Below are 56901 nucleotides of genomic sequence, written 5' to 3'. Positions count from 1 at the left end.
ACATCACCTCGATCCAGCGGTTGGCCAGTGCCTGGGCGACGCGGCCCGACAACCCCGCGGCGATGCCGAGCAACACCGCCAGGACCGATGCGAGTGCGACTGCGCCGAGCCCGATGATCAGCGATTGCCGGGTGCCGGCGATGACGCGACTCAGCAGGTCTCGTCCCGACAGATCGGTGCCGAACGGGTGTGCCCAACTGGGCGGTTGCAGGGTGGCGTCCAGGTCGACGGCGAGCGGGTCGTAGGGAGCGAGCAGGTTGGGCGCCACCGCGGCCACGAGCAACAGGGCCAGCACCACGAGCGCGACGATCACCGCCGCGGGTGGCCATGAACGACGTGGCAGGTCGTCCTGACCGCGAGGCGTACCGGTCGTGGACCTGCGAACCGCGGAGAGCGCGTTCGTCAGCGCGGGCCGGACCGGATTGGTGAGGGTCATGGGACCTCGATCCTGGGGTCGATGACGGTGTAGAGGAAGTCCACGACGAGGTTGGCGATCGTGTAGACGAGCGCGACGAAGAGGACGATGCCGCTGACGAGCGGGACGTCACGCGAACTGGCCGCCGCGACCAGCGTCTGACCGATACCCGCTCGCGCGAACACGGTTTCGGCGATGACCGCACCGGACAGCAGCGCGCCCATGGCCCAGCCCGAGACCGTCACCGCGGGAAGGACGGAGTGTCGCAACACATGTCGATACCGGACCGACAGATCGCCGAGGCCGCGACTGCGGGCGGTGAGCACGAACGGCTGGTCCAGTGCACGCGCGAACTCGTCCCGGGCGATCTGGCCGAGGAAGCCCGACAGCGGGATCGCCAGGGTGAGTACGGGCAGGACGAGTCCCCACAGGCCGGTTCCGCTCTCGACGGGAAACCAACCGAGGTTGATCGCGAACACCACCAGGAGGATCGATCCCACCCAGTACTGGGGCAGCCCGGCGCTGACGGTCTCGATCAGGGACCCGGCCGCGCCCCAGGGCCCGCGGCGGCCTGCCGTGAGGGTGGTGAGGACGAGGACGAAGAGCCACGCGACGACCAGGGCGGTGAGGGTGAGGACGAGCGTGGGTCCGATCTGGTCGGCGATGATCTCGGTGACCGGCTGCTGCAGCTGGAACGAGATGCCGAGATCGCCGTGCAGCAGACCGCCGAGATAGTCCAGATACTGCGACCACACCGAATCGTCGAAGCCATACTCGGCGTTGACCGGAGCGAGTTCGTCCGGTGTGCGTTCCCGGCTCTCGCCGGACGAGAGGTTGAGGAGCAGCGTCGCGCGGTCGCCGGGAGCGAGCACCTGGAGCAGGAAGGTGATGGAGGCGGCGGCCCACAGCACGAAGACGGCCGAACCGATCTTGCCCGCCCACCGGGTCAGGCCCTGCGGTGGGACCACCTGGCGTCGGGCCGCGGTCAAGGCCGGGTCGTCGACAAGGGTCATCGCACGAACCTCGCATCCGCGAACACCGGTTCGCCTTGTGATTTCTCGACCCACACCCCGTGCAGGCGCGGTGACACCGCCAACGACGTTGTCTGCGTGTACAACCCGATCGAGAGCGCGTTGTCACCGATGAGGCGCTGGGCGTCGCGGTAGAACCCCCGGGCCTGTTCCGGATCCGGAGAGGCGTTGCCCTGCTCGATGAGGGTCTGCAGACGCGGGTCGTTGTAGTACGCGGTGTTGTGCGGGTTCGGACTGTCCGGGAGTCGCTGACGCCAGTTGATGTACAGCAGGCCCGGGGTCGGGCTCGTCCAGTAGCCGACGTATGCGTCGTAGGTGGGTGCCTTGGCGTACTGCCCGCCGAAATACGCGCTCTGGGTGGCGGGGACGAGCTGGATGTCGAAGCCCACGTCACGCGCCTGTCGAGCCACCGCCTGCAGGATCGCGGCACCCTCGGGTCCGACGATCGCGTCGGCGGCGTACACGACGCGCGCGGTCAGGCGTCGTCCGTCCTTCGTGCGGATGCCGTCGTCGTCGCGACCGGTCCAACCCGCGTCGTCCAACAGGGCAGCGGCCGCCTCCGGGTCGTGCGGGTAGTTCCCGGCCTCCGGGTCGTAGTCCGGGGTGCTCTGACTGAGCGCGCCGTTGGCGTTGTAGGGGACCACGCCGAGAAACGCCGTCTCGACGGCTTTGCGACGGTCGGCCGAGTAGGCGAACGCCTGCCGTACCCGGACGTCGTCGAACGGCGCGTGGTCGACGTTGAGGGTGATGGCATTCGGGCGCCCCGGCGTCACGTAGCGGCTCACCTGATACCGGCTGGTCGCGTCCGCCCAGTTGATGGCCGGCACGTTGTAGATGACATCGGAGGAGTCGCTGCGCAGCGATCCGTAGCGGAGGACCGGGTCCTTGAGGAACTTCCAGATCAGCTTGTCCACGTACGCCGGACCCTGGTTCTCCGCGTTCGCCGGGGGAGAGTTGTACTTCGGGTTGCGCACGAAGGTGATGCTGCGATTGCGGTCCCAGCGTTCGATGATGAACGGGCCGGACCCGACCGGGCTGGTGCAGTTCGCCTTCGGACCACGCGCCAGCGCGGTAGGCGACTGGATTCCGAAGTAGCCCTGCGTCAGCACGGTGAGGAGCGGGGTGTACGCCGACGTGAGGTTCATCCGGTAGGTCAGCGGCCCGACGACCTCGTCGGACTCGAAGTACTTGCCGATGTAGGACACCACCGTGCCGTTGGGCTTGTCCGGGTTCAGATACGACGCGAAGGTGGCACGGACGGCCTCGGCGTCGAGCGGTGTGCCGTCGCTGAATTCGACACCGGGCTTCAGATGGAAGGTGTACGAGCGCCCGTCGGCGGAGATGTCCCAGCGGGTGGCCAGCCACGGCACCACTCGTCCCGAGTCGTCCAGCGACACCAGGTTGTCGAGGTATTGCCGTGCCAGATAGGCGTTTTGAACCCACCCACCGTGCACGCAGGGTGGTTCCTGCTCGTGGCCGTAGGAGATGGTCCCGCCCGAGACGTACTGGCCCGGCGCGGCGGGGACCCCCGTCGACTCGCCGTCACCGGTGCGCGGCTGGGCACATCCCGCCAGTAACGCCACGCAGGTCAGGGCGACCCCGGCCGCGGGCAGCAGGCGGGATCGCCGCGATCGTCGCGGCACAGGACTTCGTCGCAGCACAGAACTTCTCCTCGGGCAGCACAGATGGCGGCGGACGCGGCTCGAGGTCGTGGGACACGACAGCGGGAGCCCGGCGTCGGGACGGGAATCACCACAACCTAGGGGCTCCGGACGGTGTCGGGCACCCCTTGGGGCCACCGTGATCCGAAGTCGCCGGACGCGCGGCGTCGTCCGTAACGTCGCGCTGAGTCCGACGCCTCGTGATCAGGAGCAGCCATGTCCGCGCCCCCCTTGAACTTCGCCGCCTTCGTCATGAACACGACATCGCACATCCTGCACGGAGCGTGGCGGGCGCCGGAGGCGCAGCAACACCGCTTCAACGATCTCGACCACTGGATCGCTCTGGCAAAACTGTTGGAGGAGGCCCGGTTCGACTTCATCTTCTTCGCCGACGTGGTCGGACTGTACGACGACTATCAGGGGGACTGGAAGAAGTTCGTCGACTCCGGCCTGCAGATCCCGAGCAACGACCCGCTCGTGCTGGCCTCCGCGATCGCCTCGCACACAGAGCATCTCGGCATCGCGATCACGAGTTCGATCCTGCAGGAGCACCCGTTCGACTTCGCCCGCAAGATCTCCACCCTCGATCACCTGAGCAAGGGCCGGATCGCGTGGAACATCGTCACGAGTCTGTCCGACAACGCCTGGCGCAACTTCGGATACGACGGGATCACCAAACACGACGACCGCTACGCATGGGCCGACGAGTACGTCGACGTCGCGTACAAGTTGTGGGAGGGTTCCTGGGACGAGGGCGCGCTGATCCAGGACAAGACGGGCGGTCTCCACGGAGACTATGACCGCGTCCACAAGATCAACCATGTCGGTGAGCACTACCGGGTCGAGGGACCTCATCTCGTGTCGCCGTCCCCGCAGCGGACCCCGGTGCTGTTCCAGGCCGGTTCCTCGCCGGCCGGACGACGTTTCGCGGCCCGCAACGCCGAGGCGCAGTTCATCCTCTCGCCGTCTCCCGACGCCGCGCGCACGCTGATCGCCGACACCCGGCGCCTCGCGGCCGAGGCCGGCCGGCAACCGACGGATCTCCAGTTCTTCCAGGGACTCTCGTTCGTGATCGGGAGTACCGAGGAGGAAGCGACGCGCAAGTCCCGCGAACTCGACGAGCTCATCGACCCGAGCACGATCATCGCCCACTCGGCGGGCGGCATCGGCGTGGATCTCGGACATTACGACCTCGACACCCCGATCGGGCAGATCCACACGGAGGGTTCCCAGAGCTTCCTGCTGTGGCTTCGCGAGGCCGTGCCCGACCGCGAACCGACCGTGCGCGATCTCGCCCAGTTGCGCAGCCGGACAGGCCGGGTCGTCGGGACACCGGACCAGATCGCCGACCGCCTCGAGCAGTGGCGTGACGCCGGGGTGGGTGGCGTCAACGTCATCAACGCGACCATCCCCGGCAGCTACGTCGACTTCGCCGACCACGTCCTACCCGTTCTCCGCGAGCGCGGTCTGGCGAAGCGGGAGTATGCCGAGGGAACCTCACGTGCCAAACTCAGCGGCCACGACCGGCTTCCGGAGTCGCACCCCGCCGCACGCCATCGCGGCGCGTTCGCGAAGGTGCCGGCATGACCGCACCCGCGCGGGTCGTGACCGACCGGAACGAGATCCTCGCCGAGATCGCGGCCGGGTCGGCCGAGCGCGAGCGCCAGGGCCGGGACCCCCGCGAAGCCGTGGCGCTCCTCCGACGGTCGAGGTTGACCGCGCTGTCACTCGACACACAGTCCGGAGGTGCCGGGGCCGGAAGTGTCGAACTCTTCGAGTTCATCATCGACCTCGCCCGCGCCGACCCGATCGCCGCGCACATCCTGCGCGCTCACTACTGGTTCGTCGAGCAGATCGAACGCCTCCCCGTCGGACCGGTGCGGAGCCGGTGGAGCGAGCGGATCGCCGCGGGCGCCATCGTCGGCAACGCGTCCAGTGAACGCGGTGTCGCCGCCGGGTCGCGCCAGTACGCGACTCAACTCGTCTCCGACGGTGACGGCTGGCGGCTGCGTGGCGAGAAGTTCTACAGCACCGGAACGGCTTTCGCGGACTACGTCACGGTCCTCGCCATCGTCCCGGACGCCCTGCGCGCGCGGCTGGTGAAAGTGGTCGTCCCGGTCGACCGCGACGGGGTGAGCGTCGTCGACGACTGGGACGGGATCGGGCAGCATCGGACGGGCACCGGTTCGACGTTGTTCGACGATGTCCGCGTCACCTCGGACGACGTCCTGGAGTTCGTCGAACTCGATGATTCCACTCCGCCCGCCGCCAACGACGGCCCGTTCCTGCAGCTGTTCCTACAGGCACTTATCGCCGGCATCCTCCTGGCCGCCTCGGATGATGCGGTCGCACTGCTGAACTCACGCGCACGGACCTTCGAGCACGCGCCGTCGCCCGAGCCACGGCAGGATCCGATCCTGCTGGAGCGGATCGGTGAGATCGACGCCGCCGCACATGTGGCACGGGACGCGGTCCTGAGTGCGGCGCGGCAGGTCGAGACCGCGAACGCATTGGCGCGACGCGGCGTCATCGACGTCGAGCAGTTCGCGCAGGCGTCCCTCGCCGCCGCGCGCGTCAAGGTGCACGTCGATCGCATCGCCCTCCCGGCGGCGGCGGCCGTCTTCGACGTGGGTGGTGCCTCGTCGGCGAGCCGTAGCCGCAACCTCGACCGGCACTGGCGCAACATCCGGACCATCACCCTGCACAACCCGACGTCGTACAAGGCCGTCGCCATCGGGGATCTCCGCGTGAACGACACCCCGTTGCCGGGCAACGGGTACTTCTGATCGCGAGACCCGCCGGCAGCTCACCGAGGGCGCCCGGAGCTCGCACTTCCGGGGCGGAGGGTTGATTCCCTGCTCGTCGGCCGGCGTCAGGCGACGAACAGGATCCAGCCGTAGACGATCAGCCCGAACACGAAGACCCCCAGGTAGGCCCAGCCGACCCAGATCGCGGCGGTGGCGAAGGGCAGACCGATCTCGCGACGCTGCCGGATCTGCGTGCGCGCCCGGTAACCCAGGACGAGTCCCACGATGAAGGTGATCCCGAGGATCGACAATGCCAAGGCCCACAACGCCATCCGATTGACACGCGGACCGGCACCGGACTGGGGAGCCACGCTGTCCTCCGAACTACTGGTGGGATGTGCTGCTGCTGAATAGGCCTGGGTTTCCGGGCGGTCGGCGACCGGAGGCGTGCTCACCGCGCCGGGACTGTCGACGACGCGGGTGTCCGACGCCGGATCCTCGGACTGATCGACGAATCCGCCAGCTGCTCCCACCACCTGCGTGGTGCGGTTGTCCCGGGAGACATCCGGGCCGGGGGAGTCGGGGCGCTCGCCTGGCGCAGCACCTGGACGGGTGCCGGCAAACGGCGGACGTGATCCGTCGAGGGACCGATTGCCCTGTGGCGGAACGCCTTTGGCGAGTGGTGGCGCTCCGGGAATCGGGCGCCGGCCCGGCGGGGGTCGATGCCCGGGTGGCCCGGCCGGCATCGGCGGGCGTTGGCCCGGACCGGCGGGGCTGCCACCCGGCCTCGGTCCCGCGGGGTTGGCTCCCGCACCGGGCGCGTTGGGTGTCGGCCCGGGACCGGTCGGCCCCGGTCGTTGCGGTCCCGGCGCGGGTGGGCGCGGTCCGGCGGGACCTGCCGTCGGCCCCGGGGTGTCGCCGCGCGGCGGTGCCGGTCGTTGGCCCGGAGGTGGGCCGGGGCGGGTTTGCGGGCGACCGCCCGGAGGCGGGGTGAATCCGCCGCCCGGCGCCGGACGGCCGGCGCCGGGAGTGTCCGTCCCGTGCGGGGGCGCGCTGACGGGCCGTGCCGGAGCCCGTTCCCACGGCGCGGGATTGCTCGTCGGCGCGGAGCTCTCGGGCGTCGACCACGACTCGCGGGTCCGGTCGTCAGCGCCGCCGGACCCCGGCGGCGGGTTCGGGGAGCGCTCGTCGTCTGAGGTCACGAGTCCAAATTACCCGTGCATGACATGCGGCCGGTGCCGAGGCGGCCGCGGCGGGTCACGACGCCTGCGTCTCGGTGCTCTCGGCGAGCGCCTCGCGCACCTCCTCGATCCGCGGGACGGTCGGGGACACCGGGGCCACCACGCGTCGTGCGCGACGCAGCGAGCCGACGGCGACGACGGCGGTGACGGATGCGACGACCACACCCAGCGCGGCGAAGAGGTAGTTCTTGGACATGGGCTCAAGACTGCCAGCCGGTGCCCACAGCTGCCACCCCGGCCCGGCGCATTTGCGCACCTCGCGGCCGTCTCCCGACCATCGGACCGGGTGTAAGTGGTTGGATGGAGGTGTGACTACACAGAAAACCTCCGCAGTCATCCACACCAATCGCGGCGACATCAAGGTCGACCTGTTCCCGAACCACGCGCCGAAGACCGTCGAGAACTTCGTCGGCCTGGCCGACGGCAGCAAGGAATACAGCAAGCCCAACGCGTCCGGCGGCAACTCCGGCCCGTTCTTCGACGGCTCTGTGTTCCACCGCGTCATCTCCGGGTTCATGATCCAGGGCGGCGACCCGACCGGAACCGGCATGGGTGGCCCCGGCTACCAGTTCGGTGACGAGTTCCACCCGGAACTGCAGTTCGACCGTCCGTACCTGCTCGCGATGGCCAACGCCGGGCCGGGCACCAACGGTTCGCAGTTCTTCATCACCGTCGGCCCGACCCCGCACCTCAACCGTCGCCACACCATCTTCGGTGAGATCACCGATCCGGCGTCGCAGCAGGTCGTCGACGCGATCGCCACCACCTCGACCGACCGCAGCGACCGGCCGCTCGACGAGGTCGTCATCGAGAAGATCGAGGTCAACTGACCTCTCCGGAGCACGCCGCCCCGCAGCGGGCGGTGTGCTACCGGCATCCCGACCGTCCCACCGGCTTGTCATGCAGCCGGTGCGGGCGTCCGGCATGTCCCGAGTGTCTGCGCCCGGCGGCGGTCGGCCAGCACTGTCTGGACTGTCTCCGCAACGACGGAGTGCAGCGGTCGCCGTCACTCGGCGGCCCCAGGGGTGGCGTCCGCAGGATGGCGCCGACGCGCACCGCGCCCACGCAGCCCTACGCGACCTATGCGCTCATCGCGGTGAACCTGCTGATCTTCGCGCTGTGCGTTCTCCAGGCCGGGGTCGGTGACCCGGGCGGTGCGTCGATCTTCAGTGCCGGCGACCTCCTCAAGAGCGACGTCGCGGCCGGTGAGTACTGGCGTCTGCTGACCGCGGGCTTTCTGCACTTCAGCGTCATGCACGTGGCCGTCAACATGCTCTCGCTCTACATCCTGGGCCGCGACCTCGAACTCGCGCTCGGGATCGGCCGCTACCTGGCCGTGTACGTGATCGCCCTGCTCGGCGGCAGCGCCGCGGTCATGCTCTTCGAGAACGACCGCGCCCTGACCGCCGGTGCGTCCGGGGCCATCTACGGCCTCATGGGCGCGATGCTCGTGATCATCCTCAAAGCCCGTGTGTCCCCGGTCCCGGTGCTGCTCATCATCGGGTTCAACGTTGTGCTGTCGTTCTCGCTCCCCGGGATCTCGGTTCTGGGGCATCTCGGCGGGCTCGTCTTCGGCGCGGCCGCCACCGCGGCCATCGTCTATCTACCCGACGCGGTGCTCCCCGCGGGTCGTCGAGATCCGCAGACCACGAGCCGGGTGGGCTGGATCGCGCTCGCCGCCCTGTTCGTGCTCGCTCTCGGCCTCGGCATCGGCGCAGGTGTCGCCTACGACGGGCTGATCTACATCCGCTGAGCCGGCCTGAAAACCGCCCCTCACCGGCCCTTCGCTGGCGCATTACTTGCAGCCGCCTTCCCGAGGGTGGGTTTCAGAGCGTCTGCCCACACGGTGACCCGACCCTGGGTCCTGGGACCTCTACCCCTCGTCGACGACGAATCCCGCCTCACGCAGCGCGTCGACCACGGTCGGCAGGTCGGTGCCGAGGTCCCAGCGGCTGAGCACGACCAGGCGGGTGTCGTCGCGCGGACCCAAGCCGTCACGGTGCGACGGCGATGCGGCTGCCTCGTCGTCGAGCACGTCGATCTCGAGTTGTCCGACGCGGCGTCCGACCCGGCGGATGGACAGCACGCGAATCCGCTCGACGCGTTCGCGGGGATACGCCCGCGGCCCGCGCAGCGTTCGGATGATCAGGACGGGCGACGGGCCGGACGAGACGGCCAGCCGGGGACGCACCAGCAGCGTGTAGGCACCGAGTGCGAGAAGAAGGATCCCGGCGACGCCCATCAGGACCGACCCGGCGGGATCCCCGGCGACGACCACGGCCGCCCCGACCAGCACGACACCGCCGAGGCACCCGGCGAGGCCGGCGCCGACGGGGGTCGCCCAGGCATGTGTGTAGGAGTTGTCAGAGTTATCCACAGGAGTTACTCACAGTGGGGATGACTTACACACATGTGATTTCCACAGTGTGGATAACTTACACGCGTGTGTTTCGGCAGCTCAGCGGCTTCGACACGCGAACGATCGACGACGCCTACCGCCAACGCATCGTCATCAACAGGCCCGCCACCATCAGCGAGAAGCCGATCAGGAAGTTCCACGAGTTGAGCTCGGCCATCCAGTGCAGGACCTGGCCCTCGCCGCCGTACGCGGTGGGGGTTGCGGCCAGGTAGTAGACGACGAGCCAGGCGAGACCCAGCACCATCAGGCCGAGCATGACGCTTACGTAGATGGTGCTCGAAGGGCCGGCCTTGACCTTGACCGGCGTCCGGCTGGCCGGGTTGATCGTGTAATCGGTCTTCTTCCGGACTTTTGACTTCGGCATGACTTCCTCTGTTGTGCGGCACCGCCGGAGCGGTCGTACGCGAGCGGGGCGACAACACACGTCCCCGCCATTGGCAAACACTCGAGATCTACGGTATCTCACCAGGTCGCCGACGCCGAGCACCCGCTTCGGCGGTAGCCTTTCTCGCGTGAGTCGCATTCTGGTGGTCGACAACTACGACAGCTTCGTCTACAACCTGGTCCAGTACCTCGGCCAGCTCGGCGTCGAGGCCGTCGTGTGGCGCAATGACGACCCGCAACTCTCCCCGGCCGACCCCAACCGTCTGCGCGAGGCGGTCGCCGGATTCGACGGCGTGCTCCTGAGCCCCGGCCCCGGTACCCCGCAGCGCGCCGGCGCGACGATGCCGATGGTCCGCGTCGCCGCCGAGGAAGAACTGCCGCTGCTGGGAGTGTGCCTGGGCCACCAGGCGATCGGGGCGGCGTTCGGCGGCACCGTCGACCGCGCACCCGAACTCCTGCACGGCAAGACCTCACTCGTCTTCCACGACGATGCGGGCGTTCTCGAAGGGCTTCCGGATCCGTTCACCGCCACCCGCTACCACTCGCTGACGGTGCTGCCCGAGACGATCCCCGACGAACTCGTCGTCACCGGCCGCACCGAGTCGGGCATCGTGATGGCGATGGCGCACCGCGAACTGCCCATCCACGGCGTCCAGTTCCACCCGGAGAGCGTCCTGACCCAGGGCGGTCACCGGATGCTCGCCAACTGGCTCAAGACGTGTGGGATCGAGATCGACGAGACCCGGGTGTCCGCCCTCGAAGCGGAGATGGCGACCGCGATCGGCTGACCCGGGCAGTGGGGTCGACGAGGTGGTTTCGACTCGGCTCCTCGCTACGCTCGGTGCCGGCTCAACCAGCAGAACATTCGGCTCCTCGACCTCGACGCGCTCCTTCGTCGCTAGCTCGGCCCGGCGGCTGTGCTCGGTGCCGGCTCAACCAGCAGAGAATGCGGCTCCTCAGTTGGGGAGCAGACTCGCCTGGCCGACGATGATCGTGATCGAACCGCTCTTGCGGGTCTGCGACCCGGGATTGGGTTCCTGTCCGACGACGCGACCGTCGTCGGGACTGCCGAGCGGGACGTTGCGGGTCTGGCGCGTCAGGGTGGACCGCTCCCACCCGGCCCGCTCGAGCTCGGTCTGTGCCTCGGCGGGCGTCTTGCCACGCAGGTTCGGGACGGTGAAGAGATTCCCGCGCGACACGCTGATCTGCACGGTGCTGCCCTGTTCGGCGGTCGAGCCCGGACCCGGTGACGTGGAGATGACCTCTCCGGCCGGACGGTCGGAGTCGGCGGCTACGACCACGACCATCATGCCGAGCTCTTCCAGCACCGACCGTGCCCGATCCTCGGACATTCCGACCACGTCGCGAACGGTGACCTCGCGCGGTCCGTTGCCCACGTTGACGACGACCGCGCCGTTGACCGGCACCTCGGTGCCGACTGCCGGGGCGGTCGAGACGACCTTGTCCTTCATCTCGGCCGACGAGTCCACCCGGTCGGTGCGCACATTGGTGAACCCCAGGACCTTGAGCGAGTCTAGGGCCTCCGTGGGTGTCTTACCGACCAGATCCGACGGCAACCGCACGCGCTGGGGACCCGTCGAGATGTAGAGCGCGATCTCGGAGCCCTCGGCCGTCATCACGCCCTCGCCCGGGGTCGTCCGGGTGGCGAGACCCGCGCCGACGTCGAGGCTGGGTTCTTCGAGAACGCGGACCTCGAAGCCGGCTCGTTCGAGCGAGGCCTGCGCGTCGTCGGAACTGAGGCCCGAGACCGCCGGGACCGATTCCTGCGGTGCCGACCCCGAACTCCACGGCGACCACAGGAACAGGGTGCCGACGAGCAGGGCCACGACGGCCAGGGCGCCGGCCATGAGCAGCCGAGACCGGCGTCGAGGTGTCTTCCCGTCCTCGTCCTCGTCGTCGCGGCGGTGAGTACCGCCGTTGCCGTTCGCGGTGCGGGCGGGGATCGCGCGGCGCGGACCTGTCGTCTCCGCGCGGGTCGGGCGCCGCGGCCCGGTGTCGATGAACTCGGTGCGCTCCTCGTCTGACAGCAGCATCGGCGCCGATGGCTTGCCGCCGGCGAGAACCCGGATCAGGTCGGCGCGCAGGTCGGCGGCCGACTGATAGCGGTTGTCCTTGTTCTTGCTCATCGCCTTGAGGACGACGGAGTCGAGTTCGCGCGGGATCTCGGGGCGGACGTGCGACGGCCACGGCGGATCCTCGTGCACGTGCTGATGTGCGACGGCCACCGGCGAATCACCCGTGAACGGCGGCTCACCGGTGAGGAGCTCGAAGAGCACGCACCCCATCGAGTAGATGTCGCTGCGCGGGTCGACCTTGATGCCGCGGGCCTGCTCCGGAGACAGGTACTGCGCTGTTCCCATCACCGCAGACGTCTGGGTCATCGTCGACGTCGCGTCGCTCATCGCCCGAGCGATGCCGAAGTCCATGACCTTCACGGCTCCGGACTTGTCGATCATCACGTTCGCCGGCTTCATGTCGCGGTGGACGATGCCGTTCCGGTGCGAGAAGTCCATGGCGGCCGCGACGTCGGCCATCCAGGTCATCGCCTGTCGCGGAGAGATCGGACCGTTGGCGCGCAACACATCTCGCAGGGTGTCGCCGTCGACGTACTCCATCACGATGAACGGCAGCGGACCGTCGTCGGTCTCGGCCTCGCCTGTGTCGAAGACCTGCACGATCGTGGGGTGGTTCAGCTTCGCCGCGTTCTGCGCCTCGCGACGGAAGCGGAGATAGAACGACGGATCACGGGCGAGGTCGGCACGCAGCACCTTGACCGCGACGTCGCGATGCAGCAACAGGTCGCGCGCGTAGTGCACCTCGGACATGCCACCGAAACCCAGCGTTTCGCCGAGTTCGTAGCGGTCGGAGAGGTGGTGTGGTGTCGACATCGGCCTCGGTGGTTCGCCCCTCAGGATCTCAGATCAGAACATATCGGTCGGAAACTTCTCGGTCGGAGACATTCGGCACACAGGCACTGCGGGTGCCCCGGCACGGTTGTCTCCAGTACAGCTGTCCATCAGCACAACGGTGAGAACGGCACGCCGGGGAAGCACGGGGTTCCGGTGGCGGCACCGGGATCCGGCGGCGAGTCGGGGGGTCCCGACGGCGCGAGTGTGGTCGTCTCCTCGCTCGTCTCGCTGGTGGTCGTGGTCTCTTCGCTCGTCGTCGTGCGAGTCGTGCGCCGGGTGGTGGTCGGCTCGTCGGTCTCTTCGGTCGGTGCATCGGTCGTCGTGGTCTCGGTGACCGTCGGCGACGACGGGGGTGGCGTCGCCGCCCCACCGTTTCCACTGTTCACCAGATAGAACCCGATGAGTCCGATGGCGCCGACCAGCAGGGCGGCCGCGATGCCGGCGAGGACCTTCTGCCCGGTCGTCCAGCTGTTGTCCGGCGGTGGTGGCGCGACCGCGGTGCGGGACGTCGGCCGGGGTGTCATCGGTCGCGACGCGGCCCCGGTCGGTGGCGTGGCGCCACGTGCGACCGCGGCACCGAGCGCCGCGGCACCCGCTGCTCCCGCAGCGGCACCGGCGATCGCCCCCGGACGAGGCGGACGGCGCCCGGCGCGTACGGCGGCCACCGCGTCGGCGAACTCGCCGCCGTTGGCGTAACGCTGCCGCGGATCCTTGGCCATCGTGATCTCGATGAGTTCGCGGACACCCGACGGCAGGTTCGACGGCAGTGGGGGCGGCGACTCCCGGATGTGTTTCATCGCGACGGTGATCGCGCCGTCGCCGAGGAACGGCCGCCGGCCGGTGAGCGCCTCGTAACCGACGACTCCGAGCGAGTAGACATCCGACGCCGCGGTCGCCTCGTCACCGGTGGCCTGCTCCGGGGAGATGTACTGCGCCGTCCCCATGACCATCCCGGTCTTGGTGACCGGGGCGGAGTCGACGGCCTTGGCGATACCGAAGTCGGTGATCTTCACCTGGCCGACCGGCGTGATCAGGATGTTGCCGGGTTTGACGTCGCGGTGCACGAGACCCTGGTTGTGCGCGGCCTGCAGGGCGCGACCGGTCTGCTCGAGCATGTCGAGCGTGTTGGTCAGCGACAGCCGGCCCAGCCGGGAGATCACCGAGTTCAGCGGTTCGCCGTCGACGAGTTCCATCACCAGGTACGCCAACGGATCGCCGCCGTTGTAGTCCGGGGTCTCGCCGTAGTCGAAGACGTTCGCGATCCCCGGGTTGTTCAGCTTGGCGGTGGTCTGTGCCTCCGCGCGGAATCGGGCGATGAACTCCGGGTCGCTGGTGTACTCGGCCTTGAGGACTTTCACCGCGACACGTCGATTGAGACGCGTGTCGAGCGCCTCCCACACCTGTCCCATACCGCCCGTGGCGATCAGGCGGATGAGCCGATACCGATCGCCGATGGTGGTGCCGTTCTGCAGGGTCATCGACTGCCACCTCCCACCAGTGAGTTGATCACTTCTCGTCCGATCGGCGCCGCGACGGTTCCGCCGACCGAGTCCGCACCGAATTGTCCATTCTCCACGACGACGGCGACCGCGATCTGCGCGTTCGACGACGGCCCGAAGGCGATGTACCAGGAGAACGGGGTGTCCGTACTCGACCCGCTTTCCGCCGTACCGGTCTTCGACGCGATCGACACCGGACCGCCCGCGCCGGCCGTCGACCGTTCCGACTCGATCATCATCGACGTCAGCTCGGCGGCCTGCTCGGGCGTGATCGGCTTGTTGGCCGTGGTCGGCGGGGTGGTCTGCAGCGTCCGCAGATCCGCGGCCTGCAATTTGTCCACCAGGTACGGCTGCATGCGCACACCTCCGTTCGCCACGGTCGCGGCGATCATCGCGTTCTGGAGCGGGGTGAGCCGGACGTCACGCTGCCCGATCGAGGCCTGCGCGAGGACGTCGAGGGACGGGATCTGTCCGACAGTCGAGTCGGCGACGGGCATCGGGATGTCGGGGCCCGGCTGATCGAGGCCGAAGAGGCTCGCGGTCTCGGTGAACTTCGGGATCGCGTCGGACATCTTCTCGGTCACCAGTTCGGCGAAGGCGGTGTTGCACGAGTACTTGAACGCCGTCTCCAGTGACACGGTTCCGCCCGACGACCCGGGACAGGTCTCGCCGCCGTAGTTCGGCAGCGAGACATCGGTGCCGGGCAGCGGGAAGGTCGGCGCGGCGGTGAGACGGATGCCGGGAGTGATGTTGTCGCGCAGGGCGGCGGCCGACGTCACGACCTTGAAGGTCGATCCCGGTGGGTACAGCTGGCTGATCGCGCGGTTCAGCATCGGCTGCGCGGTGTCACCGGGGCGGTTCCACGCCTCCCAGCTGCCCTCGCGAACCTCCTGGTCGTGGCTGGCGAGCTTGTTGGGGTCGTAGCTCGGGGTCGAGACCATCGCGAGGATCTTCCCGGTGTTCGGCTGCAGGGCCACGACGGCGCCCCGGCACGGTCCGTCGCACGGGCCGTTGAGCATCGCCTGGTAGGCGGCCTGCTGGACCTTCGGGTTGATGGTCGTGACGACGTTGCCGCCGCGTGGGTCGCGGCCGGAGAACATGTCCATGAACCGCTGGCCGAACAACCGGTCGTCGGATCCGTTCAGGATGCTGTTCTCGTAGTGCTCGATCTGACTGGCGAGGTACTGGAACGAGTAGTAACCGGTGACCGGGGCGAAGGCCTCGGCGCCCTCCCGCGGGTACTGACGGAGGAACTTCAGGCGGCTGTCGATCGGCACCGACAGCGCGATGACCGTGCCGTCGGCGGTGGTGATCAGACCGCGCTGGCGGGAGTACTCGTCGAGCAGCACGCGGTTGTTGCGGGTGTCGGTCTTCAGCGCGTCGGCCTTGAAGACCTGCACATAGGTGGCGTTCGCGAGGAGCGCGATGATCATCACGATCACCGCCATCGACACATTGCGGATCGGCTTGTTCACCGGCGCTTCACCACCTGCGTGGGCAGTGCCTCGACGGGCTTGGCCGCGGGCCGCTTCTTGCCGGGATCGGGTTCGCGCGCGGCGTTCGAGATCCGGATGAGCAGCGCGACCAGGATGTAGTTGGCCAGCAGCGACGACCCGCCGTAGGACAGGAAGGGGGTCGTGAGACCGGTCAGCGGGATCAGCTTGGTGACGCCGCCGACGACGACGAAGATCTGCATCGCGATGGTGAACGCGAGTCCGGTCGCCAGGAGTTTGCCGAAGCTGTCGCGGACGGCGATGCCGGTCCGCAGTCCGCGGTGGATGAAGATCATGTAAAGCAGCAGGATCGCGGTGAGGCCGGCCAGGCCGAGCTCCTCACCGATGGTCGAGATGATGAAGTCGGTGTTGGCGAACGGCACGATGTTGGGCCGCCCCGAACCGAGGCCGGTGCCGAACAGTCCGCCCGTGGCCAGGCCGAACAGGCTCTGCCCGATCTGGTAGCCCGAGCCGTCGAAGTCCGCGAAGGGATCCAGCCACACCGAGACACGCGTCTGCAGGTGCGAGAAGATCGACCACGCGAACACCGCGCCGATCGCGAACAACCCGATGCCCAGCACCAGCCATTCGACACGTGAGGTGGCCACGTAGAGCATCGTCAGGATCGTCGCGAAGATCAGCAGCGACGTACCCAGGTCTTTCTGGACCACCATCACGGCGATGGCGATCGCCCAGGCGGCCAGGAGCGGACCCAGGTCGCGGGCGCGCGGCAGGTCGACGCCGAGCACGTGCGGACCGGCCGTGATGAACAGGTCGCGCTTCGACACCAGCACCGCCGCGGCGAAGATGATGATCAGGATCTTGGAGAACTCGCTGGGCTGGATCGAGAAGAACGGTGTGATGATCCAGTTCTTCGAACCGTTGATCTCCGAGAACGCACTGGGCAGGATCGCCGGGATGATCAGGAAGACCAGTCCGCCGAGGCCGAGCGTGTAGGCATAGCGCGATAGCGTGCGGTGATCGCGGATCAGGATGAGGACCGCGGAGAACGCCACGATGCCGAGCACCGCCCACAGCAACTGCTGGTCGGCGTTGCGGGTCGCCTCGGTGGCGTTCACCGACTCCCCGGTGTTGCCCGTACCGAGGTCGAGCCGGTGGATCAGCACCAGCCCCAGGCCGTTCAGGACGGCGACGACGGGCAGCATGATCGGATCGGCGTGGGGTGCATAGCGTCGGACCACGAGGTGGGCGACACCGAACAGCCCGGTGTAGGCGGCCACGTACTTGAGGATGTCCCAGGTGAGGTTCTGACCCTGGGCGGCCTGGACGATGAGCAACGCCACCGTCACCAGACCGATGGCGAACACCAGGAGCAGCAGTTCGGCGTTGCGACCGGTGCTCGTGGCGGGTTGGCGTGGCGGGGCGTGCGGTGCGGGCGCGGCTTGAGTCATCTCACCTGCTGCCGGCAACTCGTGCCGGCGTCCTGATCAGGTGCGGGCGTGGCGGAAGGTCCGGCGTTGCCGGTGGGCGGAGCCACCGACTCGGTTGCACCCTGCTGCGGGATTCCCGGTGCGGGCGCCGCGGTGGCGCGTGGTGCGGGCGCGGACGGGTCGGTGCTCGGTGTGGACTCCGACGGTGCCGGTGGCGGGGGAGTCGGTGCGGGCGTTGCCGACGAGGGCGCGTTGTCGCAGCGGAAGGTCAGCTCGTCGGTGACGACGCCCTGGATCTGCTGCTCGCTCTTGTTCCGGATCATCACGTTCTTGACCGACTGCGCCGGCCCCGACACCAGGTCGTCGACGTTGAGGGGGAACTCGCAGGTGCCGTCGTCGTAGGAGATGAACGTGTACGTCGGTTCGGTCTGATCGAGGTCCTCGACGCAGACGCGCTGCACCGGGTTGCTCATCGAGAGGAAGAACACCTTTTCCGGTGATCCCTGGTAGACGAGCACGTCGCCGCTGTCGTCGGCGGCCACGTAGTAGTTGCTGCGTACGACGGACCGGACGACGAAGACGCCGACGACCAGCGCCGCCACCACGGTCAGCACGACACCGGCGACGATCCAGCGTCGGTACTTGCTCTTGTGCTTGGCGGCGGGCTCGTCCTCGGTCAGCACCGTCGGGCGCTGCGGTTCGGCGGGGGGCGGGCGAAGTGCTGCCGCCCGTCCCGCGGCGGTCGCCGGGTCGGGCGTGTAGATCTCCTCGTTGCCGCCGGCAGCGCCACCGACGATCGGGCGCGAGTCGCCGTACTCGGTGTCGACGACGTCGGCGAGGACGACGGTGACGTTGTCCGGGCCGCCGCCGCGCAGCGCGAGTTCGATGAGACGGTCGGCGCACTCCTTGGGGTCGGCGATGGACCCCAGGGTCTCGGCGAGGGTCTCCTCGGTCACGACGTCGGACAGGCCGTCGCTGCACAGCATGTACCGATCGCCGGCGCGGGCCTCGCGCATCGTCAGGGTCGGCTCGACCTCGGTGCCGGTGAGCGCGCGCATGATCAGTGAGCGTTGCGGATGGGTGTGTGCCTGTTCGGCGGTGATGCGACCTTCGTCGACGAGGGTCTGGACGAAGGTGTCGTCGCGGGTGATCTGGGTCAGCGCACCATCGCGGAACATGTATCCGCGCGAGTCGCCGATGTGACACAGGCCGATTCGGCTGCCGGCGAAGAGGATCGCGGTGAGCGTGGTGCCCATGCCGTCGAGTTCGGGTGATTCGTGCACCTGTGCCGCGATCGCCTCGTTGCCGGCACGGGTGGCGCCGTCGAGCTGGGTGAGGAGGTCGCCGCCGGGCTCGTCGTCGTCGAGGGTGCTGAGCGCGCGGATCACCAGTTGGCTGGCTACTTCGCCGGCCGCGTGGCCGCCCATTCCGTCGGCGAGGGCCAGCAGGCGAGGACCCGCGTAGAACGAGTCCTCGTTGTTGGACCGCACGAGACCACGGTCGCTGCGCGCGATGTAGCGCAACACAAGTGTCACGGGCGCAACTCGATCACGGTCTTGCCGATGCGGATCGGCGTGTTCAGCGGGACCTTGACCGCGGTCGTCACCTTGGAACGATCGAGGTACGTGCCGTTGGTGGAGCCGAGGTCTTCGACATACCAGTCGTCGCCGCGTCTGGAGAGCCGCGCATGTCGCTCGGAGGCGTAGTCGTCGGTCAGCACCAGGGTCGAGTCGTCGGCGCGTCCGAGCAGGACCGGCTGCTGACCGAGGCTGATCCGGGTGTTCGCCAGCGCGCCGTGGGTGACGACGAGATAGCGGGCCGCGCCGCGGACGCCGCCGCTGCGACGTCGCTTCTCCGAGCCGCCGGAGTACCGGGGGATGCGGAGTCCGCCGGCCGACGCGATGTCGGCGCGCAGCGTGCGGATCACGGCGAAGACGAACAACCAGAGCAACAACAGAAAACCGATGCGGGTCAGTTGCAGCACCAAGCCCTGCATGTCGTGTTCACCTCCAGCGCGTTCCGTCTCGGTCGGGTCGTACCCACGGCAGCGATCATGGGACCGCCGAGCGAAACGAGCGGACCCGACTGCATCTTATGGGCAGATTCGCCGAACCCGGTCATTCGGATATGACAGTTCAGTATCAACCGGCCGGAGCGGTCTCGGGCCAGTATCGACCGCCGCCCACGACAGGTGGGCGTGCGCTCGGCGTTTACGGGTCTACTGGAACCGGACGGTGATGTCGGAGTGTCCGACGCGGATGCGGTCGCCGTCGGCGAGTTCCCAGGTGTTCACCTGGAGATCGTTGACGGTGGTGCCGTTGGTCGAGTTGAGATCGGTGAGCATGGCGGTGGCGCCGTCCCAGCGGATCTCCACGTGGCGGCGCGAGACGCCGGTGTCGGGCAGACGGAACTGCGCGTCCTGTCCGCGGCCGATCACGTTCGATCCCTCGTGCAGCTGGAAGGTGCGGTTGCTGCCGTCCTCGAGGAGGAGCGTGATCGACGACGGGGCGTAGCCGGCGGCCGGGCGGCCCGCGCCGTATCCCTGGTCGTAGCCACCCTGGTAGTCGTATCCCGCGGGCTGCTGGGCGTACGGCTGCTGGCCGTAGCCCTGCTGACCGTAACCCTGGTCGTAGCCGGGTTGCTGGCCATAGCCCTGCTGGTCGTATCCCTGTTGGCCGTAGCCGGGTTGCTGGCTGTAGCCCTGCTGCTCGTAGCCGGGTTGCTGTCCGTAACCCTGCTGGTCGTATCCCTGTTGGCCGTAGCCGGGTTGCTGGCTGTAGCCCTGCTGCTCGTAGCCGGGTTGCTGGCTGTAGCCCTGCTGTCCGTAGCCGGGCTGTTGGCTGTAGCCCTGCTGGTCGTATCCCTGTTGTTCGTAACCCTGCTGGCTGTAGCCCTGCTGGTCGTACCCCTGGTCATAGCCGGGCTGCTGACCGTACTGGTCGTACCCCTGCTGGCCGTAGCCCTGGTCTCCCGGCTGTCCCGATCCCTGGCCGTACTGGTCGTAGGCGGGATCGGCGCCCCTGCGCTGGTCGTATCCGGGATTCTGAGTCATCTTGGGGGCTCCTTGGTCGGGGGCGTTGGTAAGTGGGGGAACAGGGGCCGGGCGTCCGGCCGGCGGGCCGGGGACCGGCGCAGCGTGCGGATGCTCCGAACGCGCTCCCGCCGGGCGGGGCCGCGCGTCCGGGTTGACCGTGCCGCGTGCGCGGAAGATCCCCGTGTGCAAGGACGGCGATTGCTCGAACTCTACGACGACCTTGCCGTAGGTCTGCCATCCGTTGTCCTTGATGAAGTTTTCCAAATGCTTCGAGAAAGTCTTGCGGTTCAGCTCGTATTCCGCAGCGATGTGCTGATGATCGGTGGGACTGAACAGCAAGGTGTAGCTGTTGGCCGCAAGGACCGTACCGTCACCGAGGTTCTCGAGCGACTCCTCGGCTTCTCGCTGAAGCCCGTTCTCGATCTCCTGCGGGGCCACCTGACCACCGAAGACACGGGCAAAACCGTCGTCAACTGCACCTTCGAGCTTGCGTTCCAGTCGTTGCAGGATCCCCACCGAGACCTCCTTTCGCGGCAATAGAGCGTGTCGCCGTGCATCTGGCCTTGTTTGATGATAGCGACATCAACGGCCAACTGTGCCACCAAGGCAACTGGCGCACCGTGTGCAACTCCCGTCCCATTGGTGTGTATTCGGCATCTGACGTAACCCGACGTACTGCACAAATGCAACGTCGGAGATCGAGTTTTGTTTCGGCGGCGGCGTGCTGCTATCGTCGTCCAGTCGCCGGACACACCCAATTCGACGACATGCCCACCGGATTTTCGGTGGCCACGGGCGAGTGGCGGAATGGCAGACGCGCTGGCTTCAGGTGCCAGTGTCCTTCGGGACGTGGGGGTTCAAGTCCCCCTTCGCCCACCACGAGCGGATTCGCTCCACACGACGACAAGGTCAGGTTGCGCACAGCGACCTGACCTTTCTCGTTCTCCGGTCGGCTCAGCTACCAATTTCGTAACCGCCGGCACAGGACAACGGTCGAGGCCTTGTCCTGGAGACACAGGTACGCTGGACAATTAGGCCTCGCTTCGTTGGACTCACGATTCCAAAGGGACTGGCTAGGTTGTCCCCGACTAGTTGGTTGCGTCTGGCTCGGTGCGTCGTGGACGACCGGTGGCCACTGCGTCGCGCGGCTGATCGATTCAACGTGTCGGTCACCATGGCCAAACGGTGGGCCGACCGCTACCGCGATGCAGGGTCAGCCGGAATGGTCGAGCGCTCCAGCCGACCCCGGTCGTGTCCGCATCGCACCGGTCGGCGCCGGGAACGCTGGGTCGTCGGGTTACGCGTCTCCCGCCGCTGGGGGCCTGCCGGGATCGCGTTTCACCTGAGTTCAACGTCTCCACGGTGCACCGCATCCTGACCCGGTACCGGGGCCTACGGTTGTCATGGACCGACCCCGCAACAGGGGTGCCCGTACGTGCACGCAGACGCGAGATTCGTCAGTACGAAACGCCAAGCGCCCGGAGGCTTGATCCACGTCGACAACAAGAAACTCGGCAGAATCCCCGACGGTGGCGGACACCGCATCCACGGCCGCGCCCTGGGCGCCCGCAACTCCAGCGCCCACCGCGAGCCCGCATGACCCCGCAAAGTCCACGGCCGCCGCAACCTGGGGTACGCGTTCCTCCACCACGCCGTCGACGACCATTCCCGCTACGCCAACTCAGAGATCCTCGGTGATCAGAAGAAGGAAACCGCGACCGCGTTCATGACCCGGGCATTGGCGCACTTCGCCTCTATCGGTGTTACCACCGCTTGGGTGATGACCGACAACGGGTCTTGCTATCGGTCCCGAATGTTCCGGAAGTTGTTGGTCGACAACGGGATCAAGCACAAGTGGACCCGCCCGCACCGGCCGCAAACCAACGGAAGGTCGAACGCTTCAACCGCACCCTGCAGGAGGAATGGTCCTACGCCCGCCCCTACCTCAGCGAACCCGAACGCGTCGCGGCCTTCCCCGAGTTCCTTCGCATCTACAATCACGACACGTCCACACCGCACTGCGAGGCAACTCACCCGTCAGCCGCGTACCCAACCTGGCAGGTCAGTACAGTTAGGGAGTAATCTGCGAACAAACACTCAATGGCGATCGCCTAGACAAGGTTGCGAGAGTCTAAAGATATAATTTTGTGCCTCGGACGCGCGACTTGCTCATATCCAAACGGCCGTTCTTCTACCCGTGGCCACCGACGTTGATCATCGCTTGTATGGACGGTTAGACGCGGTCTTGTAGCAACACACGTACGAGCACCGTTTCCCTTAGCTGCTCGAGTTTCCGGTTAGCTAGAAAGGCCGACCGATAGAGAGCTATCAGCGGCCGCCCTTTGACAAACGTTCAGTAAAAACTCGGGGACCTCTTTGTAGTCGCTGAACGAGACTGTTTCAATTCCTCGTTCACGTAATATTTTGACGCGACTGCTGCTTACGTCCTTGGCGAGAACGTACCCGACAGGTCTTTGCCCCGACACAAATCGGGCAGTTTGTGCGAGGAGGACGTCTAGATCAGTGTCGCCCAGACTAGTTCCGACGGCCAACAGGATTTTAGACTGGATGATGCTACCAATAGCCACAGGCCAAGGTGCCGTATGATCTCTCAACCGATCGATAAGAGAATCGTGTGATAGTAACATCCAATCGCTCCTCTCGAAGCGTGGCATCAAAGGTAAGAACCCATGCATATGCATGATTCGGACATCTGTGTTGCCAGCTACTAGGGCAGGCAGGTTGGTAATAACCTGTGTCCTGAAGCCGTGTAGATGAAGATACCAGTCAAGGACGTCGTCAAAGTTGAGTGTAAGAACCTCTGTGACTGAGCCACGTACCGACGACATTACGAGCGCGCCGATCGAAATAAGCATCCGGTTCCGCAGCAGATCGTCGGGATACGAGTTAGTTCCGGATAGTTTTTTGTAGAGGTTTTCTTTTACGAGATCGGCATACTCCTCATGTGTGTTGAGTGAGATACGCACGTGATCCATACGGCGCAACAGGTCTAAGTCTGGATCGGGTGTAACACCAGCGTCGTTTTCGCACGCTTCGACAAGCTCGCGCCAATCAGGCAAATTAAGCCCGGTTGAGACGCCTGCGCCTAGCAGCAGGCTGACCTGCCCGGACCTCAAGTAGCCCGCCAACCGGGCCGCAATTGCGTCGCGTTCGACCTCGTTCATAGCGGATTGCAGATTGGTCATTCCGAGTCCTTATCAGTCAGCGTCAGCGGATGGTGTAATGCGGTATGTAGGACGATGTCGCCCCTCCGCAACTCTTACGCTCGAGAATAACTCGGAGAAAAGTGACAACGGGCCTGTCAGGTCGCTTTCACTGCGGTGGTACCACCAGCAGTTCCCGAACCTATCCAGATGGACCGTGGTCTCGTGGGGGGGTGAATGTACGTCGATTCGTATTGAATACGCTGGCCCGACTCGACGGAGTTCGGCTCGTAGATTCGATTTGAGCGGGTTCCTACCGGTCAGGGAGACTAGTTCGATCGTCGGTTCCGACTCATCTTTAACGGAGATTCTTGTTGCGCGCATCCCCACTATAGATGTCCGTTCGAATCGGCTGAAAACCTCGTCTAAATCAGGTGTAAGATAAACCAAGTGTGCTGGGTCAAGCATCCGTTTTAATCGGGTGACAAGGCGGTTCAGCAAACGAACATACGGTGCCATCAACAGAATAGCGGAACGCTCCACGGATTCTGAAGGAACTCGGTACTTGTAGATCGCAACGTAGACTTCTTGGACGTACCCCTGGTCGGTGGCTAACGAGGTATCGTTGACAGATGTGAAGTAGTTCCGTGGGGATCGAACGGCTATGCGACTCGCGAGCCAACCCTCGGGCGCAGAAGCCACAGGGAATGACCGAGAAGTTTCCAGTATCTCTTGCAGTGGTTCAAGAGTAGACCATTGCGCGACTTCAGGATGCGTGAATGCCACGGCGGAGAACCGCCTTGAGTAGAGTATCTGCTCGAAGTCAAATGTAGCTTCTAGATCAGCACGAGTAGTTGCCACAGGCTCTCAGCCTCCGCATCTTCTGGTTCCTGAGTGAAACTCTGAAAGCGATCGAGCAGAAATCCGCTTGGACTTTGAATAGACCAGTCAGGAAACTCGCCCGGTTGTATTCGGTATCGCGGGGGAGGCCCGGCCGCAGTCTGACTGTCCGCATTGAGACGGCTATAAAGATTTTCGGTAACCAGGAACTCGCGTGCGAAAATCGATAGAAGATAATTGTACTTGAACCGGGCGTAGAGTTCCTTCTTCGCGTCGTGGTCAGTCAATTCGGCTAGACCCGCGTCGACGAGCGCGTTGTCTCCGGACTTCTGCATCTCCTCCAATTCTGCCTTCAACCGTGTGAACGCGTCTACGAACAACTCCTTCACATCTGTCGAGTTGTTCGATGACGCTAACGCGAAGAGGGTACGAAGAACGTAGTGCCGGAGCTTCCTATGAACTTGAGGCACAAGAGTCCATGAGTGCCATAGCGACGAAACGTAAGCTTGGTCGTCAGCGTTGTAAAAGAAGTAGTAATCCATTACATGAACCAGCACCTCTTCGACGAAATCCAACAACGGTGAAGACATCAATCGCTGCAGTTCGCCGTCGGTAATGGGAGAAGAATAGATCTCTATTACTGAAGTAGTCGACGATAATGTACCGACCTCAAGAGAAGCCTGCTCGATTAGTTTCATCTGATGGAGAAAGAAGACTTGCATTGATTCAAGGAAGTTGCGCGGCCCATCGGTGGGAGCGCCGGGGCCGATCGATGCAAAAACCTTGTTGTAGAGATCAATCAGATCGTGACGCATGGTGTCGCTGGTTATCGGCAACACGTTCGACCTGATCAACTCCCGAAAGTGAGAATGCAGAAATTCATGGGATAGCGTGAGCAAATTCCACTCACGAGTCGCCCCGGAACCTATGGTCTGCCAACTCAAACTGATTGCATTTAATGTTTCGTGAAATCCCCAGCGCGAACTGAAGTATACAAGATGCTTACGTGGCTGCTGGTCGCTCAGACTTGCTGCTTTTCCGAGTGCCGTTCCGCTCGCTTTCCGCCACGACTGATAATCAACGTTATTGGCGTTCATCCCAGGGTCGAACCCCGCGGCGTCGAAAGCGTCCTGGAGCCGATTTGGGTGATCGGCTGTGCCAAAAACATTGGAAATGTGGTCGTACACCGCCCAGACGGACCGTGTCGCCGACCCAATTCCCAGGAGGGAATGCTCGCCTACAGGGAAGCTTGCATTGAGTACGGGCGGTACCACGTCTGCGAATTGCGAGATCACCATCGTTAAGCACGAATTGATATCTACCAGGATGGAGACATCGTGGTGCAGGCGCCGAGCGAAGCTGATGTCGGTATTACTAGCCGCAAGCTCCTGCCTGATTCTCTCTACACGCGAACTGACGGACTCGTTGAGCCATTCGCATAGCGACATCATTTCTGGAGCAAATTCTTGAGCTGCTGTAGCGAAAAGAGTCAGATTTGCATTGAACTGCCGAACTTCTACTCTTATCGGCCCCGGGAGGCTGTTGTACTCGACTAGCTCCAATTCTACGGGGAGATTAACCTCAGTTCGAAACGTCTCTATCAATCGGGTATCGACACGGGCGTTTTCAAACGGCCATATTTCGAACGCCGATAACTGATCTACGAAAGAACTTAGCCAGTGTGCGGTATCGGCGCTTGATCTATGGGACACAAGCACCCCGCATGCCAGGCCGTGTGACATGAAGATGAGGTCATCGCCCTCGAGGCGGTCCAGAATCTCTGCAAAGAGCGAACGGGGTGAGGCCGCAAACAGGAGTGCGATGCAACCACGAGACGGAAGGGTGTCCGGACATATGGATAAGTTGAGTGGAAAGACCGGGCTTACTCGTCCCCCTCGCTGGCTGAGCGCGACTGTGGGATCGTCTGCCCAAATTAGCTGAACAGTAGTGGAATCTACCCACCCAGCCCCGAGAAACTTCGTCACGTCAAGACTATAGGTCGACTAACCATTGAATTTCCGTGAAGTCGATTGTTCCGATGAGACGAGCGTTTGGGTGGTGGCTAGCTCTTTCTGCGCGCGCAGAAGTACCCTTAACGTACCGCTCGCTGTGGTGCTTCGAATCGGCGTCGTAGATTTTGGGCACGTCTACGACGCCGCCATACAAGTAGTATTCGGTGTCGATGATAGCTTCGTACCGCTCGAGCCTGTTCACGGGAGTCCTGTCGCCCACTGTCTTGTCGGCGCTGCAGCGCCGACAAGATGCTAGCTGACTTGGGTGAGTTTGCTCCAACTCATCCGGCGTGTCGCTTCGGAGTGTCTTGTTTTTTCTTGGCTGTGCCGCGTTGTGCCGGAGCGAATGGGAGGTGTGGGGTATGAACAAGCACCGTGATCGCGATCCCGACGGTCGCGCGCGTCAGGCCCGGCCACGTGACGAGCTGGGACGGCCGCTGCCCTATGGCGAGCGCGGCGTCGAGCCCGTGTCCGAGGAGCCGTTGCCGCCCGACGAGACGATTGCGCTGGCATGGCGGTTGCTCGAGGAGGGTCGTCCGTTCTCCGCGCACGAGGTGTTCGAGACCCGCTGGAAGTCGTGTCCGCCGGCGGAGCGTCCGCTGTGGCAGGGACTGGCCCAGCTCTGCGTCGGACTGACCCACCATCGTCGTGGCAACGCCGTCGGCGCGCGACGCCTCTACGACCGCGCGGCTGCGCGATTGACGGAGTACGAGCAGTCGCACGGATCGACGTACGGGATGGACCTCGCCGCGATCCGCGCCCGTGCTCTCGAGGAGATCGACTCCGATCCGACCTGAACCGCGTCACACCGTCCGATAGCGCAGCAGCGAGACGCCCAGCTCGAAGGCCTTGGTGTCGACGGGCCGCAGGGTCGGGATCTCCAGACCGTCGGGGAACAGGCGCCGCCCCGATCCCTGGACGGTCGGGTAGACGAACAGCCGGTACTCGTCGACGAGACCGGCGCCGATCAGGGTGTGGCACAAGGTGATGCTGCCGGTCACGACGATGTCCTTGCCGTCGGCGTTCTTCAGCGCGGTGACCTCATCCACGACATCGCCGGACAGCACCGTCGAGTTCTGCCAGTCCGGGTCGGTCATCGTGCTCGACACCACGTATTTGTCGACGGTGTTCAGGTAGTCGGTGATCCCGGTGGCGTCCTCGGTCTGGTGCGGCCAGAAGCTGCGGAAGTCCTCGAAGGTCTGCCTTCCGACCAGCAGACCGTCGGCCTCGGCGTCCTGCCGGTGCGACTCGGCCATGAGGTCCGGCGCCTCGACGGTCGGGTCGAACCAGTCGGTCAACATCTCGATCGAGCCGTCGAGCGTCATGTTCTGGGTGATCGCCAGCGTTCGCATGCTTCTCCTGAAGAGTCGTCGCAATGTTCTCCCAGATACCGACCGGCGGGGCGGGCGATAGTCATCGGGGGATCAGCGCGACGGCCGCAGACAGTTCTCGACGATCCGGTCGACGAGTTCGTCGTCGTCGATCCCGGGCGCGGCCAGTCCCAACGATCCCGTCGAGGACAGCATCGCGATCCCGTGTACGCCGACCCACAGCTCGGCTGCGCGCAGCTCGGGAGCGTCGACGGTGCCGCTGTGCTCGATCAGCGAGACCAGCCAGGCGAAGAGTGGCCGTGAGGTGGTGCGGAGGTCGGCCCCGCCGCCCTCGAGCAGGTCGTGCCGAAAGATCAGGGCGAACATCGCAGGTCGACGACGGGCAAACGCGACGTACGCGAATGCGACGTGCCGGATGTTCTGGGGAACCTCGCCCGCCGCATGCATCAGTTCCGACGACAGGTCCTCCAGGCCTTCGCGGGCGATGGCCGCCAGAAGCGCGCGGTGCGTCGGGAACCATCTGCGGGGAGCGCCGTGGGAGACGCCCGCGCGGCGCGCGATCTCGCGCAATCCCACATCTGGTGAACCGGTCTCCTCCAGCAATTCGACGCCGGCACGAACCAACGCGATCCTGGTCTTCGCTGACTCCACGTAGACAGTGTCACCCACGCTCGGGTAGACACTGTCTATGCGCGCGAGAACCAGGCTGTCGTACGCCCTGTGTCGGTACGTCCTCATCGGTCCGGCACTCGTCCTGTGGGGGAGACCCCGGATAGCGGGCCGCGAGCATCTGCCCACCACCGGGCCGGTCATCGTGGCTGCGAATCATCTGTCCGTGCTCGATTCCTTCTACCTGGCTCTGGCCGCGCGTCGACCGGTGACGTTCCTCGCCAAGCGCGAGTACTTCGAGCGGCCCGGTCCCGTCGGCCGCCTGCAACGCTGGTTCTTTCTCAGCCTGGGGCAGATCCCGGTCGATCGTCGTGGCGGCACGGAAGCGTCGTCGGCGCTCCGACGAGCGGTGGAGATCCTGGAAGACGGCGGAGCCTGGGGAATCCACCCCGAGGGCACCCGATCCCCGGACGGGCGGATGTATCGCGGACGGACCGGGACCGTGCGGGTGGCGCTGATCACGGGTGCGCCACTCGTACCCGTTGCGATCTCCGGAACCGGGCGAGCGGATGGCCGGTTGCCAGGCAGAGGCAGGGTCACGATCGACATCCTCCCGCCGATCGACCTCGGATGCGGAGACGTCGCCGAGGGCCGAATCCGCGTCCTCACAGACGAACTGATGGCGACCATCTGCGAGCGGTCCGGACAGAAGTACATCGACGAGTACGCGCGGCGGTGGACCAGCGGCGAAGGGCGGCCCGGCGCTGCGTGAATCATCGAACGGGCGGGACCCTTTACCGCGGTGTCAGCTCGACGATGGCCAACGGACGCGTCGTCTTCTCCTGGTAGCCCGCGTAGCGACCGCGGTTCACCTCGTCGACGAGGACGAAGCGCCGGGCGTAGTCCGGGTCGTCGGGGTAGGTCGCCCGCGCGGTGACCTGGATCCGGCGCCGACCCACCTGGACCTCGACATTCGGATGGGCCTTGAGGTTGGCGAGCCACCCCGGCGGTCGCGGCGACCCGCCGTTCGACGCGACCACCAGGTAGGCCTCGCCGTCGCGGGCATAGGTCAGTGCGTTGCACCTCGCCTCACCCGTGCGGCGCCCGATCGTCCGCAGCAGCAGCGTGGGATTGCCCATGAGCAGGCGGTGGCCGACGAGACCGCCCGAATGCTCGTACAGCCACTGGTGGGTCTGAAGTGCTCGGATGAACAGCGAGGTCATTGGTCCACTATCGCCGAACCGCGATCGGCGAACCGGCTGAAACACCGGTTCGCCGGTCGACGCTCCGCTCAGCTGTCCCCGCTCGCCACGCGCTGTGCGAATCCCGCGAGGTGGGTGCGCAGCGCGGCAATGCGTTGCTGCCGCACGGTTTCGGGGTCGTCGGTGGCGAAGATGGCCGACGGCTTGGCGCGGACGTTCGCCGAACATTCGAAGTTCGAGCAGATCAGCGTGCCGACGGTGTTGCCCTTGCGTCCCGCGGCGCCGGCGAACTTCGCGCTGAAGAAGGCGACCTCGTTGGGCAGCTGGACATCTTCGCAGAACGAGCACAGCGGACGGTTGCGCGGCTGGCGGCCGCCGAGTCGCAGCATGATCCCGACGACGTCGTCGTCGGTCGGGATGACCACGTATCCGACCATCGGGAGCTTCGGATCCCGCCAACCGGCGAAATCCAGCTTCTCCCAGTAGACCTCGTCGAAGTCGGGTGGGAGGGTCATGCTCTTGCGTTCACGCAACGAGGCGTTGACGAACGACGAGCGAATCTGGGCTTCGGTCAAGGAATGCATGGTTGTGTACACCTCAGGTGTCGGAGGATGGAGGAGAGCACAATTCGACCGGCGCGGTCCACAACAAGGGACGCGCGCCGGTCGGGGCGGGGTGCTCAACCGTCGGCGCGCACGACGCCGACGACCTCCTCACGCCCGAAGGGCGACACTCTGACAGACACGAGGACCGATGGTGGACCTCCTGGTGATCGCTGTCAACCCGTTTCGCGGTGACTCAGCCGGCGAGGAGTTTCGCGATGCGCACCACGCGTTGTGCCATGTGTGCGAGGGCCGCCTTCGTCGCGTCGTCGAGGTCGTTCTTGTTCTCCGGACCCGTGACGTGGGAGACGCCGTACGGGTTGCCGTCGGCGAACTTCAGCCCGTCGGTGTAACCGGGCGGGACGAGGACGCCGCCGAAATGCATCAGCGACGTGTAGAGCCCGGTGAGCGTGGTCTCCTGGCCGCCGTGCGCGGTCTGGCTCGAGGTGAAGGCGGCGTAGGCCTTGTCGGCCAACTTGCCCTCGGCCCAGAGTCCGCCGAGCGAGTCGATGAACGACTGGAACGGCGAGGCCGTGCTACCGAACCGCGTCGGGCTCCCGAAGATCACCCCGTCGGCCCAGACGATGTCGTCACCGCTTGCCGCGGGCAGGTCCTTGGTGGCCTCGTAGTTGGCCGACCACGCCGGATTCTCGGCGAACGTCTCCGGAACCCGCGTCTCGGCGATGTGTCGGACACGAACCTCGGCTCCGGCGGATTCGCCGGCGTCTGACAACGCCTGCGCCATCGCGGTGCCGTGCCCGGTGGCCGAGTAATAGATGATCGCCAGTTTGGTCAATGTGTCGCTCCCGTCTCGGTGATTGGCATATGCCGCCGACGGGTACCCGGAGCACGTGAATCGACACCCACGCGCATGCCGACTACTCGTCGTGGACGGGATTCGTAGCCCCGTCCCCAACGGATAGGCACGACGGTGCTGTTCATCGGCACCTCCGGGTGGCAGTACCGCGACTGGCGGGGTGCGTTCTACCCCCAGCAGCTTCCGCAGCGTCTGTGGTTGGACTACTACGCCCAGCGGTTTCCGACCGCAGAGGTCAACAACACCTTCTATCGGCTGCCGGAGAGGAAGGCGTTCGAGAACTGGGCCGAGACCGTTCCCGCCGGCTTCCGGATGGCGGCGAAGATGAGTCGCTACCTGACCCACATCAAGCGCCTCCAGGAGCCGGCCGAACCGGTCCAGCGCTTCCTCGACCGGTCGGCGGGACTCGACGGTCGGCTGGGGCCGGTGCTCCTCCAGTTGCCTCCCAACCTCCGCGCCGCGCCCGACGCCCTCGACGAGACGCTCGCGCGGTTCCCGAAGACGATTCAGGTCGCGGTCGAGCCCCGGCACGACTCGTGGTGGACCGACGAGACCCGGTCGGTCCTCGAACGGCACAGCGCGGCGTTGTGCTGGGCCGACCGGAAGAACCGCATCCTCAATCCACTCTGGCGCACAGCCGATTTCGGATACTTGCGACTTCACGACGGCACGTCGCGACGACCGATGAGCTACGGGACCCGTGCGATCGACAGCTGGCTGCGCCGCCTCTCGGAGTTCTACGACGACTCGTGCGATGTGTACGTCTACTTCAACAATGACCCGGGTTGTGCCGCAATCGACAACGCGTTCACCATGATTCGCCGTGCGCAGCGGCTGGGGCTCGCCGTCAAGACCGTCGAGGGTTGATCCGGTGAGAATCGTTCGGTCGGCCGTGCGGCACGGGCGGGTCCATCGTTCGACGTAATCGGAGCACAGTTGCCGCCGACGACGTGGCAGGCCGCCCGGCGCTCGGTACGGTGCGAGCATGTCGATCCTGCTGATGCTCGTCGTCCTGCTCGCGCTGCTGGCCGTCCTCGGTGCCGGGATCGCAGGCATCGTCGTACTGGTGTCCCGGAGGTCGGCGGGTTCGGTGGGGGACGGCTCACGGAATGTCGTGGCCGGCTGGTACCCGGACCCGCAGGACCCGGTCGCGGATCGGTACCACGACGGTCAGACCTGGACCACTCACACCCGGCCCCGCATCGCCGACGGCGGATAGGCAGCCCGTACGCGTCGGGTGACCGGCATCACCGATCTTAATTGGTATTTTCCGTACCAATTTATGGTCTACTTGCACCATGCAATTGACACGCTTCACCGACATCGGCCTCCGAGTCGTGATGCGGTTGGCGGTCGCAGATCAAGGTGGCTCGGTTGCAACAGCTCTCACCTCCAAGGACCTCGCCCGGGAACTCGCGGTCCCGTACACGCATGTCGCCAAGGTCGTCGGGAGGCTGTCGGAGATGGGCGTCGTCCACGCTCGACGCGGTCGAACAGGTGGGCTGACGATCACCGAACTCGGCCGCGATGCCCGCGTCGGGTGGCTCGCACGTTCGCTCGAAGGCGATGGCGAGGTCGTGGAATGCGAGGGCGCCCAACCCTGTCCGCTGCGGAATGCGTGTCGGCTCCGGGGCTCGCTGGCCCGCGCGGTGACGGCCTTCTACGAGAGCCTGGACACCGAGACGGTCGCCGACCTCGCCCGCGAGCCGACGAGCGCGGTGTTGTTGTCGCTGACGCCGCGTCCGGCCGGCCGTGAATCGTCCGCAATGACAGCTCGACGCCCGGGCTCCTAGACCACTCCGGGTCGGCCGGTACGCCGAAACCCCAGATTTACTGCACCACAACCGATGAGCAGATGAACAAAGGAGTTCTCATGCTGTCTGACACCCAGCGCGCGACGATCGCCGCCACGCTTCCCGCTGTCGAGGGGTCGCTCGCGGAGATCACCCCGCTCTTCTACCGCGGACTCTTCGCCGCGCACCCGGACCTGCTCGACAACCTCTTCAACCGCACGCACCAGAAGTCGGGTGAGCAACCGCAGGCGCTCGCCGGGTCGATCGCCGCGTTCGCGCGGCTGCAGCTCGAACCCGACGTTCGGCGCCAGCGTTTCATCCTGGACCGCATCGCTCACAAACACGCATCTCTCGGTGTCACCGCTGAGCAGTATGTCGTTGTGCACGACCATCTTTTCGCTGCGATCGTCGAAGTGCTCGGTGACGCGGTCACGCCCGAGGTAGCCGACGCCTGGGACCAGCTCTACTGGGACATGGCAGACCTGCTCATCGCTTCCGAGGCGCAGCTCTACGCCGACGCAGCCGTCGATCCCGGGCACGTCTGGCGCGAAGTCCGGGTCACCGAGCGCGTGCAGGTCTCGCCCGACACGATCGCGCTGACGGTGGCAGCGGTCGACGGACGGCTGCCCGGATTCCGTCCCGGACAGTACATCTCGGTGCAGGTACCGCTTCTCGACGGTGCTCGACAGATCCGTCAGTACAGTCTGACCGGTTCCCCCGCCGAGTCGCGGTGGCGGTTCAGCGTCAAACTCGCCGGCGAGGTGTCGGCGCATCTGCACGAGCAGGTCTTCGAGGGGGATCTCCTCGACGTCAGCACGCCCTTCGGTGACCTGGTCCTGCCCGACGACGAGGCGCCGCTTCTGCTCGCCTCGGCGGGTATCGGCTGCACACCCGTCATCGGCTTGCTCACCGCATTGTCGGAGCAGCGCGACACCCGGCCGGTGACCGTGCTCCATGCCGACCGTTCGCGAGACCGGCAACCGCACCGCGGAATGCTGGCCGCCCTTGTCGATTCACTGCCGTCTGGCCGACTGATCCAGTGGTATGAGAGCACCTCACCCCACGTGGTGTCGGACGCGATTCGGGTCGGGCAGATGACACTCGACGACGTCGACGTCGATCGGGACTCGCACGTCATGCTGTGCGGGCCCACCGGGTTTCTCTCGTCGATGCGCGAGGCATTCATCGCTCGCGAGGTCGACGAGAGCCGGATCCACTACGAGACGTTCGGACCGGAGCTGTTGCGGACCGGCGCGCGATGAGCGCTGCCGGCGCGGTCGTCACCGCGCTGACGTTCCTGTGGCTCGGCATGGTGTTCGCCATCTCGTTCATCGAGGCACCGCTCAAGTTCCGCGCACCCGGGGTGACCCTGCCCATCGGGCTCGGCATCGGTCGGTTGGTGTTCCGCGCGCTCAATACCGCCGAGATCGCTTGGGCAGTAGGCATTCTCGTGGCCATGGTCCTCGGTGAGTGGGGTGGTCTCGCGGAACCGATCGCGGCCGGCGTGGCAATTGCCGCCCTCATCGTTCAGCTGGTGGCGGTGCGGCCCGCACTGACCAAGCGGTCCGACGCGGTGCTCGCCGGGCATGAGGGACCCCGCAGTCACGCCCACTTCGTATACGTCGGATTCGAGGTGGTCAAGGTCGTCGCACTCGTCTGGCTCGGCGCTGCGGTGCTGATCGGTGCGACCTGATCGGTGGCCGCGTGCTGGTTGATCGGCAGGTCCTTGTACCGGCCGGTCTCTGTGACTGGTGGGGTTTCTGTTCGCCACGGTTCACTTCGGTTCACCGATGATGCGTAAGTGGCAGAGAGTGTGGGGCAACTAGATTCGCTTGCGAGCGGGGTTGTGGAGAAATCTCGTCGTCGAACACTTTGGCGAGTACCTTGGTGTCATGACCTCGATCACCGAGCTTCGTGACACCCTCAATGCCTCGCCGTCACCACCCGACGACGGGAGTGGTCGCGCTCTGGTCGAGCGTCTCGACGAGCTGCGGATGATGCGCAACGTGCTGGATCATCAGATCGCCGTGCATATCGCGCTTCTCGACGAGTCGGGCGCGGCGACGCGTGCCGGTTCGACAACACGGTCGTGGCTGATCGAGATGGGCATGGCGCCGACGGCCGCGCACCGTGGCGTGCGAATCGCCGGCGGCCTGTCTTCGTTGCCGAAGGTCGCTGACTGTGCCGCCGAAGGCTATCTGTCGGCGGAGTGTGTCGACGCGGTGGTCCGCGGCATCGCGTACATCGACAAACGCACTGCGGCAGGGTTGTCCGACGACGACCGATCGGCGTTCGAGAGCGATCTGCTCGCGCAGGCGTTCTCCGGTGCCACGCCCGCCGAGATCGGCACCCACGCCCGCGGTATCGCCCTCCGGGTCGCCGACTCTGATCCGAACGCGGTCGCCGCCGCTGATGATGCGTCGCTGAACACTGTGCACACGCGGGTGACCGACGAAGGCAGAGTCGCCATCACCGGGGATGTGACGGCAGTGATCGGGGAGAAGTTCCTGTCGATGATCGACGAACGATCCTGCCCGCGCCCCGAACCCGACGGCGCCGAGGATCGTCGCAGTCTCGGAGAACGCCGCGCCGACGGCCTGGAACTCCTTCTGGATCAGGCGGCGATCGGTGCCGCGGTGACCACCGCCGGAGCACCCCGCACCCAAGTGTTGGTCACCATCCCCGCTGACGACGCAGATCCGGCACGATTGCCGTGGGTCGGGGCAGTCACGGCATCGACAGCACGCCGGTTGTCGTGTGACGGCGGAGTCGCCGAGATCGTCCTCGACAGCGAAGGGGTGCCGTTACGGATGGGCACCACCAAACGTCTGTTCCCGCATCACCTGCGCCAAGCGATCATCGTCCGCGATATGTGTTGTGTGAAATGCGGTGCGCCAGCGGCACATAGCCAAGTTCACCACCTGGTCCACTGGGCTGACGGTGGCCCCACGGACCTGGACAATGGATGCCTACTCTGCCAGAGGTGCCATACCCAGGTTCATCACCATGGCTGGCAGGTGGTGATGGGCCCGGACCGGCATCCCTGGCTGATTCCACCGGTCGACGTCGACCCGCGGCGTCTACCCCTGCCCGCTTACAACCGGCGCACCATGCGACTCGACGACGTTCTCGTCTAACCAGGATCCGCCTCCAACTAGACCCTCCGGCGTCGACAAGGATGCCAAACGACCTTTGACAACTCCACAGTGTGAGGCCGACCCCGCCCGCCGGGTTTCGCAGCGAAATATGTTTTATAGCAGCTCTTTTCGCCACCGCGTCCCGGCGGATCGGGTGGGTCGCCTCGCCGCGCCCTCCGCAAGCTCCGGGCGCTACGCAGGGAGCAGTGGGTCAGCAGGTCTCTCGGGCTCAGGCGCGCGGTGTCGCGGTTCTTTCGGATCAGGGAGCGGGAAGTGGTTGGCGTCGCTCGAACCGCAGGATTGTCGTACCCCCGGCATAGCGTGTGCACGACTGATACCGGATGAGGGGACTTCGATGCCGAGCAGGATCGCCGCACTGGGAAACCACGACGCCGCCACACTCACCGGCTATCTCGAGGTGTGTGACGACCAGTGGGAGCACTGGCAGAGCATGGTCAACACTGCTCGACTGGCGGGCGCCGATCCGCGGACCATCCGGCTCTACGACGCCGAGGCCGCGTACTGGAGCCGCTTCGCGGAGATGCTCCGCGTCGCGATCGCGGAGGTCGAGGCGTCGAATCGGCGAGCCGGGCGCCGACGAACCGCGTGACACCCCCTGCGCGCACATGTCTGGAGGTCCGTGCGGGGCGTCGACCGGCCACTTGTCTGACGCATCCCAAAACCGTTGCCGCAGTGTCGTGTCCGGGTCGTCGATCTGGTAAGTTGAGTCACACCCCTCCACGATCGGAAGATGTTGTGACGGAAGCGAATAAGTCCGGCCGGCGCCCGGCGTACCAGGTCGTGGCCGACGCGCTTCGGGTTCGCATCCTGGCCGGCGAGCTGACCCCGGGCACCAGACTGCCACCCGACACCGAGTTGCGCGCCGAGTTCGGGGTGGGGCAGAGCACCGTGCGTGAGGCCATCCGGTCGCTCGCCAGCGAGAACCTGGTCCACACCACGCGCGGTGTGACGGGTGGAACGTTTGTCGCGACCCCCGACATCAGTCAGCTCAGTGCCCACCTCGAAGCCGGGGTCACCTTGCTCGCGGCGGCCGAGGGTGTGACCGTCGATCAGCTCATGGAGGTCAGGCAGCTCACCGAGGTCCCCGCGGCGGGCGTGGCCGCGTACCGCCACACCGACGTGCATCTGGAAGAGTTGCGCGCCACCATCTTCGATCCTCTGGGCGAGATCGGTCCCGAGGTGTACGCGAACAACCAGGAATTCCATCGCGTGCTGCTCCGCGCCGCCGACAACCCGCTCCTCGACCTCATCACCGTGCCGGTCTTCCGGGTGATCGGCAGCCGGTTCAGCCGGGACACCGCACCCGAGGACTTCTGGAAGTGCGTCGACGAAGACCACCGGGCCATCCTCGAAGCGGTCGAGGCGCGGGACTCGATGACCGCGATGACGCTCATGCGCCGCCACCTCGACCACCTCGGCGACGTCTACAAGCAGATGGACCTGCTCCGACGCCAGAGCTGACGCGGACGCCTCACACGTCCACGCGGACCGGCGGGCGTCGACGATGCCAGTCGGTGTGCTCCTGGTATTGCTCGGCCAGCGCGAACAGCGTGGCCTCGGCGCCGTGGGCGGCGGTCAGCTGAGCCCCGATCGGCATCCCGGACGGATGGACTCCCACCGGCAGCGCGAGCGTCGGGCCGTCGTGCAACGACCACGGGTAGGTCAGCTGGCCCATCCGACGTGCCTGTGCGACAACGGCATCGCCACCACCGAGCAGGGGGACGTCCGCCGGCATCGCCGGGGTGAGGACCACGTCCACGTCGTCGAAGAGCTCGGCCGTGGCAGCGCGGAACACATCACGTTGTCGCCGCGCCGCGGTCACCTGACCGTCGGAGATGCTGAGTCCGAGCAGGATCCGCTCGCGCGTCGCCGACTGGAATCGGCTCGGCTCGTCCCGCAGTCGTTCGGCATGGGTCTTCGCCAAGTCCGAGTAGATGAGGGTGTACACGACGTCCTGCGCCGATTCGCTGTGCGGAACCGGTACGTCGACGACACTGTGGCCCAGGTCGCGAAGCAGGTCCGCGGCACCGACCACCGCGTCGCGCACTGCCGGATCCACGTCCTCGGTGACGAACGGCCAGGGCAGCGCGATCCGCAACGACCTGCTCCGCAACGGTGTCGAGTCGGCGCCCGCGAGCACCGCGAATGTCTCCCGCACCAGTGTCGCCGATCGGGCGAGCGGACCGACGGTGTCGAAATCGGCACTGACCGGGAAGATCCCGGTCATGTCGAGCACTCCGACAGATGGCCGCAGGCCGGTCACACCGCAGCACGCGGCAGGCAGCCGGATGGATCCGCCGGTGTCCGTGCCGAGGGACACGTCGACGATCCCCGCCGCCACCGCGACACCGGACCCACCGCTCGATCCACCGGGTACGCGATCGGCGGCCCACGGGTTCACCGTCCCACCCGATGCCGAGTTCTGACTCGTCACACCGACGGCGAACTCGGCGAGATTCAGCGTCGAGGTGATGACGGCACCGGCCTTTTTCAAGGCGGTCACGCACGCCGCGTCGGCAGATGCCACCCGGTCGGCGAAGTACTCGGACCCACAGGTGGAGCGCACGCCGCCGACCTCGATGTTGTCCTTCACCCCGATCCGCAGGCCGGACAGCGGACCGGATGCGACATCGGGGTCGACACCGAACTGCTCGGGCACCCACGAGATGACCGTGTTGAGCCGCGCGGCAACGTCTCTCACAGATTGCTCCGCGGTGCTTTCCGGGGAATGGCCGGAGGGGCCGGCGACAGAATCGCCGGCCCCTCCGATGTCACTGGTCAGGACGCCACCCGCGACGCGCGGAGCTGCTCGGTGGCCGCTGCGTCGACGGTCCAGTCGTCGGTGTTCACGACGACACCGTAGTCCTGACGCGCCTCGTCCGCGGACAGGTACTCGTCCCACACGTCGGAGAGCACCGCGAACGGATCGCGCAGGAACGGATCGCCGAAGCCACCGCCCGACGGCATCCGGATCTCGAGACGCTCGCCCTCGCGGATGACCTCCTGGGTCACCTTCGAGAACAGCACCTCCTCTTCGGGCGTGCCGGGGTTGCGGACGAACGAACCCGACGCGCCGTCGCCGCCACCGAGCGCGCCCGCGGGCGGGTCGGTGCGGTTGTCGGCCTCGGAGCCGAGGAACGTGTCGGTCTGCATGTACCAGGTCCGCACGCTGCCGATGCCGCCGCGCCACTGGCCGGGTGCCGGTGACTCGTCGCGGAGCTCGTAGCGCTCGGCACGCATCGCGTGGTTCAGCTCGAGTTCCTCGATCGGGTTGTTACGGGTGTTGGCCATCAGGGCGTCGACGGCGTCCATGCCGTCCTTGCCGTTACGGGCGCCGTAGGAACCCTCGTTGATCTCGATGTAGACCCAGTACGATTCACCGTCCTCGGCCAGACCCGAGTACGCGATGGCGCACAGCGCCGCCGACGAGCCGGCGATCGCCCGCTCGGGCAGCACCGGCGCCAGCGCCAGGTTGATCGAGTCGAAGATGCGGTTGACCTGCGAGAAGCGTGCGAAACACGATGCCGGGAAGTCCGGGTTGAAGATCGTGCCCTCCGGCGCGTAGGCGCGCACCGGTCGGAAACACCCGTCGTTCTGCGGGACGAACTCCTCGGTGAGGTACTCGTCGAGCAGGATGGTGCGGATCGCGCTCACCGCCACCGGCAGCACCGAACCCTCGAACGGCACGTTGAACGCCGTCGGCACCTGGTCGTTGGAACCGGTGAGGTCGATGAGGACGTCCTCGTCCTCGACCTGCACGCGCACCGCGACCTTCAGCGGCACACCGCGGTTCTTGCCGTCGTCGTCGAGGTAGCCGATAGGTGCCTCGTAGCTGCCGTTGGGGATCTGGCGGATCCGACTGCGCAGCATCTCTTCCGAGTAGTCCATCCACCGGTCGGCGGCGCTCATGACGGTGTCGAGCCCGTGCTTCTCGAGCAGCTCGACGAACCGCTTCTCACCGATGCGTGAGCAGGCGATGAGAGCCTCGAGGTCACCGCGGTTCTGCTCCGGGGTGCGCACGTTGTCCAGGATGTGCTGGATCAGCATGTCGTTGCGGACGCCGCCGTCGTAGATCTTCATCGAGTCCATCAGCTTGCCCTCGGCCCAGACGTCGACGACGTCCATGCACAGGCCGGGGAAGTTGCCGCCGATGTCGGAGACGTGACCGGTGCAGCCGGCGAACCCGATGTGCTCGCCTTCCCAGAAGATGGGGATGATCACGCCGTAGTCGGGGGAGTGCGCCGCACCGTGATACGGGTGGTTGTGCAGGATCACGTCACCGGGCTTGTACGTGCCGGCGAGCTTGCGGTTCACGCCACGGATGTACGCGGGGATCGAACCACAGTGCATCGGAGTCGAATCCGACTCGCACAGTTCGCGGCCGTTGACGTCGAAGATGCCGGCGCCGAGGTCCTCGGACTCACGGATGAGGCTCGAGTAGGCCATCCGGTAGAGGACCTGGGCCATCTCCTTGGCCATCGAGTTCAGCGCACCGCCGATGACGCGCAGGGTGATCGGGTCGACCTCGACGGTGTTCCAGGTCCGGTTGGCCTCGGCGGCAAGCGAAACGCCGTCCGTGGGCATCAGAGCTTTCGCCATGTCAGGCGCTCCTCTCGATGATGATGTGGCCCACGGCGTCGACCGTGGCCTTCTGTCCGATGCCGACGATGGTCGTCGAGTCGAACTGCTGGACGATCGCGGGACCGTCGAAGGTGTTGCCCGCCTTGAAGAGTGCTCGGTCGTAGATGGGTGTGTCGACCCATTCCGGATCGGCCGAGTCGTTCTTCCAGAACAGCGCGCGAGTGGTGGCCTTGATCGCCGACGACGCGTCCGCGTCTCCCTTCTCGATCTCGGCGATGCGGATGTGCTCGACCGCGCCCACCCCGGTCACGCGGATGTTGACCAGCTGGACCGGCTTGTCGTCGAAGCGCTGCGAATACGTCCGACCGTGGACCTCGTGGAAGGTGGCCGCGGTCTGCTCGACCCACTCGTCGGTGATGTCGCCGGCGGGGGCGGGGACCCGGAGCTCGTAACCCTGTCCGACATAACGACAGTCGACGCTGCGCTCGAGAGTGATCGCGTCCTCGGCGATGCCGTCGGCGCGAAGCTGGGCGACGGCCTGCTCGGACAGCCGGTCCATCTCGCGACGCAGCAGCTCCAGATCGGGTTCGGCCGACGAGGTCCACACGGTGGTCGGGACCTCGTAGCGAACATCGGTGGTCAGCAGGCCGACCGCCGAGGTGATCCCGGGGTGACCGGGCACGATGACACGCGGAATGCCGAGGTGCTCGGCGATCTGCCAGGCGTACAGGGGCCCGGCGCCACCCTCGGCGACGAGCGAGAACTCGCGCGGGTCATAGCCTTTGCGCACCGAGTGCAGCGAGATGGCCTCGGTCATCGAGTGCGCGAGGATCTGGAAGATGCCCATCGCCGCGTGCTCGATGTCGGCACCGAGCTTGTCGGCGATGTGGGTCTGGACCGCCTCGGTGGCGAGTTCGGTCTTGACCTCCATGGTTCCCGACAGGAAGCTGTCCTCGCGGAGCCAACCCATGACGACCATCGCGTCGGTGGACGTGGGTTCGGTGCCGCCGCGGTTGTAGCAGGCCGGGCCGGGCATGGCACCGGCGCTGCGCGGTCCGACGCGGAACATGCCGCCCTCGTCGATGCTGGCGATGGATCCGCCGCCGGCACCGATGGTGTCGACCTCGGCCATCGGCACCATCGCGTGGTAGTCGCCGATGCGGGTGTCGAGCAGGTGCTTCATGCGGAGCTTGCCGTCGGGGGCGACGCCGATGTCGGCGGAGGTGCCGCCCACGTCGAGGGTGATGACGCTCGGGTAGCCCGACGCCTTGCCGATGAAGCAGCCGCCGAGGAGTCCGGCGACGACACCGCTGGTCAGGAGCGAGACCGGGACCTCGCTGGCGCTGCGCGACGTGACGAGGCCGCCGGCGGAGGTCATCAGGTGGACGTCCTCGCCGACCTGTGCGGCCTTGGCCTTGCCGGCCAGGTTCTCGATGTAGCGGGAGGTCTTGGGGCCGACGAACGCGTTGAGCGCGGTGGTGGAGAAGCGCTCGTACTCGCGGTACTGCGAGGCGACGTCGCTGGACAGCGAGACGAACACGCCGGGGTACTCCTCGGCGATGATGTCCCGGACGCGGTGCTCGTGGGCCGGATTGCGGTAGGCGTGCAGGAAGGCCACCGCGATGGCCTCGACACCGCGCTCGCGGAGCAGGCCCACCTCGCGGCGAACGGCGTCCTCGTCGAGCGGGGTCAGCACGTTTCCGGCCGCATCCATCCGCTCGGCGACGGTGCGCCGGTTGCGACGGGGCACCAGCTGCCACTTCTGCCACGGCAGATCCTGGTAGTTGGAGTAGTTCAGGGGGCGCTTCTTGCGCGCGATGTGCAGGATGTCCCGGAAGCCGTCGGTGGTGATCATGCCGACGTCACTGCCGTTGTGCTCCAGCACGATGTTGGTGGCCACGGTCGTGCCGTGGAAGAACATCTCGATGTCCGCGACGTCGATGCCCGCACGTTCGGCGAGCACCCCGATCCCGTCCATCGTGCCGATCGAGGGATCGTGGTTGGTCGACGGCGTCTTGTGCACCGTGACCGTCCCGTCGTCGTCCCACAGGACCAGGTCGGTGAACGTGCCGCCCACATCCACGCCGATTCGCTTCATCGAAACTCGCTTCCTCTGTACATGCCGTCACCCCGACGTCTTCAGCTGTGTCCCCGATGACGGGAGTGATCTGAGCCATAGCTGCGCTCCGGAGCATCATGCAATACATCGGAGGGTTTCGGCAACACCTGCAGCGAAACTCAGGGTATTGCCTGGATGAAGAGATCCTTGACGTTCTAAAGATCAGATGTTTATGGTGGTCCGCGTCACGGCTCGTTGTGTGCACTCCACGACGCCGCACCCTGAGGAGGACCATTGACCACCCATCCCGCCACTCTCGGACGCTTCTTCGAGGACTACGTCGTGGGCGACGTCTACCAACACCCGATGGGCCGCACCATCACCGACACCGACAACGCGTGGATCACATGCCTGTCGATGAACACCAACCAGAACCACTTCAACTCCCACCTCGCCGCGACGAATCCCATCACCGACGGCAAGGTCATCGTGAACTCGGGTCTGACCATCGCCCTGGTCCTCGGACTCTCGGTCATCGACATGAGCCAGAACGCGGTCGCGAACCTGCAGTTCACCGACGTCAAACTGGCCCACCCGGTCTACGTCGGCGACACCATCTACGCCGAGAGCATCTGCACCGACCTGCGCCTGTCTCAGTCCCGTCCCTACGCGGGGATCGTGTCGATGGTGACCCGCGGGATCAACCAGGACGGCGAGGTCGTCATCTCCTGGAAGCGTTCGGTGATGGTCGCGACCCGCGAGAGCGGCATCGGACAGAACTACTTCCCCGAGGTCAAGGCCCCGTCCCTGACCGAGCTGACCGGAACCACCGAGGGGAGCGTCGGATGAAGCCGCTCGAGGACGTCCGCATCATCGCCATCGAGCAGTACGGCGCCGGCCCGTTCGGCAGCGTCCACCTCGCCGACCTCGGCGCGGACGTGCTGAAGATCGAGGAGCCGCAGTCCGGCGGCGACGTCGGAAGGTATGTCCCCCCGTACAACTCGGGCGAGGATTCGCTGTTCTTCGAGGCCTTCAATCGCAACAAGCGCAGTCTCTCACTGGATCTCGCAACCCCCGGCGGTCGCAAGGTGTTCGAGGACCTCGTCCGGACCAGCGACGCGGTCTACTCCAACCTGCGCGGCGACGTCCCGGCGAAGATCAAGATCACCTACGACGATCTCAAACACCTCAACCCGGCGATCGTCTGCTGCAGCCTGACCGGCTTCGGCATGACCGGTCCGCGCGCCGAACAGCCCGGCTACGACTACATCCTGCAGGGCCTGGCCGGCTGGATGGACCTGACCGGCGATCCGGACGGACCGCCCACGAAATCCGGTCTGTCCCTGGTGGATTTCTCCGGCGGATTCGTCGCCGCCCTGAGCTTGATGGCCGGTCTGCACGCCGCGCGCCGGGACGGTGTCGGCGGCGACTGCGACGTCTCGCTGTACGACACCGCGGTCTCCATGCTCACCTACCCGGCCGCATGGCATCTCAATGCCGGTTACCGTCCGGGTCGCACCAAGAACTCGGCGCATCCGTCGCTGGTGCCGTTCCAGGCATTCGAGGCCACCGACGGTTGGTTCGTCGTCGGCTGCGCCAAGGAGAAGTTCTGGGTGCGCCTCGCCGAGGCCATCGGTCTGGCCGAGCTGCTCGACGACCCGCGGTTCACCGACTTCGCCGCCCGCGGACAGCACAAGGACGAGCTGCTGCCGATCCTGGAGAAGCGATTCGCCGAGTCGACCGTCGACCACTGGGTGTCGCTGCTGACCGACGCGGGGGTTCCCACCGGGCCGATCAACGACGTCGAGCAGGCGCTCACCGAGGAGCACACGCTCGCACGCGGTCTCATCGCCACCACCGAACACGAGGTGTGGGGTGAGGTCCGGCAGGTGACCTCGCCGGTGCGTTTCGGCACGGACAAGACGGAGTATCGTCGGGCACCGCATCGCAACGAGAACTTCGACGAGGTGATGGGTCTGCTGGGCTACAGCGCGGACGACGTCCGTGGTCTCGTCGACGGCGGCGCCTTCGGCGCGGTCGCCCAGACTCCCTCCGGTCAGGCTCCGTCGTGACCGCCCGCCGACTCGCGAGCTGGGCCGCCGGCCTGAGCATCGACGCCATTCCCGAGACCACCCGCCGCGCTGCACTCCGACACCTGCTCGACGGCATCGGCAACGGGATCGGGGCTCGGCGCCTCGACCAGGGCGGACCGGGGTTGACGGTGACTCGCGCGCTCGGCGGTCCCGCCCAGGCCCACCCGCTCGGAGATGCCGAGGCGATCTCGGCCCCCGCGGCGGCGTTCGCCAACGGCGTGCTGATGCATGCGCTCGACTTCGACGACACGCACGCCGGCGCGCTGGTGCACCCGACGACGGTCGTGGCCCCGGCGGTGCTGGCGGTCGCCGAGGAGGTCGACGCGACCGGCGCCGACACCGTCGTCGCGCTGGTGGCCGGGCTCGAGGTCGCGTGCCGTCTCGGCGCGGCCGCGCCCCACGGATTCCATGCGCGCGGACTGCACGCCACCGCCGTCGTCGGTCCGCTCGCCGGTGCCGTCGCCGCCGGATTGCTGTACGGCGCCGGGACCGATGTGCTCACCAACGCGATCGGCATCGCCGCGTCGTCGTCGGGTGGGCTCCTCGAGTTCCTCGACACCGGCGCGAACACCAAGACCCTGCACCCCGGGAACGCCGGCTTCAGCGGTGTCCTGGCCGCGCGGCTCGCGGTGGCCGGGGCGAGCGGACCCGAGTCGGTGCTCGAAGGCCGCCGCGGTCTGTACCGTGCGCTCGCCGATCGTGACATCGATCCCGACATCATCGTGGCCGACCTCGGAACCCGCTGGGAGAGTGCCAGTATCGGCATCAAGCCGTATCCGAGCTGCCAGCTGATGCATGCCGCGCTCGACGCGGTCGGCGCCGCACTGGTCACGGCCGGCGAGCAGGGTCGCGAGATCACGCCGGGGAACATCACGAGCATCGCCGTCGACGTCCACCCGGACAGCGTCGAGATCGTCTGCGGCCCGGGCACCGGTACGCGCAGCCCGCGCAGCGTCTACGACGCCAAGTTCGATCTGCCGTGGAGCGTCGCCGCCCTCGTGCACGACGGTGCCGTCACCGTGGACACCTACGCTGTGGACTCGATCGGGCGCCCCGAGGTCGCGACCACCGCGGGACTCGTCGAGGTCACCACCGTGCCCGATGACCGCCCGGCCGCCGACGCCGCCGGCCGGGCGGTCATCACCTTCGCCGACGGCTCCCGGGTCGTCGGCGAGGTGCCCTGCAGCCGTGGCACTTCGGGCCGGCCGATGGACGACGCCGCCGTGGCCGCGAAGTTCCGTGGGAACAGCGGTGGCGGAGATGCCTCCGATGACCTCGTCGACGCGGTGTTCGGTCTCCCGAACGCGTCGTCGGTCGTACCGATCACCACCCTCGCGACGACCATCGTCGCCGCCGGCTGACACACACCACGCCCATCTCGCCGTGGGTTTGCCGCCGCGAACCCGTCCGGTCACGCCTGAGAGCAAGGATCACAATGGATTTCAGCTTCAACTCCGAACAGCGCGACTTCCGCGCCGCCCTGCGCCAGCTCGTCGACAAGGAGATCATCCCGGTCGCCAACGAGTGGGAGCGCACCGGCCGGTATCCCACCGAGATCGTCGACCGGTTGCGGGAGATGGGGCTGTTCGGGATCACCACGCCGGAGGAATTCGGCGGACTCGAACTCGACATGGTGTCCTTCACCCTCGTCTACGAGGAGCTCGCACGCGGTTGGATGGGCATCGCCGGAATCCTCGGCAGTCACAATCTGTCCTGCTGGATGATCGCGCGCCACGGCACCGACGAACAGAAGGCACAGTGGCTCCCGCGCCTGGCAAGTGGTGAGTGCCGCACCGGAATCGGCCTCACCGAACCCGGGGCCGGAACCGATCTACAGGGCATCAAGACAACCGCCACCAAGGACGGCGACGATTACGTCATCCGCGGCACCAAGACCTGGATCACCAACGCGCGCCACGCGAATGTGCTCCCGGTACTGGTGAAGACGGACCCGTCGGCCACCCCGGCGCACAAGGGCATGAGCATCCTGCTGGTGGACACCACCACGCCCGGCTTCGAGGTCCAGCGGGACATGGGCAAGCTCGGCTACAAGGGCACCGAGTCGTGCGAGATCTTCCTCGACGAGGTGCGCGTCCCGCAGTCGACGCTGCTCGGCGGCGTCGAGGGCCGGGGCATGCAGCAGGCGCTGTCGGGCCTCGAGATCGGTCGGTTGAACATCGCCGGCCGTAGCGTCGGCATCGCGCAGGCGTCGTACGACGCCGCGCTCAACTACTCACGTGAGCGGACGGCATTCGGTAAGCCGATCTCGGACTTCCAGGCCATCCAGCTCAAGCTCGCCGACATCGCCACCCAGCTGCAGGCGGCGCGTCTGATGACGTACTGGGCAGCGGCCAAGGCGGATTCGGGTGCCCGCGTCGACGGCGAGGCCGGCATGGCGAAGTACTTCGCGTCGGAGACCGCGATCACCGCGAGCCTCGAGGCGATGCGCATCCACGGCGGATACGGCTACTCGACCGAGTTCAACGTCGAGCGCTACTACCGGGACGCGCCGCTGATGTCGATCGGTGAGGGCACCAACGACATCATGCGGACGGTCATCGCCAAGGCGCTCGTCAACGGCACCGTCACGGTCGGATGACGCAGACGCTGGTCTTCCTGTACGTCCCGGGCGACCGGCCCGAGCGCTTCGACAAGGCGGTCGGGTCGGGGACCGATGCCGTGGTCCTCGACCTGGAGGACGCGGTGCCGTTGTCGGGCAAGGACACCGCACGCATCGCCGTCGGCGCGTGGCTGGAGAACCGCGACCGGGACGGCGTCCCCGTCTGGGTGCGGGTCAACCCCGGAGCCGAACTCCGCGACGACCTCACCATGGCGGTGCGGGCCGGCGCCGACGGCGTCTGGCTGCCCAAGGTCGACGACGCGGCGACGCTCGAGCGGGTGGACACCCTGCTGGCCGAGCTCGAGGCCGAGTGGGGACGACCCCGCACACCGGTGTCGCCGCTGATCGAGACCGGGGCCGGACTCTGCAACGCGGCGTCGATCGCGGCCGGACCGCGGGTCGAGTTCGTCCAGATCGGCGAAGTCGATCTCGCCGCCGACCTCGGGGTCACCTCGGTGGTCGGCAACGAACTGCTGTGGGGACGCTCGCAGGTGGTCGCCGCGTCGGCCGCCGCACGGATCGGTCCACCGCTCGGGGCGGCGTCGCCGGTCATCGACGACCCGGACGGCTTTGCCGACGAGACCCGACGGCTGACCGCCCTCGGGTTCCTCGGGCGCGCCTGCATCCACCCGCGACAGATCGCCCCTGCCCGAGCAGGGATGGCACCGACCGACGCCGAGGTCGCCTCCGCCCGCGACGTCCTGACCGCCTTCGATGCCGCGGGAGGCGCCGCGGCCACGGACAGTGCGGGCCGTCTGATCGACGAGGCGGTCGCGCGGATCGCCCGGCGAACTCTCGCCCGGCAGTCGACGTAGGATCGACAGCGCCGGGGCGGGGCGACCCACGGTTTCCTGCTCGGTGCCGGACCCGACCCCTCACGCGAACATCGAAACGGAGACGAACATGGTGGACAACATCCTGTGGCAGGCGATCCAGGACAACGAACTGGCACTGGCCGTACTGCAGTACGTGTTCTCGGGCGTCAAGTAGGGGAATCCCGAAACAACCGCAATCACGTTGCGGCAGCTCGGTCCGAATTGCGGGCCGAACTGCCGCAACAAACATTTTGGGACGTATTTCAGAAATCGATCCGGTGAATTCACCGGCTACTCGGGCTATGTCTGAATTGTCCGCTAGTGTTTAGCGATGCTCACAGGCACGCGCGGTAATCGATGGCTGGTGCGTCTCTCGGTGACGGCACTCGTGCTGGCGGTGGCCGCAGGTTTGTCGATCGTCGCCTCCGGTCCGTCGCAGGCGGCGCCCGTGGTGAACCCCAACGCCGGAAAGCTTGTCGCGCAGGCCGACTTCCAGGTCAAACGGGACGGTTTCTCCTTCGAGAACTGGGGGCCGAACGACGCTCTGCACACCCGCGGCCTGAGCGTCGAAGGTATGCGGGCGGTCTTCGGCGACGAGGTCTGCGCACGCATCGTGGTCGGTGTGTGTTCGCCGACCACCGTCGCCGAACTGCTGCAGCAGGAATTCAACGAGTCGATGGCGGGCGGGCACTGCTTCGGAATGGCCGCGCTCGCCGCACTGTATGCCACCAAACGTCTGAACCCGTTCCCACTGGCGCTGCCGTGGCAACCGGTCTACAGCATCGGCCCGTCGGCGCCGCTCGACGAACTCATCGCGCGGATGTTCATCACCCAGGGCTTCCCGCCCACCGACCTCCTCGAGTCAGAGGTCACCGTCACAGAGGCGCTGTCCCGACTGCGCTCGGCGTGGGCGCGCAACGACAACTACGTCTTGGCGATCTACACCGATGAGGAGCAGAGCGCCGGGCACGCCATCAACCCGATCGCCATCCGCGATCTGGGACAGGGCAAGCGGGGCATCGTGGTCTACGACAACAACTTCCCCGGCGTGGAGAAGATGATCGTCGCCGACCCGGCTGCCAACAGCTGGTACTACTCGACGGCCACCAACCCGTCCGAGCCGACACTGTTGTTCCAGGGGTCGCCGGCCAACAAGATGATGCTTGTTCCGCTGGCACCGATCCTGGCACGTCATCAGGATCCGGAGCTGCGCAACGACGAGACGGTCGTGATGGTGTCGGACAACAACGGCGGTGCACGCGGTGTCGGCGACGTCGACTGGGATGTGCGGGTCACCGATCCCGCCGGTCGTGCGATCCCGGGTGTCGACAAGAAGATCTTGTTCAACAACGACAACTCCGCCACGTTCACGGTGCCCGCGAACCGGAAGTTCCGGATCGTCGTGGACGGGGTGGAAGCGGGTCGGACCGCGGACATCGACGCCACAGTGCTCAGCGCGGGCGGCGTGGTCGCGATGGGTGATCTCGAGGTGCCCGCGGGTGCGGTCGCGGTCATCGACGCCGATCCGGCCCGGCACGGGATGCGGGTGACCTCGTCGGCACCGTCGACCGCGGAGTTCGAAGTCGCGACCGAGAATTCGCTGCGATCACTGTCGACCGAGACCACGCAGTTGGCGATCGGCCCGGGCTCGGCGGTCTCGGTGGGGGCCACCTCTCCGTCGGGAGTGACCGTTCGATCCGAAGGACGGGCACAGCGGCTCCGACTGGAGGTCGAACGCAGCGACACCTTCACCGATCGCGTCGCGGTCAGCCCGACGTCGATCTCGCTGCCCGCGGGCGCGACGGTCACGGTGCCGGTGAATCTGTGGCCCGGGTTCGGACCGCTGCCGGCGACCCTGCGTAGCGGCGCGTCGATCACGCCTGTACCGCTGAGCGTGCGGTGACGGCCACGTCGCGTCGCGTCCGCATCGCACTGGGGGTCGTCGTCGCCGGCGTGTTGGGACTGTCCGCGTGCTCCACGGGAACCACGCCGACCCCGACCCCCAGCAGCAGTGCCACAGCCGCCCCGGTCGAGTACCTCGACGAGGTGACCGTCCACCGGTTCGACTACCCGACGCCGGACGATGGTGACTCCGAACAGAATTGGGCCGAGCTGTACCTGCCCGCGGGTGAGCAACGGGTCGACACGATCCCGCTGGTGGTCCTCATCCACGGCGGTGCCTGGCAGAGCGCCCTCGGGGCCGACGTCTTCGAGCCGCTGGCACGAGACCTGGCCGATCGGGGCATGGCCGTGTACAACATCGAATACCGCCGCGTCGGATCGGGCGGTGGTTGGCCGACGACGTTCCGGGACGTCGCGAGCGCCCTGGACCACGTCGTCGTGGTGGACCGGCAGTTCCCGCAGATCGACACCGACGACGAGCTGGTTGTCGGGCACAGTGCCGGAGCGCAACTCGCGGTCTGGGGCGGCACCCGGCACAAACTGGACGACGACGAGGTCGGTGCGCGGCCGCTGTTTCGCCCGACGCGGGTCGTCTCGCTCGCCGGTCCACTCGACATGACCTATGCGGCCACGCATGGCGACGACCGGATCGTGACCGCCCTCGGCGGCACCCCGGCGCAGGTCCCGCAGCGGTACACGATGGTCGATCCCATCCAGAACATCGATCCCGACACCCCCGTGGTCGCCGTTCACGGAACCGCCGATCGGATGGTCGCGCCGGCCAATTCGCAACGCTACGTCGCCGCCGTCGTGCGTGACGGCGGAGACGCCGAGGCCGTTCTCATCCGTGGCGGCAACCACGGGTCGGTGGTCACCTCGACTGCGCCCGAGTACCCGCGGGTCCTCGACATCATCTCCGGAGCGTCGGCGGCGGATGTGCAGGACGTGGCCTGAGCTGGTCGTCGGCACCGGGACCGACGTGCCTCCGGGTCGACTCAGAGGGTCACGAGACTCGCTGCGGGCGTGTACTTCTCCCGCTTGATCCGCCGGGGCGGCATGCGTCGTCGCTTGAGGGCCCGGACCCCCGCCTCGACCATCGCGGGCGGGCCGCAGAGGTATGCCAAGTGGTTGCGGCAGGAGTCGAAGTCGGCCATCATCGCGTCACCGACGTAACCGGTACGGCCGCTCCACTCTTCGCGGCTGAGGCAGGGCGTGTACCGGACATTCGGGTGCTCGGTCTCGAGTGCGCGCCAGAAGTCGACGTCGTACAGCTCGGCCTCGGTGCGGACGCCGTGGTAGACGTGGATCTCACGATCGGGGTCGGCGTCGAGTGCTGCTCTCGCGATCGACTTCAGCGGCGCGAGACCGGTTCCCCCGGCGAGCAGGATGAGCCCGACGTCGGGTTCGCCCGGCTGATGGCAGAAGTCGCCCCACGGTCCCGTCATGGACACCGCCGCCCCGACCGTCAGGGAATCGAAGATCCACCGGTCGGTGGCGAGACCGTCTGGCTGCCTTCGGACGTGGAACTCGAGAGTGTCGGATTCGCTGGGCGGGTTGGCCATCGAGTACGGCCGGGTCTGGCCGGTGCCCGGGATCGACAACTCGACGTATTGGCCGGCCGTGAACTCGAACGGTTCGTCGAGTGACACCGTGATGGACACGGTGTCATCGGCCACCGCGGTGATCGAACCGACCGTTCCGGCGACATCGCGCAACAGGTGATGGCGCTCGCCGCACTCGGCGGCGGGCGGTTCGACGGCGATGTCGGTGATGGGTGTCGACTGACACGACAGCACGTATCCCTGCTGCTGCTCGGCGTCGGACAGGACACTGTCGGGGGCAGGCGGGGCGGTCACCATGCCGTCGATCACCCGGACCTTGCAGGTGCCGCAGGTGCCCTGGTTGCAGGAGTTGGGAATCCACACCCCCTGGCGCAACAGGGCATCGAGAACTCGCTGTCCGTCACCGCAGGTCACCGAGGTGTTGCCGGCGTCGATTCGGAAGGCCGTCGGGCCGGGCCGGGTCGTCGGGTCGGACACGTCACACCTCCCACACCGTGTGCAGTGACGTCGGCCCGCGGAAACCCCAACCCCAGAACTCGACGTCGCTGCTGTTGTCGCGCTCGAGGTTCGGGATGGACTCGAACAGCTCTTCGAGTCCGATCCGGCACACGTGATTGGCGAAGTAGATTCCTGCGCAGGCGTGGTTGCCGGCACCGAATGCGAGATGCGGCAACGGCGGTCGGGTGATGTCGTAGTCCGACGGTGCCTCGTAGACGGAGTGGTCATGATTGGCCGAACCGTACGACATCAGGACCACTGAGCCCTCCGGTAGGTCGACGCCCGCGACCTCGACGTCCTTCGTACTGATCCGGGCCGTGGCCGACCAGATCGGTGACGTCCACCGCATGCCCTCCGAGATCGCGCGCGGGATCAGGTTCGGCTCGTCGACGACCTGCTCGAATTGGTCCGGCCGGCTGAAGAGGCCGACCAGTGTGGAGGCCATGGCGTGGCCAGGCTCCTGCATCGCTCCGAGGAGGTACACGTACAGCGTCGGGTAGATGTAGTCGCGGTCGCGCGTCTGTCCCTCGGGCATACCGTCGTGCAACCAGTGGGAGATCGCGCTGTCGTCGGGATTCTCGATCCAGTTGTCGATCAGCGGATTGACGATCGACTGGATCTCCAGCTTCGCGGCGTCGGCCTCGGCGAAGCCGTCCGGGTTGGTGAACTCGCCGTTCTCGTCGACTCCCGCGTTGGTGAACGACGCCGACAGTTTGTGGAACCATTCGCGCAACTTGTCCGAACTCACCGACTGAAGGCCGAGAAGGTCGCCGAGCGCGCGCACGCTGACGGGTTCGCAGTACTGGCCGACGAGTTCGGCGCGCCCCACGTCCTCGAAGTCGCTCAGGTACCGGCGGGCGATCGGCCGGACGAGGTCGTCGATCCACCGGTCGACCTCCTGGGGTTGCAGGGCTGGATCGACCATCGACCGTAGGTCGTCGTGGATCGCACCGTTCACCCCGATCACTGCCGGGTGTCCGAAGGTACGGCCGCCGGCCTTGGTGATCACCGCCTCGAAGTCGGGGCTGGTGGCGATCGACCGGCAGATGTCCGCGGTCGTCGCGACGTACGACCCGAGAACCGGGACATAGGCGAGCGGCGCCTCGGCGCGAAGCCGTTCGTAGACGGGGTAGGGGTTGCGTTCGAGTTCGGTCATCGTGATGTCGTCGATCCACGACATGGTGCTGGTCATGGGTTCCTCCGCTGTGTTCGTCTCGAGAGCCGGGGGCGGCGGCCGGCAGGTTGTCGGCGACCCGGTGCGAGGTGACATTAGGGACCGCCGACCGGGCGGTCGATACGCTTCGCGCGTCGGCGGCACCGATCGCGCGGCAATGTGATCGCAGTCTCCGAACCGGGTGGCGAGTGTCGTGTGTCACCGGGTTGAATCGAGATGCACGACCCTGCGCGACCGGAGTACGAGGAAGAAGTCCATGCGGAGCACGACATCGACCAGCGACTGGGAGACGGCGCATCGTGCCGTCGAAGAGGTGTACTTCCCGCATGAGCTGACCGCGCTGTCGTCGCCGGATCAGCTGAATCTGAACCTGCAGACCGTCGAGCTGGGACCGGTCACGATCGGCAAGCTCAACTGGGGAACCGACGTCTCCATCTCCTGCGACTACCGGGGTGCCTACGAGATCAACATCCCGATCCGCGGTGTCCTGGACTCGCGCGCCGGGTCGGTGGAGACGACGTCGGAGGAAGGCAAGGCCACGGTCTTCACCGCGGATCGCCCGTCGACGATCACCCGGTGGTCCGCGGACTGTGTCGTGGTCGGGGTGAAGTTCGACGCCGACTACCTCGAATGCGAGGCCGACCGGGTCCGGGCGTCGGCGCTGCGTTCACAGTTGCGGCTGCCCGATCAGCTGGATCTCGCCGGACCCGACCAGCAGGCGTGGTTCGGGCTCGTGCGCGCGTTGTCGGCCCAGGTGCGCGAACCCGCCGACCTCCTGTCGAACCCACTGGTCGGACCGCAGCTGGCGAGCGCGATCAGCAGCGCGTTCCTCCTCGCTGTCTCTCCGGAAGAGGCGGGGACCGGTCTGCGCCCGCGGATGGTCAAGCGTGTGCTCGACGCATTGCATGACGATCCGGGACGCGACTGGCGTCTGGCGGACATGGCCGAACTGGGCGGCTCGAGCCTCCGGCGGCTGCAGGAGGGCTTCGCCGAACACGTCGGTGCGAGTCCGACCCAGACGCTACGGGACATCCGACTCGACCGGGCTCACCACGACCTCACCGAAGCGGACAACACCGACACGGTGGCCGAAGTTGCTGCGCGATGGGGCTTTTCGAGCCCCAGTCGGCTGGCGGCCGCGTACAAGAAGCGCTACGGCATCCCGCCGTCGGAACACCGTCGGCGGTAGGCATTCCGGGGGTACCGCTCGAATCTGTGCCGGAACTTCGCAGTTCAGACCACGCGGCGACGCCGATCGGTTAGTTTCCGCACTGCGTGATTCCGACGGACCCATCGAAAGGCGCGGCCATGAAACGTCGCCATGCTCTGCTTGCCACCCTCATCAGTGTCACGCTGGCACTCTCCGGGGGAGGGGTGGCGGCCGCCGCGCCGAACCCTTTGGGCGCATTGGATTTCGGATCGCTGGGCGGGCCGGAGGCGGGTGGATGTTCCGCACAGCTGTTGTACAACGACGAACTGTTCGGTCCGAAGATTCTGGCGACCGATGCCCCGGTGGGTCCGCAGTTGAGGGGTTACGACCGGCTCGCGGGTCTGAGTCCGAGCGAGTTCCTGCAGACGTATCGGAAAGGGGACAAGTGGGACTATCCGGACCACGACGGATACACGCTGAACCCCGACGGGTCCGCCAAGAAGTCGCTGACCACCCTCAACCCGAACAAGCGGATAGATCGCTATGGTCCCGCCAATGGTCGCTTCCTGGCCCCCGCGGGCACGCACTACAAGAGGCGGGCGCTTCCGCCGGAGAACCTCGTCGACAAAGACAACCCTCAGTTCTGCAACTACCACGTGTACGTGGTCATGCGCTCGGTGAAGGTGTGGACCGGACGTATCGCCAAGGGCTTCGGTCAGCCGGGCGGCGGCATTCAATATCAGATCGACCAGCAGCTCCTCGATCCCGGGTTGATCGAGGACCATCGCGGATGTTTCAACGAGACAGGCGGTTTCGTCAACACCCAGTGGTTGCTGTGTTCGGGTGTGCTCGAGAGCGTCTTCCCCGGATGACGTCGGGCGCCGACGACCAGCTCGACCCCGAGATGCGCAGCCGGATAGCCGATCTCGCGGCGACGATGTCGGCGGAGCCGTCCGATGTGCCTCGCCTGGGTCACATCCTCGACGACGCGACGCCCTCGTGCGTGCGCGACTCGGACGGTGTGTGGCACTTGATCATTCGCGAACGCGGCACGGTGATGTTCGACCGGCAGTCCAGCGATCCAGAGGAGTTCCTGAGCTGGGTTGCGGTGGCGATCGCCGAAGCGGCGTCGTATCGGCTGCACTCGCCCGGCGCGCCCGACTATCTGCGCCGGATCTGGGCGGAGCAGTATCGGATGCTGACCGCGGCCGACCCGGGGTGGGCCCGTACGTGGCTGGAGCGGACCCGGAAGAGGTTGGTCGACCAGGGAGCCGACGATCGTGAACTGGCGCAACTGCCGGGCGGGCACCACGGCTGAGACGAGGCCGGGAATCGGCGTCCACCGGTGTGGGCGGCGTAGCGGTGCAGGTTCGCTATCCCGGTCTCGAAGAGACGATCGTAGTCACCACGGCTGGTCGAGCCAGACTCATACTCGTTCGACATTGCGGCACGGCCTTTTCAGTCCGGTCTAGGCGGGGGTCCACTCGAGTCCGAGGAGCGTCAGGGCGCGGGCCAATTGTGGATCCGCGGCGTCGATGGGGCAGTGATCGACAACGTCGATGTGGGGGCTGATGTCGGGGTCGGCGGCGCGTTCATAGAGCGCCCACATGCGCAGCTGGTCGCCGTGTCGGGAGTCGAACTCGATCCCGTCGACCGCTGCATGGCCGTGGTCGGTGAGGGCGTAAATCCAGCGGGAGATGGCCTGGGTGAGCCCGCGGGGCCGGCCGTCCCGCAACGCGGCGGTGTCGAGGTCATCGAGCCCGTAGCGGATCGCGAGCGGCCGAAACACCGTCCGGAGGGTGGCGAGGCTGTCCGGGTCGGCGGGCACCGCGAACCGTCCGGTCAGGGTGCCGTGACCGATCATCCGTAGATCGCACCACGATCGCGGAACGTGGCCGGGCGGCAGCGCGGGGTAGTCCTGCTCGTCTTCCTCGTCGACGACGATGTCGTCGAGCTCGGCGATCAGTTGTGGGCTGGGTCGGGCGAAGGCGAGGACTTCGAGGTAGCAGGCCAGGGGAGTGTCGGCGCAGTACAAGGTGCGCCACACCCCCGTCGGGGTCGTCCCAGCGGCCGGCGAAGCGGTCGTCGGTGGCGTACTCCCATGGTGTCCACTCCCACGGGCTGGGCGCGTATCCGACTCGATATATGGGCGTGGCAGTCCGGATGCTGGTGGTGATCGGGCCGTGCGGGGTGCTGATCGTCGAAGGCTGTGGTTGGTTCATCCCACCGCGGCGAATTGGCGGGCGGCGGCGAGTACTTGCGGTCCGACGTCGGCGAGCTCGCCGTCGCGCAACAGCAATGCCGGCGCCCGGTCGTCGAGGACCGGGTTGAGGCCCTGGAACCAGGCTTGTGCGACGGCGGGGGTGTCGCGTTCGGTGATCAGGCGGGCGGCGCGGTAGGCGATCCGGAGCCGTTCGACGTCCTCGGGGTTGGCGATGGTGCGGGTGCCGTCAGCCCATTGCCGCACCGCCCGGGTCTCGCTCACCCGACCCAGGTAGGCGACCAGCCGCGCGCCGAGCAGATCTCGCAACGCAGCCACCAGTTCGGGCTGCGACATACGAGCCGCCTCGGCGTAGGCAGCTAGTGTTCTGAGTCATTAATTCGTGTGCAGTAGTGGGCGATGGAGTCGAGGATCTGGTCAGCGGTCTTGACCCACACGTAGGGGCGGGGGTTG

54 protein-coding genes, 1 tRNA gene and 1 pseudogene (1 of these 56 only partly in view) are annotated in these 56901 nt (G+C 66.5%); 28 read left to right on the top strand and 28 right to left on the bottom strand.

Features of this window, described 5'->3' with window-relative positions; genetic code table 11:
- The 3 genes in view from ABIC25_RS16910 to ABIC25_RS16900 are tightly spaced (each overlapping or abutting the next) and all read right to left on the bottom strand, a layout consistent with a single transcriptional unit that may run on beyond the window.
- Positions 1 to 436 carry the 5' portion of an ABC transporter permease gene (locus tag ABIC25_RS16910; RefSeq protein ID WP_354562355.1) on the bottom strand. Its footprint begins 476 nt before the window's first position, so only the first 436 of its 912 coding nucleotides appear in the window; the start codon lies at positions 434 to 436; its stop codon lies beyond the left edge, outside the window.
- Positions 433 to 1428 carry an ABC transporter permease gene (locus ABIC25_RS16905; protein WP_354562353.1) on the bottom strand — a complete coding sequence of 332 codons (996 nt, stop codon included), beginning with the start codon at positions 1426 to 1428 and terminating at the stop codon, positions 433 to 435. The genes ABIC25_RS16910 and ABIC25_RS16905 overlap by 4 nt, the downstream gene beginning before the upstream one ends.
- Positions 1425 to 3089, bottom strand: a complete 1665-nt coding sequence (locus ABIC25_RS16900) for an ABC transporter substrate-binding protein (protein WP_354562351.1) — start codon at positions 3087 to 3089, stop codon at positions 1425 to 1427. The genes ABIC25_RS16905 and ABIC25_RS16900 overlap by 4 nt, the downstream gene beginning before the upstream one ends.
- Before the next feature lie 234 nt (positions 3090 to 3323).
- Here ABIC25_RS16900 and ABIC25_RS16895 point away from each other — a divergent pair, with 234 nt between their 5' ends.
- Together ABIC25_RS16895 and ABIC25_RS16890 are read left to right on the top strand one after the other, a co-directional pair.
- On the top strand, positions 3324 to 4694 hold the full coding sequence (locus tag ABIC25_RS16895) for an LLM class flavin-dependent oxidoreductase (protein WP_354562350.1): 1371 nt from the start codon (positions 3324 to 3326) through the stop codon (positions 4692 to 4694).
- On the top strand, positions 4691 to 5893 hold the full coding sequence (locus tag ABIC25_RS16890) for an acyl-CoA dehydrogenase family protein (protein ID WP_239404120.1): 1203 nt from the start codon (positions 4691 to 4693) through the stop codon (positions 5891 to 5893). Before ABIC25_RS16895 ends, ABIC25_RS16890 begins: the two co-directional genes overlap by 4 nt.
- 86 nt (positions 5894 to 5979) lie before the next feature.
- On the opposite strand, the gene ABIC25_RS16885 is transcribed toward ABIC25_RS16890, so the two are convergent.
- Positions 5980 to 6387 carry a DUF4190 domain-containing protein gene (locus ABIC25_RS16885; RefSeq protein ID WP_248644204.1) on the bottom strand — a complete coding sequence of 136 codons (408 nt, stop codon included), beginning with the start codon at positions 6385 to 6387 and terminating at the stop codon, positions 5980 to 5982.
- 724 nt (positions 6388 to 7111) lie between these two features.
- A complete protein-coding gene (locus ABIC25_RS16880; protein WP_033204236.1) occupies positions 7112 to 7291 on the bottom strand; it encodes a hypothetical protein in 180 nt (59 codons plus the stop codon).
- Between the two features lie 112 nt (positions 7292 to 7403).
- Between ABIC25_RS16880 and ABIC25_RS16875 the strand changes: the two genes are divergently transcribed.
- Positions 7404 to 7925, top strand: a complete 522-nt coding sequence (locus ABIC25_RS16875) for a peptidylprolyl isomerase (protein WP_004023318.1) — start codon at positions 7404 to 7406, stop codon at positions 7923 to 7925.
- A 209-nt stretch (positions 7926 to 8134) separates the two neighbouring features.
- The gene (locus ABIC25_RS16870; RefSeq protein WP_354562349.1) at positions 8135 to 8848 is read left to right on the top strand and encodes a rhomboid family intramembrane serine protease; all 714 of its coding nucleotides are present in this window, start codon (positions 8135 to 8137) and stop codon (positions 8846 to 8848) included.
- A gap of 120 nt (positions 8849 to 8968) precedes the next feature.
- On the opposite strand, the gene ABIC25_RS16865 is transcribed toward ABIC25_RS16870, so the two are convergent.
- Both ABIC25_RS16865 and crgA read right to left on the bottom strand, forming a co-directional pair.
- Positions 8969 to 9472, bottom strand: a complete 504-nt coding sequence (locus ABIC25_RS16865) for a PH domain-containing protein (RefSeq protein WP_239403991.1) — start codon at positions 9470 to 9472, stop codon at positions 8969 to 8971.
- Between the two features lie 115 nt (positions 9473 to 9587).
- Positions 9588 to 9878, bottom strand: coding sequence for a cell division protein CrgA (crgA, locus tag ABIC25_RS16860; RefSeq protein WP_004023313.1), 291 nt, complete (start codon positions 9876 to 9878; stop codon positions 9588 to 9590).
- Between the two features lie 148 nt (positions 9879 to 10026).
- Here crgA and ABIC25_RS16855 point away from each other — a divergent pair, with 148 nt between their 5' ends.
- Positions 10027 to 10686 (top strand): aminodeoxychorismate/anthranilate synthase component II, encoded by a 660-nt coding sequence (locus tag ABIC25_RS16855; protein WP_354562348.1) that lies wholly within the window; start codon positions 10027 to 10029, stop codon positions 10684 to 10686.
- Positions 10687 to 10854: 168 nt separating this feature from the next.
- Here ABIC25_RS16855 and pknB read toward each other — a convergent pair whose 3' ends face one another.
- The 7 genes from pknB to ABIC25_RS16820 all read right to left on the bottom strand — a co-directional run bounded on the left by pknB (position 10855) and on the right by ABIC25_RS16820 (position 20761).
- Complete coding sequence (pknB, locus tag ABIC25_RS16850) at positions 10855 to 12807, bottom strand: Stk1 family PASTA domain-containing Ser/Thr kinase (protein ID WP_354562347.1); 1953 nt, start codon at positions 12805 to 12807, stop codon at positions 10855 to 10857.
- 128 nt (positions 12808 to 12935) lie between these two features.
- Positions 12936 to 14306 carry a protein kinase domain-containing protein gene (locus tag ABIC25_RS16845; protein WP_004023310.1) on the bottom strand — a complete coding sequence of 457 codons (1371 nt, stop codon included), beginning with the start codon at positions 14304 to 14306 and terminating at the stop codon, positions 12936 to 12938.
- On the bottom strand, positions 14303 to 15802 hold the full coding sequence (locus tag ABIC25_RS16840) for a peptidoglycan D,D-transpeptidase FtsI family protein (protein ID WP_004023309.1): 1500 nt from the start codon (positions 15800 to 15802) through the stop codon (positions 14303 to 14305). Before ABIC25_RS16840 ends, ABIC25_RS16845 begins: the two co-directional genes overlap by 4 nt.
- Positions 15799 to 17232, bottom strand: coding sequence for an FtsW/RodA/SpoVE family cell cycle protein (locus ABIC25_RS16835; protein ID WP_004023307.1), 1434 nt, complete (start codon positions 17230 to 17232; stop codon positions 15799 to 15801). The genes ABIC25_RS16840 and ABIC25_RS16835 overlap by 4 nt, the downstream gene beginning before the upstream one ends.
- A complete protein-coding gene (locus ABIC25_RS16830) occupies positions 17229 to 18746 on the bottom strand; it encodes a PP2C family protein-serine/threonine phosphatase (RefSeq protein WP_033204240.1) in 1518 nt (505 codons plus the stop codon). The genes ABIC25_RS16835 and ABIC25_RS16830 overlap by 4 nt, the downstream gene beginning before the upstream one ends.
- Entirely contained in the window at positions 18743 to 19207 is a 465-nt protein-coding gene (locus tag ABIC25_RS16825; RefSeq protein ID WP_004023305.1) for an FHA domain-containing protein FhaB/FipA, read from the bottom strand. Before ABIC25_RS16825 ends, ABIC25_RS16830 begins: the two co-directional genes overlap by 4 nt.
- A 222-nt stretch (positions 19208 to 19429) precedes the next feature.
- A complete protein-coding gene (locus tag ABIC25_RS16820; RefSeq protein WP_354562346.1) occupies positions 19430 to 20761 on the bottom strand; it encodes an FhaA domain-containing protein in 1332 nt (443 codons plus the stop codon).
- 277 nt (positions 20762 to 21038) lie between these two features.
- Here ABIC25_RS16820 and ABIC25_RS16815 point away from each other — a divergent pair.
- Both ABIC25_RS16815 and ABIC25_RS16810 read left to right on the top strand, forming a co-directional pair.
- Positions 21039 to 21124 (top strand) — tRNA-Leu (locus tag ABIC25_RS16815).
- Positions 21125 to 21302: 178 nt separating this feature from the next.
- A pseudogene (locus ABIC25_RS16810) lies at positions 21303 to 22320 on the top strand (IS481 family transposase).
- 222 nt (positions 22321 to 22542) lie between these two features.
- Here the strand turns inward: ABIC25_RS16810 and ABIC25_RS16805 are convergent.
- The gene (locus ABIC25_RS16805; protein ID WP_354562345.1) at positions 22543 to 23451 is read right to left on the bottom strand and encodes an SIR2 family protein; all 909 of its coding nucleotides are present in this window, start codon (positions 23449 to 23451) and stop codon (positions 22543 to 22545) included.
- Between the two features lie 794 nt (positions 23452 to 24245).
- Positions 24246 to 26234 (bottom strand): hypothetical protein, encoded by a 1989-nt coding sequence (locus ABIC25_RS16800; protein WP_354562344.1) that lies wholly within the window; start codon positions 26232 to 26234, stop codon positions 24246 to 24248.
- A gap of 389 nt (positions 26235 to 26623) precedes the next feature.
- On the opposite strand from ABIC25_RS16800, the gene ABIC25_RS16795 reads away from it, so the two are divergent.
- The gene (locus ABIC25_RS16795) at positions 26624 to 27058 is read left to right on the top strand and encodes a DUF309 domain-containing protein (RefSeq protein ID WP_354562343.1); all 435 of its coding nucleotides are present in this window, start codon (positions 26624 to 26626) and stop codon (positions 27056 to 27058) included.
- A 6-nt stretch (positions 27059 to 27064) separates the two neighbouring features.
- Here ABIC25_RS16795 and ABIC25_RS16790 read toward each other — a convergent pair whose 3' ends face one another.
- Both ABIC25_RS16790 and ABIC25_RS16785 read right to left on the bottom strand, forming a co-directional pair.
- The gene (locus tag ABIC25_RS16790) at positions 27065 to 27613 is read right to left on the bottom strand and encodes a dihydrofolate reductase family protein (RefSeq protein WP_354562342.1); all 549 of its coding nucleotides are present in this window, start codon (positions 27611 to 27613) and stop codon (positions 27065 to 27067) included.
- Positions 27614 to 27685: 72 nt separating this feature from the next.
- Positions 27686 to 28243 (bottom strand): TetR/AcrR family transcriptional regulator, encoded by a 558-nt coding sequence (locus ABIC25_RS16785; protein WP_231896073.1) that lies wholly within the window; start codon positions 28241 to 28243, stop codon positions 27686 to 27688.
- Between the two features lie 37 nt (positions 28244 to 28280).
- Between ABIC25_RS16785 and ABIC25_RS16780 the strand changes: the two genes are divergently transcribed.
- On the top strand, positions 28281 to 28973 hold the full coding sequence (locus ABIC25_RS16780) for a lysophospholipid acyltransferase family protein (protein WP_354562341.1): 693 nt from the start codon (positions 28281 to 28283) through the stop codon (positions 28971 to 28973).
- Between the two features lie 22 nt (positions 28974 to 28995).
- On the opposite strand, the gene ABIC25_RS16775 is transcribed toward ABIC25_RS16780, so the two are convergent.
- From ABIC25_RS16775 to wrbA, 3 genes are all read right to left on the bottom strand, one after another.
- Complete coding sequence (locus ABIC25_RS16775) at positions 28996 to 29424, bottom strand: nitroreductase family deazaflavin-dependent oxidoreductase (protein WP_248644227.1); 429 nt, start codon at positions 29422 to 29424, stop codon at positions 28996 to 28998.
- 68 nt (positions 29425 to 29492) lie between these two features.
- Positions 29493 to 29987, bottom strand: coding sequence for an FBP domain-containing protein (locus ABIC25_RS16770; protein WP_354562340.1), 495 nt, complete (start codon positions 29985 to 29987; stop codon positions 29493 to 29495).
- Positions 29988 to 30201: 214 nt separating this feature from the next.
- A complete protein-coding gene (gene wrbA / locus ABIC25_RS16765) occupies positions 30202 to 30801 on the bottom strand; it encodes an NAD(P)H:quinone oxidoreductase (RefSeq protein WP_354562339.1) in 600 nt (199 codons plus the stop codon).
- A gap of 135 nt (positions 30802 to 30936) precedes the next feature.
- On the opposite strand from wrbA, the gene ABIC25_RS16760 reads away from it, so the two are divergent.
- The 8 genes from ABIC25_RS16760 (at position 30937) to ABIC25_RS16725 (ending at position 37234) form a co-directional block, all read left to right on the top strand.
- Positions 30937 to 31689 carry a DUF72 domain-containing protein gene (locus ABIC25_RS16760; RefSeq protein WP_354562338.1) on the top strand — a complete coding sequence of 251 codons (753 nt, stop codon included), beginning with the start codon at positions 30937 to 30939 and terminating at the stop codon, positions 31687 to 31689.
- A 118-nt stretch (positions 31690 to 31807) separates the two neighbouring features.
- Positions 31808 to 32041 (top strand): DUF2510 domain-containing protein, encoded by a 234-nt coding sequence (locus tag ABIC25_RS16755; RefSeq protein WP_239404003.1) that lies wholly within the window; start codon positions 31808 to 31810, stop codon positions 32039 to 32041.
- Between the two features lie 79 nt (positions 32042 to 32120).
- Positions 32121 to 32615 carry an RrF2 family transcriptional regulator gene (locus ABIC25_RS16750; RefSeq protein WP_354562337.1) on the top strand — a complete coding sequence of 165 codons (495 nt, stop codon included), beginning with the start codon at positions 32121 to 32123 and terminating at the stop codon, positions 32613 to 32615.
- 80 nt (positions 32616 to 32695) lie between these two features.
- Positions 32696 to 33877 carry an FAD-binding oxidoreductase gene (locus ABIC25_RS16745; RefSeq protein ID WP_354562335.1) on the top strand — a complete coding sequence of 394 codons (1182 nt, stop codon included), beginning with the start codon at positions 32696 to 32698 and terminating at the stop codon, positions 33875 to 33877.
- Complete coding sequence (locus tag ABIC25_RS16740) at positions 33874 to 34308, top strand: hypothetical protein (RefSeq protein WP_239404006.1); 435 nt, start codon at positions 33874 to 33876, stop codon at positions 34306 to 34308. Before ABIC25_RS16745 ends, ABIC25_RS16740 begins: the two co-directional genes overlap by 4 nt.
- A 199-nt stretch (positions 34309 to 34507) precedes the next feature.
- Positions 34508 to 35752 carry an HNH endonuclease signature motif containing protein gene (locus ABIC25_RS16735; protein ID WP_354562334.1) on the top strand — a complete coding sequence of 415 codons (1245 nt, stop codon included), beginning with the start codon at positions 34508 to 34510 and terminating at the stop codon, positions 35750 to 35752.
- 109 nt (positions 35753 to 35861) lie between these two features.
- A complete protein-coding gene (locus tag ABIC25_RS24955) occupies positions 35862 to 36362 on the top strand; it encodes a hypothetical protein (protein WP_374206414.1) in 501 nt (166 codons plus the stop codon).
- 146 nt (positions 36363 to 36508) lie between these two features.
- The gene (locus ABIC25_RS16725; RefSeq protein ID WP_239404009.1) at positions 36509 to 37234 is read left to right on the top strand and encodes a FadR/GntR family transcriptional regulator; all 726 of its coding nucleotides are present in this window, start codon (positions 36509 to 36511) and stop codon (positions 37232 to 37234) included.
- 10 nt (positions 37235 to 37244) lie between these two features.
- Here ABIC25_RS16725 and ABIC25_RS16720 read toward each other — a convergent pair whose 3' ends face one another.
- From ABIC25_RS16720 to ABIC25_RS16710, 3 genes are all read right to left on the bottom strand, one after another.
- On the bottom strand, positions 37245 to 38474 hold the full coding sequence (locus tag ABIC25_RS16720) for an amidase (RefSeq protein ID WP_354562332.1): 1230 nt from the start codon (positions 38472 to 38474) through the stop codon (positions 37245 to 37247).
- A gap of 77 nt (positions 38475 to 38551) precedes the next feature.
- Positions 38552 to 40372 (bottom strand): hydantoinase B/oxoprolinase family protein, encoded by a 1821-nt coding sequence (locus tag ABIC25_RS16715; RefSeq protein ID WP_033204242.1) that lies wholly within the window; start codon positions 40370 to 40372, stop codon positions 38552 to 38554.
- A 1-nt stretch (position 40373) separates the two neighbouring features.
- Positions 40374 to 42452, bottom strand: coding sequence for a hydantoinase/oxoprolinase family protein (locus ABIC25_RS16710; protein ID WP_101820405.1), 2079 nt, complete (start codon positions 42450 to 42452; stop codon positions 40374 to 40376).
- Positions 42453 to 42707: 255 nt separating this feature from the next.
- On the opposite strand from ABIC25_RS16710, the gene ABIC25_RS16705 reads away from it, so the two are divergent.
- From ABIC25_RS16705 to ABIC25_RS16670, 8 genes are all read left to right on the top strand, one after another.
- The gene (locus ABIC25_RS16705; protein ID WP_065632054.1) at positions 42708 to 43262 is read left to right on the top strand and encodes a MaoC family dehydratase; all 555 of its coding nucleotides are present in this window, start codon (positions 42708 to 42710) and stop codon (positions 43260 to 43262) included.
- Entirely contained in the window at positions 43259 to 44485 is a 1227-nt protein-coding gene (locus tag ABIC25_RS16700; RefSeq protein ID WP_248644235.1) for a CaiB/BaiF CoA transferase family protein, read from the top strand. Before ABIC25_RS16705 ends, ABIC25_RS16700 begins: the two co-directional genes overlap by 4 nt.
- Positions 44482 to 45867: an MmgE/PrpD family protein gene (locus ABIC25_RS16695; protein ID WP_248644236.1), complete on the top strand. Its 1386-nt coding sequence runs from the start codon at positions 44482 to 44484 to the stop codon at positions 45865 to 45867. The genes ABIC25_RS16700 and ABIC25_RS16695 overlap by 4 nt, the downstream gene beginning before the upstream one ends.
- A gap of 74 nt (positions 45868 to 45941) precedes the next feature.
- Positions 45942 to 47105, top strand: a complete 1164-nt coding sequence (locus ABIC25_RS16690) for an acyl-CoA dehydrogenase family protein (RefSeq protein WP_004020855.1) — start codon at positions 45942 to 45944, stop codon at positions 47103 to 47105.
- Positions 47102 to 47941: an HpcH/HpaI aldolase/citrate lyase family protein gene (locus ABIC25_RS16685; protein ID WP_248644237.1), complete on the top strand. Its 840-nt coding sequence runs from the start codon at positions 47102 to 47104 to the stop codon at positions 47939 to 47941. The genes ABIC25_RS16690 and ABIC25_RS16685 overlap by 4 nt, the downstream gene beginning before the upstream one ends.
- A gap of 43 nt (positions 47942 to 47984) precedes the next feature.
- Complete coding sequence (locus ABIC25_RS16680; protein WP_255220179.1) at positions 47985 to 48116, top strand: hypothetical protein; 132 nt, start codon at positions 47985 to 47987, stop codon at positions 48114 to 48116.
- Between the two features lie 156 nt (positions 48117 to 48272).
- On the top strand, positions 48273 to 49844 hold the full coding sequence (locus ABIC25_RS16675; protein ID WP_248644238.1) for a hypothetical protein: 1572 nt from the start codon (positions 48273 to 48275) through the stop codon (positions 49842 to 49844).
- On the top strand, positions 49841 to 50797 hold the full coding sequence (locus ABIC25_RS16670; protein WP_101820400.1) for an alpha/beta hydrolase family protein: 957 nt from the start codon (positions 49841 to 49843) through the stop codon (positions 50795 to 50797). Before ABIC25_RS16675 ends, ABIC25_RS16670 begins: the two co-directional genes overlap by 4 nt.
- Before the next feature lie 41 nt (positions 50798 to 50838).
- Here the strand turns inward: ABIC25_RS16670 and ABIC25_RS16665 are convergent, their stop codons facing one another.
- Both ABIC25_RS16665 and ABIC25_RS16660 read right to left on the bottom strand, forming a co-directional pair.
- Complete coding sequence (locus ABIC25_RS16665; RefSeq protein WP_248644239.1) at positions 50839 to 51882, bottom strand: 2Fe-2S iron-sulfur cluster-binding protein; 1044 nt, start codon at positions 51880 to 51882, stop codon at positions 50839 to 50841.
- A 1-nt stretch (position 51883) separates the two neighbouring features.
- A complete protein-coding gene (locus tag ABIC25_RS16660) occupies positions 51884 to 53095 on the bottom strand; it encodes a cytochrome P450 (RefSeq protein WP_101820398.1) in 1212 nt (403 codons plus the stop codon).
- A 238-nt stretch (positions 53096 to 53333) separates the two neighbouring features.
- Between ABIC25_RS16660 and ABIC25_RS16655 the strand changes: the two genes are divergently transcribed.
- The 3 genes from ABIC25_RS16655 (at position 53334) to ABIC25_RS16645 (ending at position 55545) form a co-directional block, all read left to right on the top strand.
- Positions 53334 to 54266, top strand: coding sequence for an AraC family transcriptional regulator (locus ABIC25_RS16655; RefSeq protein ID WP_354562329.1), 933 nt, complete (start codon positions 53334 to 53336; stop codon positions 54264 to 54266).
- Between the two features lie 119 nt (positions 54267 to 54385).
- Positions 54386 to 55099: a TNT domain-containing protein gene (locus tag ABIC25_RS16650; protein ID WP_004020848.1), complete on the top strand. Its 714-nt coding sequence runs from the start codon at positions 54386 to 54388 to the stop codon at positions 55097 to 55099.
- Positions 55096 to 55545 (top strand): Imm63 family immunity protein, encoded by a 450-nt coding sequence (locus ABIC25_RS16645; protein WP_004020847.1) that lies wholly within the window; start codon positions 55096 to 55098, stop codon positions 55543 to 55545. The genes ABIC25_RS16650 and ABIC25_RS16645 overlap by 4 nt, the downstream gene beginning before the upstream one ends.
- Before the next feature lie 150 nt (positions 55546 to 55695).
- Here ABIC25_RS16645 and ABIC25_RS16640 read toward each other — a convergent pair whose 3' ends face one another.
- Both ABIC25_RS16640 and ABIC25_RS16635 read right to left on the bottom strand, forming a co-directional pair.
- Complete coding sequence (locus ABIC25_RS16640) at positions 55696 to 56274, bottom strand: RES domain-containing protein (RefSeq protein ID WP_231896066.1); 579 nt, start codon at positions 56272 to 56274, stop codon at positions 55696 to 55698.
- 171 nt (positions 56275 to 56445) lie between these two features.
- Entirely contained in the window at positions 56446 to 56784 is a 339-nt protein-coding gene (locus ABIC25_RS16635) for a hypothetical protein (protein ID WP_033204248.1), read from the bottom strand.
- Between the last annotated feature and the right edge of the window lie 117 nt (positions 56785 to 56901).

Source organism: Gordonia sp. PvP123, assembly GCF_040547295.1.
In the GTDB taxonomy this organism is placed as follows: Bacteria; Actinomycetota; Actinomycetes; order Mycobacteriales; family Mycobacteriaceae; genus Gordonia; species Gordonia terrae.
This window is presented reverse-complemented; position numbering and strand designations above follow the sequence as displayed.

What these genes read in the sequence shown, in the direction of transcription:
- ABIC25_RS16755 (WP_239404003.1), top strand. Translation starts at nt 31,808, where the DNA reads ATGTCGATCCTGCTGATGCTCGTCGTCCTGCTCGCGCTGCTGGCCGTC.
- ABIC25_RS16845 (WP_004023310.1), bottom strand. Translation starts at nt 14,306, where the DNA reads ATGACCCTGCAGAACGGCACCACCATCGGCGATCGGTATCGGCTCATC.
- ABIC25_RS16650 (WP_004020848.1), top strand. Translation starts at nt 54,386, where the DNA reads ATGAAACGTCGCCATGCTCTGCTTGCCACCCTCATCAGTGTCACGCTG.
- ABIC25_RS16790 (WP_354562342.1), bottom strand. Translation starts at nt 27,613, where the DNA reads ATGCGAACGCTGGCGATCACCCAGAACATGACGCTCGACGGCTCGATC.
- ABIC25_RS16655 (WP_354562329.1), top strand. Translation starts at nt 53,334, where the DNA reads ATGCGGAGCACGACATCGACCAGCGACTGGGAGACGGCGCATCGTGCC.
- ABIC25_RS16685 (WP_248644237.1), top strand. Translation starts at nt 47,102, where the DNA reads ATGACGCAGACGCTGGTCTTCCTGTACGTCCCGGGCGACCGGCCCGAG.
- ABIC25_RS16740 (WP_239404006.1), top strand. Translation starts at nt 33,874, where the DNA reads ATGAGCGCTGCCGGCGCGGTCGTCACCGCGCTGACGTTCCTGTGGCTC.
- ABIC25_RS16645 (WP_004020847.1), top strand. Translation starts at nt 55,096, where the DNA reads ATGACGTCGGGCGCCGACGACCAGCTCGACCCCGAGATGCGCAGCCGG.
- ABIC25_RS16745 (WP_354562335.1), top strand. Translation starts at nt 32,696, where the DNA reads ATGCTGTCTGACACCCAGCGCGCGACGATCGCCGCCACGCTTCCCGCT.
- ABIC25_RS16780 (WP_354562341.1), top strand. Translation starts at nt 28,281, where the DNA reads ATGCGCGCGAGAACCAGGCTGTCGTACGCCCTGTGTCGGTACGTCCTC.
- ABIC25_RS16715 (WP_033204242.1), bottom strand. Translation starts at nt 40,372, where the DNA reads ATGGCGAAAGCTCTGATGCCCACGGACGGCGTTTCGCTTGCCGCCGAG.
- ABIC25_RS16675 (WP_248644238.1), top strand. Translation starts at nt 48,273, where the DNA reads ATGCTCACAGGCACGCGCGGTAATCGATGGCTGGTGCGTCTCTCGGTG.
- ABIC25_RS16710 (WP_101820405.1), bottom strand. Translation starts at nt 42,452, where the DNA reads ATGAAGCGAATCGGCGTGGATGTGGGCGGCACGTTCACCGACCTGGTC.
- ABIC25_RS16870 (WP_354562349.1), top strand. Translation starts at nt 8,135, where the DNA reads ATGGCGCCGACGCGCACCGCGCCCACGCAGCCCTACGCGACCTATGCG.
- ABIC25_RS16825 (WP_004023305.1), bottom strand. Translation starts at nt 19,207, where the DNA reads ATGCAGGGCTTGGTGCTGCAACTGACCCGCATCGGTTTTCTGTTGTTG.
- ABIC25_RS16890 (WP_239404120.1), top strand. Translation starts at nt 4,691, where the DNA reads ATGACCGCACCCGCGCGGGTCGTGACCGACCGGAACGAGATCCTCGCC.
- ABIC25_RS16880 (WP_033204236.1), bottom strand. Translation starts at nt 7,291, where the DNA reads ATGTCCAAGAACTACCTCTTCGCCGCGCTGGGTGTGGTCGTCGCATCC.
- ABIC25_RS16775 (WP_248644227.1), bottom strand. Translation starts at nt 29,424, where the DNA reads ATGACCTCGCTGTTCATCCGAGCACTTCAGACCCACCAGTGGCTGTAC.
- ABIC25_RS16770 (WP_354562340.1), bottom strand. Translation starts at nt 29,987, where the DNA reads ATGCATTCCTTGACCGAAGCCCAGATTCGCTCGTCGTTCGTCAACGCC.
- ABIC25_RS16700 (WP_248644235.1), top strand. Translation starts at nt 43,259, where the DNA reads ATGAAGCCGCTCGAGGACGTCCGCATCATCGCCATCGAGCAGTACGGC.
- crgA (WP_004023313.1), bottom strand. Translation starts at nt 9,878, where the DNA reads ATGCCGAAGTCAAAAGTCCGGAAGAAGACCGATTACACGATCAACCCG.
- ABIC25_RS16805 (WP_354562345.1), bottom strand. Translation starts at nt 23,451, where the DNA reads ATGACCAATCTGCAATCCGCTATGAACGAGGTCGAACGCGACGCAATT.
- ABIC25_RS16690 (WP_004020855.1), top strand. Translation starts at nt 45,942, where the DNA reads ATGGATTTCAGCTTCAACTCCGAACAGCGCGACTTCCGCGCCGCCCTG.
- ABIC25_RS16735 (WP_354562334.1), top strand. Translation starts at nt 34,508, where the DNA reads ATGACCTCGATCACCGAGCTTCGTGACACCCTCAATGCCTCGCCGTCA.
- pknB (WP_354562347.1), bottom strand. Translation starts at nt 12,807, where the DNA reads ATGTCGACACCACACCACCTCTCCGACCGCTACGAACTCGGCGAAACG.
- ABIC25_RS16635 (WP_033204248.1), bottom strand. Translation starts at nt 56,784, where the DNA reads ATGTCGCAGCCCGAACTGGTGGCTGCGTTGCGAGATCTGCTCGGCGCG.
- ABIC25_RS16795 (WP_354562343.1), top strand. Translation starts at nt 26,624, where the DNA reads ATGAACAAGCACCGTGATCGCGATCCCGACGGTCGCGCGCGTCAGGCC.
- ABIC25_RS16835 (WP_004023307.1), bottom strand. Translation starts at nt 17,232, where the DNA reads ATGACTCAAGCCGCGCCCGCACCGCACGCCCCGCCACGCCAACCCGCC.
- ABIC25_RS24955 (WP_374206414.1), top strand. Translation starts at nt 35,862, where the DNA reads ATGTTTTATAGCAGCTCTTTTCGCCACCGCGTCCCGGCGGATCGGGTG.
- ABIC25_RS16905 (WP_354562353.1), bottom strand. Translation starts at nt 1,428, where the DNA reads ATGACCCTTGTCGACGACCCGGCCTTGACCGCGGCCCGACGCCAGGTG.
- ABIC25_RS16660 (WP_101820398.1), bottom strand. Translation starts at nt 53,095, where the DNA reads ATGACCAGCACCATGTCGTGGATCGACGACATCACGATGACCGAACTC.
- ABIC25_RS16895 (WP_354562350.1), top strand. Translation starts at nt 3,324, where the DNA reads ATGTCCGCGCCCCCCTTGAACTTCGCCGCCTTCGTCATGAACACGACA.
- ABIC25_RS16750 (WP_354562337.1), top strand. Translation starts at nt 32,121, where the DNA reads ATGCAATTGACACGCTTCACCGACATCGGCCTCCGAGTCGTGATGCGG.